Origin of the sequence: Methylocystis borbori, from assembly GCF_036576025.1 — a bacterium.
Classification (GTDB): Bacteria; Pseudomonadota; Alphaproteobacteria; order Rhizobiales; family Beijerinckiaceae; genus Methylocystis; species Methylocystis borbori.
In genome coordinates, this window is the sequence record NZ_JAZHYN010000014.1 from 1 (window position 1) to 54,883 (window position 54,883).

Genomic DNA, 54,883 nt, shown 5'->3' on the forward strand with positions numbered 1-54,883 from the left:
CGGCGCGCCGATCTTCATCGTCCGGACGGGGGCCGTCCCCGCGCCGAGCGCCGCCGCGAGCCGCTGGCTTGTCCGGGCGCTCCCGTCCCGCGCGCTGGCGGCGAATGCGCCGGGGGCGGCGGCTTTTGCGATTTTTCTGCTGCGCCGGCGCGGCGGCGCGGCCGGCTATGCGTGGCGTGTGGAGTGGAGTCGCGACCGTGGCGTCTTCGAGGACAGAACTTTTAGCGCATCGCCGCTATCTGGCGCTGTGGCTTCCTTTCCTCTCGGCGGAGCGCGTCATGAAGGCGCGCGGGAAACAGCCCGGGGCTTTGGATGACGCGCCGCTCGTTCTCGTCAGGAAGGAGCGGAGCGCGCTGCGCATCGACGCGCTCGACAAAAAGGCGCTCGGGCTCGGCCTGAGGCCCGGCATGACGCTCGCCGACGCCAGGGCGCGCGCGCCCACGCTCGCCGTCGAACAGGCCGATCCGGCGGCCGACGAAGCTCTCATGTTCAGGCTCGCCGCTTTTTGCGAGCAATTCACGCCGCTCGTCGCGCTCGATCCGCCTTGCGGCCTCATGCTGGACGTAACCGGCTGCGCGCATCTTTTCGGCGGCGAGGCGCCGATGCGCGCCTGCGTTTTGCAAACCATGACGCGGCTCGCTTTCACGGGCCGCGCCGCCGTGGCCGGAACGCCCGACGCCGCGCGCGCCCTGGCGCGCTTTGGCGAGGCGGCCGTCGTTCCTCCCGGCGCGGACGAGGCTTTCACGCGCCCGCTCTCCGTCATCGCGCTGGAAGCCGAGCGGGAGATAAGCGTGGCGCTCACGCGCGCCGGCCTGACGACATTGGGCGCGCTCGCCGATCGCGCGCCGGCGGCGTTGACGGCGCGTTTCGGCGCCCCGACGATCCGCCGCCTCACGCGCATTCTCGGGCGCGAGGACGCGCGCGTCACGCCCTTGCGGGCCTTGCCCGACTGCATGGTCGAGCGGCGCTTCGCCGAGCCCTTTCTCGATCTCGCCGCGATAGAGGCGGTGCTGCGGCCGCTGATCGGGGAAGCGATGGGCATTCTCGAAAAGCGCGGGCAAGGCGGACGCGCTTTTGAAGCGCGCTTCTTTCGCACGGACGGCGTCGTCCGCGCGCTCCATTTCGAAACCGGCGCGCCCTCGCGCGATGTCGAGGCGCTGTTGCGGCTCTTCCGCCTCAAGGCCGATGCGCTCGCCGATCCGCTCGATCCGGGCTTCGGCTTCGACGTGATCCGCTTTTGCGTCTTGCGCGCTGAAGTCTTGGCGCAAAGCCAGCTCGGCTTCGAGCGGCGGGACGCGCAGGAGAGCGAATTCGCCGATCTCATCGATCGTCTCGCGGCGCGTTTCGGGCGCGAACGCGTGCTGCGCTTCACGGCGCATGACACGCATGATCCCCGTCGCGCGGCCTCTTATATTTCCGCCGCCGCGCCGGCCGCTTCTTCTTCCTGGCCGAAGCCGGAGGAAGGCGAACCGCCCTTGCGGCCGCTGTTCCTGTTCGAACCGCCGCAGCCCATCGAAACTATGGCGCAGACGCCCGACGGGCCGCCGGCCTCTTTCAAATGGCGCCGCGTGCGGCGCATCGTCGCCCGCGCCGAAGGGCCGGAGCGCATCGCGCCGGAATGGTGGCGCGACGCCGCCGGCGCGCAAAGGCCGACGCGCGACTATTACCGCCTCGAGGATCGCGAAGGGCGTCGCTTCTGGGTGTTTCGCGAAGGCCTCTATGAAAGCGAGACCGCGGACCCGCGCTGGTTTCTGCATGGGCTCTTCGCATGAGCGCGCCTTTCGCCGAACTCGTCGCCATGACGAATTTCTCCTTTCTGCGCGGCGCGTCGCATCCAGGAGAGATGGTTCTGACGGCCTTGCTGCTCGGCCAGAACGGAATCGGAATCGCCGACCGCAACAGTGTCGCCGGCGTCGTGCGCGCCTACGCCGCACTGAAGGAGCTGCGCGAAAATCTGCGCGATCCGCCGGCGGACTTTGACGCCGCGCTACGCGCGCAATTCGATATTGCGCGCGTCGACGCTTTCAAGCTCGTCGTCGGCGCGCGTCTCGTCTTCGCGGACGCAATGCCCGACGTCATCGTCCATCCGCAAAATCGAAACGGCTGGGCGCGTCTCACGCGGCTGCTCACGACGGGAAATCTACGCGCCAAAAAGGGCCAATGTCATCTCTACTTCGACGATCTCGCGCAAGCGGCGGGCGATCTTCTGCTGATCGTCATGCCGCCCCGCGAGCTTGCGCTATTACCCTCAATGCTCGCACGTCTGCGCGACATAGCAAAAGGAGACGTCTGGCTTGGCGCCGCCATGCCGCGGCGCGGCGACGACAGGCGGCGTCTCGCGAAACTGAAAGAGATCGCCGCGCGCGCGGGAACGCCGCTCATCGCGACGAATGACGCGCTTTACGCCGATCCGCGCCAGCGCGATCTGCAGGATGTCGTGACCTGCATCCGCGAGGGCGTGACGCTCGCGCGCGCGGGACGCAGATTGGAGGTCAACGCCGAACGGCATTTGAAAGCGCCAGGCGAAATGGCGCGACTCTTTACTGACGCGCCAGAGGCGATCGAGGAGACGCAGAATTTTCTTGCTCGCGTCGATTTCTCGCTCGGTCAATTGCAATATGAATATCCCGACGAACCTATTCCGCCGGGACGCAATGCGCAGGAATGGCTCGATGAATTGACCTGGCGCCACGCCGCGATGCGCTATCCGCAAGGCGTCCCGGAAAAGGTGGATAAGCTTCTGCGCGACGAACTCTCGCTCATCGAGAAACTCGATTACGCGCGCTATTTCCTCACCATTCACGACATCGTGCGCGTCGCGCAGGATAAGGGGATTCTCTGCCAGGGGCGCGGCTCCGCCGCCAATTCCGCCGTCTGCTATGCGCTCGGCGTCACCTGCGTCGATCCGGCCGAGCACGATCTTCTCTTCGCAAGATTCATCTCGCAGGAGCGCAAGGAGCCGCCCGACATAGACGTCGATTTCGAACATGAGCGGCGCGAGGAGATCATCCAGCATATTTACGAAAAATACGGCCGCGCGCGCGCCGGCCTCGTCGCCACCGTCATCAGCTATCGGCCGCGCAGCGCCATTCGCGAAGTCGGCAAGGTCTTCGGCCTCACCGAGGACGTGACCGCCGCGCTCGCCCATACGCAATGGGGCAGCGGCGGCTCGAAGATTCCCGACGCCCATATCCGTCAGGCGGGCCTCGATCCGGAAAACCCCGTCATTCGCCGCGCCATAGATTTCGCAAAGCGGCTGCTCGGCTTTCCGCGCCATCTTTCGCAGCATGTCGGCGGCTTCGTGCTGGCGCGCGGGCGGCTCGACGAGCTGACGCCCATCGCCAACGCCGCCATGCCGGAGCGCACCTTCATCGAATGGGACAAGGACGACATCGACGCGCTCGGCCTCATGAAGGTCGACGTGCTCGCGCTTGGCATGCTCACCTGCATCCGCAAGGCTTTCGACGAGCTGCGCGCGCATGAAGGCGTGGACCTGGGCCTCGCCGACGTGCCGCAGGCGGATGCGCCGACCTATGAGATGCTCTGCAAGGGCGACTCCCTCGGCGTCTTTCAGGTCGAGAGCCGCGCGCAGATGAACATGCTGCCGCGCCTCAAGCCGCGCGCCTTCTACGATCTCGTTATTCAGGTCGCGATCGTGCGGCCCGGCCCGATCCAGGGCGATATGGTGCATCCCTATCTGCGCCGCCGCGCCGGAATCGAGCCGGTGACCTACCCTTCGCCCGCGCCGGAGCACGGGCCGAAGGACGAATTACGCGCGGTGCTCGAAAAGACCATGGGCGTGCCGCTCTTTCAGGAACAGGCGATGAAGCTCGCCATGGTCGCCGCGGAATTCTCCGAGGTCGAAGCCAATCGTCTACGCCGCGCCATGGCGACCTTCCGCAATGTCGGCACGATCCATCTTTTCGAATCGATGATGGTCGAGCGCATGGCGGCGCGCGGCTATGACCGCGCCTTCGCCCAAAGCTGTTTCAACCAGATCAAGGGATTCGGCTCCTACGGCTTTCCCGAAAGCCATGCGGCCTCCTTCGCCAAGCTCGTTTATGTTTCCTCCTGGATCAAACGCCATCATCCGGCGATCTTCACCTGCGCCTTGCTCAATTCGCAGCCCATGGGCTTTTACGCGCCGGCGCAGATCGTGCGCGACGCGCGCGACCATGGCGTCGACGTGCGCGCCGTCGATGTGAATTTCAGCGATTGGGACAATAGGCTGGAGCGCGCCGAAGACGGCGCTCTCGCGTTACGCCTCGGCTTTCGTCAGGCCGACGGCCTGCATGAAGACGCAGGCAGGCGCATCGCCGCGGCGCGCGGCGACGCGCCCTATGAGAGCGTCGAAGAGCTTGCGCGACGCGCGGCGCTCAATACGGCGACCTTGCGCGCGCTCGCCGACTCCGACGCCTTTCGCTCGTTGAAAAGCGACCGCCGCCAGGCCTTATGGGACGTGCGCCGCCTGCCTGACGCCAAGCCTCTGCCGCTCTTCGCCGCCGCCGAGGCGCGCGAACTCGCCGCGGAGCCTGACCCGCTCCTGCCGGCGATGTCGCTTGGCGAACATGTCGCGGCCGACTATCAGACGCTGCGCCTTTCGCTGAAGGCGCATCCGATGGCGGTGCTGCGGCCGATTTTCGCGCGCGAGCGCATCAAGACCTGCGCGGAGACGAACGCGCTCGCCGATGGCGCATGGGCGCGCGCGGCGGGCGTCGTGCTGGTGCGCCAGCGGCCCGGTCAGGGCAACGCCATTTTCGTCACGCTCGAAGACGAAACGGGCGTTCTCAATCTCGTCATCTGGGCGCGCCTCTTCGAGCGCTATCGCCGGGAAACGATGGCGGCGCGGCTGATGCTCGCGGAAGGCCGGGTGCAGAAAAGCCCGGAAAACGTCGTGCATCTCATGGCCTTGCGGATCATCGACCGCAGCGGCGACCTCAACAGCCTGTCGGACGGCCACCGGCCGGACCTCGCCCTGTCGCGCGCGGATGAATTCGCGCATCCGCAATCCGCGCGCGTCCATCCGCGCAATATCCGCGTTCTGCCGAAGTCGCGGGATTTTCATTAAAGCATTTTCAGCCGAAGTGGGCTCCGGTTCGGCGTAGAAAATGCGTCAATTTGAGAAAAGGATGGCGCGCCGCGCGCGCCTATTTCGTCTTGTCGCCGGGCAGGCTCGCGAGCGCCTGCTGGCGCAGCCGCTCGATCTCCACCCTGGTCTTGCGCGCCTCGGCCCGCGCCACTTTCGCGGCGCGCCGCACCGGCAAATGTCCAATCCAGGAAGAAACCCCGCCGGCGAGCACCCCGACCGCGGCCGAAGCGAGCACGACGAGGAAGATCGGCGCATCGAAATGGGGGCCGGAGTCGTCGTTCGGCGCAAAAGGATCGAGCCAGATGCGCACCGATTCGCGATTCGCCATGGCGAAAAACAGAATGACGAGCGCCAGCGGAACGAAGACGATGATGCGCAAAATCGACTTCATGACATCTCCCTCTTGATCGGCGCCGCGCAGCGAGACCCGGCCGCCGTCCGCTGCGGCGGCCTTCCCTTTAGATGAGAGCGAGCCTCCATTCCTGATCGAAGCGCCGCGCGCTTCCGCCAAAAACGATCTCGCTCTAGATCATGCTGCATTTGGACGGAATCGTCCAAAGGCAGATAGCGTCGCATGCCGCGCGCCCCGACCCCAAGGCGCAGCCGTTTTCTTCGCCTCAACCGGGGTAGTTCTCGTTGAGACGCTCGCGCATCTCCTTGCCGGTCTTGAAAAACGGCACGCTCTTTTCTTGCACGGCGACTTGCGCGCCGGTGCGCGGATTGCGGCCCGTGCGGGCGTCGCGCTTCTTGACCGAAAAGGCGCCGAATCCTCGCAGTTCGACGCGATCGCCGCGCGCCAGGGCCGCGGTGATCTCGTCAAGAATCGTGCTGACGATCGTCTCCACGTCGCGCTGGTAGAGGTGGCCGTTACGGCGCGCGATACGTTGAATGAGTTCAGATTTTATCATGAGCCGACCTGAGATGTTGGCGTCGAAGACGCGCCGGCGCAGCCGGCGTCAGTTGGCGGTGGAACCCTGCCAAATCGCCAATAGGCCGTCAAGGCCGCTGCTCCGCTCCAGTCGGACGGATTGCTCCAAAAAGCCCGCGAGCGATTGAAGCCCGACGACGCGCGCGAGACTCGCGGCGCCCTCGACAAGGCCGAGCCGTTCGAGATTGGTTTTCTTCTTCCATTCGCGCACCGGCAGATCCTTGGCGACTCCCTTATTGGCGACGAGCCAGTCAATCGCTTCCCGCCTTCCGCCGATAAGATCGACGAGCTTGAGCGGCTGGCCCTGACGCGCGGTGAAGACGCGGCCGTCCGTCACTTTCGCCAGCTCCTCTTCGTCGAGATTGCGGCGCTCGCGAACGAGATTCTTGAACCAAACGTAGGAATCCGCGACGAGGCTCGCAATCGCCGCGCGCGCCTCGGGGCTCGTCGGCTCAAAGCCGTTGGGCGCGGCTTTGAGCGGCGAGGATTTCACGGTTTCGACCTCGACGCCCCATTTGTCGAGGAGCTTGTACACATTGGGATATTGAAACAGCACGCCGATCGAGCCGACGAGCGAATTGCCGCGCGCGACGATCGTGTCGGCGGCGAGCGCGGCGATATAGGCGCCCGACGCCGCCACCGTGCCAACGACCGCGACCACCGGCTTTTTCTCCGCGACGCGCCGTAGCTCCTCATAGAGCCGCTCGGCCCCCGTGGTGGTGCCGCCGGGGCTCTCGATTTCGAGCAGCAGCGCCTTGGCCTGATTCGAATCGCCGATTTTTTTCACAAGGTCGAGCGTATCGTCGTCGCCGGTGATGAGGCCCTTGAGCTCCAGCCGCGCGACATGCGGCGTCAGCTTGTCGGCCGATTCGGCGCCGCCGAGCCTAACGGCGACGACAAGTCCGGCGACGCCAAAGGCGAGCAGCGCGGCGAGGCGCCACCAGCCGAGCTTGCGGCGGAGCCGACGGCGGTCGATGAGATAATCATTCGGAACTGACATCGGGAGCGTCCATGTTGCGGGCTGTGGGGAAGGTAGTGTCGCGGGCCTACATTTGAAAGGCGATTCATGCGGATTCCCGGCGCGTCGCCGCCAAGGCCCAGGCAAGATAGTCGCTGTCGGCCTCCGCGATGTCGATGCGCAGAATTTCCGGCGTCTCATAGCTGTGGAGGCGTCGCACGAGAGTCGCGAGCGCGCCATAGTCGTCGGCGCGCGCCTTCATCTGCAGCAGGAATTCCGGCTCTTCGCGCAATTCGTCTTTCCAGACATAGAGACTTTGCGCCGCGCTGATCTGAATGCAGGCGGCCAGCTTCGCCGAAAGCGCGGCGCGCGCGAGTTCGCGCGCCTTGTCCTCGCCGTCGATCGTCGTGACGAGAAGGACGAGGCCGCTCATGATCCGCGTCAGCCGCCGATCACGGTGGTGAATACCTGGCCGCCGCGCGACAAGGTGATTTTCCAGTAATAGGCGCGGCCCGCCGTGACTTTTTCGAGCTCCCGCGTCGAATCGACCTTCTGGTCGTTCACCTCGAGCACGACGTCGCCGCGCTGGAGATTGAGCTGCTGCGCATAGGAGCCGTCCTCAATCTCCGCCACGACGACGCCGTTCGTCGCGCCCTGCACCGACATTTCCTCGATCACCGCAGGGGAAATATTGACGACGGTCGCGCCTGTGAAAGGCGAGCGGCCTTTCAGCTTCACCTCATCGCGCGGCGGCGTCTCCGGCGCCGGCGCGAGGCGAATTTGCGCGGCAATCTTCTTGCCGCCGCGCAGAACGCCGAGCGTCGCCTGTCCGCCGAGCGGCTTGGTGCCGAGGCGATAGCCCACGGCTTCGGGATCGTCCGCCGGCTGGCCGTCGACCGAGATAATGACGTCGCCGCGCTTCAGTCCCGCCTCCGCCGTCGGGCCCTTGGGATCCACGTCGGCGAGCAGCGCGCCGGTCGGGCGATCGAGCCCGAGGCCGTCGGCGATTTCCTGAGAGAGACCCTGTAGCGATGCGCCCATCCAGGGACGCTTCACGAGCTTGCCGCCGCCCTTGGCGGCTGCGATCACGCTTTTCACCATATTCACGGGAATCGCGAAGCCGATGCCGACCGATCCGCCGGATTTGGAGAAGATCGCCGAATTGATGCCGACGACGCGGCCGTTCATATCGACGAGCGGCCCGCCGGAATTGCCGGGATTGATCGCGGCGTCGGTCTGGATGAAGAAACCATAGTCGGTGATGCCGACATGGGTGCGCGCCAGCGCCGAGATAATCCCCTGCGTCACCGTCTGGCCGACGCCGAACGGATTGCCGATGGCGAGCGTCAGATCGCCGACTTCGAGCGCGTCGGAATCGCCAAGCTCCATCGTCGGAAAGTTGGAGCCTTCGGTCAGCTTCAATACGGCGAGATCGGTGCGCGGATCGCGCAGCAGAATTTTCGCCGGGATTTCGCGTTTGTCCGCCAGCGCCACTTTCACGTCGGTCATGCCTTCGATGACGTGGTTGTTGGTCACGACAAGCCCGCCTTGATCGACGATCACGCCCGAGCCGAGCGACTGCGCCATATTGCGGCCGGGCATGCCCCCGCCCTCGCCGAAAAAGCGGCGAAAGATCGGATCGTCGAGCAACGGATTGGCCGGCATGCGCTCGACGCGCGAAGCGAAGACATTGACGACCGCCGGCTGCGCCTTCTTGACGATGGGCGCGAAGGAATAGGCGATTTCTGCCCGGCTTGTCGGGACCACGCGCTCCGGCGCCGGCGGCGTGAAGCTCTCGACGCGCCCGGGGGATTTTTCTTGCGGCGCCGGCTGCGCCAGCGCCGGCCCCGGTTCTGCACAACGTCCGATGAGCGTTGCCGTAACGCCGAGCGCCGCCGCAAGCGCGACCAACCGAGAAGCACCAATGAACCATCGCATCGTTCGCTCCGCCAGAGAATCAAAAGAGATATATAAACGCGAAATAGCGGCGCTACGGCGACGAAGAGTTTTCGAGGTCTTCCGACGTTTCCTTGACGCGGGACCAATTCTTGCCGGTTTCAGTCTTGACCTCATACGAACGAACCATAAGATGAAGGTTGTTAGGTGCGGCATTGCTCGAAGGATTTATATTACCAATTAAACATGCCGAAGCGAAAAGTCATTTTTGGGGAGCGTTTACATGGTTGCATCAGATCAAAATTTTATTCCTGGAGCCACGGGAACGAACTCGGCCGAACGTCGCAAGCGCGACCTCGAAGATCAGATCGATATTCTTCGTGAATTGGATGAGCAGCGGCGAAAAAGCGCCGATCTACGAGATTACGGCATAAGGGTGCTTGAATGGCTGTACAACAGGACAGACCGCGAGAAGTTTGAGAAGGTATTATACTATGGACTTATCGATTGTTTTTCTCGGCATAGTGCCGGGAATTATGAAGATTTAAGCAAAAATTGCCGCGACAAGGCCGGCATTTTTTCCGCTCTAAAATTGGAGGAAATCAGCAAGCACGACAGTCCGGTTCTATTTGCAGCATGCGGCTTGCAAGCCTGTGTCGCTACCCCCGGAATGAGCTACTCGAAAGCAGCTTTATTATGTTACTACTATATCGCGCGCGAAATGTATACAGCTGACGCCCCTCGTTGGAGTATTGGCGGGATTCGCGAATCGCCGGAAGATCAACTCGAAGAGTCGCCTCGTATCACCGCACAATGTGTTCGAGCCATTCTCCGTTTTATCGAACATCAAGAAGCGTCAAGACATTATATTGCCTGTCTGCGCGAACGGGATGACCAAATAAGAAGACTAAAAAGTCCGTCACATGAGCATGTGCAAGACTGGACAAAAATTGAGCTTTCCCGCGTTAATGTCGAGTGCTTCATCACGCTAAAGCGATGCGCAAGCAAGTTGGTCTTTCCAGTTCGATCGTTGTCCCCTTCGGACCTCGAAAATGCGGTGCTTACAAAAGAGATAATCCGCGAATTAAAAAGCACAGCCGATACTATCAGCGATAGCTTCAAAGAAGTCATAAATGAAATAACACGGTATTGGCGGAAGGAGAAACGTAATAAACCTATTGATTCACGCACATTATTTGGTCACGAAAGAGCTCTACTAGCTATTTCAAGTGGCTTAGATATTACCAAGACCATCCAATCCTCATTTACTAACACCACCGCAACCGATGACACGGAGGAGAATTTTGCTCATCACCAAAACGTTTTTCAATCAATTGAAGAAGGGCTGGAGAGGGCGGCCAAGAATATGCGCGGCATGCTTCTTCCAGCAGCAAATTATTTGGAAAATGTTTTAGATCACGAACTTGTATCGGCACTGGTTTATGGTCGGGCAAGAGAACCGGCTCGAATCGTGACTAGCGCCTCCGCTTTGCTCAGTTTGGATAAGCGACGCGGGCACGACAAGAAGATAAAGGAAGCTGTGTCTTTCGTTTACAGCAGCGTTTCGGATACAGGAGAGTTTCCAATTCCCCGACCAGAACGCACGCGCCGGGAATCACTGGGCACCCCTTTCCCGATGGAAGCAATTGAGGCGTTTGCTGGACTATTGCGGCTTACGATTGGCATTCCTTCAGACGAAGTCGTAGTTGATCTCACTCGACGAATGCTTAGATTTTTCGAAGACAATCGCGCCCGTGACTTAACCTCAGCTAGAGACGTTAACGATCTACCTGTCGAGATAGATGATCCTATTCACGCGGGCTGGCATCATCCCTTTCACGAAGCAACGCCGCATTTCGACCCGCAAACCACGATTGTCGCGGTAAACGCCCTTGCCGCGATCAACCGAATGTTGGACGAGAAAATAAATGATACGATTCTTAAATTCTTTAGCGTCAAGAAGCCTGGAATAGACTTAGATTCAAGACTAAATCTCAATTCACTATTTTACCCAGACTACGGCCTTGTTTCTGAGAAAAAAAACACAAAACCCATCTCTCCTCCGAAATTTGAAAAACAATGGCCAGATCATTTCGGCCGCGAAGACTCAATTGCGGTAACTCTACAAAAAATGCGAGCGCATATCCAGCGCATATCGTTAGGGCCAGAGGTGGATTTGCCATGCTCCGTCGCGCTGCACGGTCCTCCGGGAACGGGCAAGACTACTCTTGTCGAGGCTTTGGCGCAAACATGCGATGTTCCACTCGTCGAAGTGACTCCAAGCGACATCATCGTCGGCGGCGAGGAGGCCGTTGAACGCCGGGCAAGAGCCGTATTCGAAGCATTGCGGTTCCTTACGCGCGTCGTTATTCTTTTCGACGAATTTGATCCCGTGTTGTGGGATCGCGATCCAGAGTCGAACGAACGCAGCGTATTCACGTTCCTCACGCCGGGAATGCTGCCGAAACTCAAAGACCTGCGCAAATCAGCAAAAAAACGGTCGGTGGCATTTGTCCTTTCGACAAATTTGATTAGTCGATTGGACGACGCCGCGATACGAGAAGGAAGATTCGACGAGAAAATTGGAATTTATCCTCCCGATCCGCTATCCCGTGCCGGTCGGCTGTTAAATCACTGGGATATGTTCTGCGAAGCAGTTCAACACTCGGATTCCGACGACACACGAAAACAGAAATATAAATCTCAAAAAGAAGATTCTGTTGAACCGAGGATTTTGGATATCCTCAAATACACGTCGCATGGCGCGATGGAAAGTTTAGGCAAGCCAGGTTGGTTCAGTATGCCGGACCCTTCCAAAAAACTTAGTAGCGAGACAGGCGGCGAAAAAAAATCAGGAAACCCATTCGATTGTATGTACAATTGCAATTTGAAGTGCGAACAAACCGCACAAGAAGCCTTCTTCGATATAGGCAAAAAGGAAAAACTCAAGAAGAAGATCGCAATTTTAGAATTCGGCCAGTGGTGGTGGCTTCATAAATGGGAAAAAAATATTGAAACGGCTGAAGACCTCAAAACAGCCCTCGAGGCTAGGTCTAGTTTCGACGAATTTGAAAAGCTTATGGAAAATTAAGCGAATTTCATGTGAAGGGCGCCGCTAAGGAGCGCCCTTCACTAAAGAATTCCGGCCAAACCGAATTATCCTCCGCCGCCGTTACGCCACTTCTTCCTCGCCCATGACGGGACCAGAATCCTGGCCCTTGGCGTCGACGTCGCGGTCGACGAATTCGATCACCGCAAGCGGCGCGTTGTCGCCATAGCGGAAACCCGCCTTTAGCACGCGGGTGTAGCCGCCATTGCGCTCCTTATAGCGCGGGCCGAGCACGTCGAAGAGCTTGCCGACGAGCTTCACATCCTTGATCTGCGCGATCGCCTGGCGGCGCGCATGGAGATCGCCGCGCTTGCCGAGCGTCACCAGCTTCTCGATGACGGGGCGAAGATCCTTTGCCTTGGGCAGCGTCGTGACGATCTGCTCATGCTTGATCAGCGCCTGCGCCATATTGGCGAACATCGCCTTGCGATGCTCATGCGTGCGCCCGAAGCGGCGCTTCTTATGACCGTGATACATGCGGCTCTCCGTTGATTATGCGGCCGCCGTGCCAAGGAACGGCCGTCGATTATGCGGCAATAGGCAGTCGGCAGATCGGCAGTCGGAAAACCCACCGCCGACTGCCGACGCCCGACTGCCGTCAATAATGCTCCTCGAACCTCTTTGCGAGGTCGTCGATGTTCTCCGGCGGCCAGCCGGGCACTTCCATGCCGAGGTGCAGGCCCATTTGCGCCAGCACCTCCTTGATCTCGTTCAAGGACTTGCGCCCGAAGTTCGGCGTGCGCAGCATTTCCGCTTCCGACTTCTGGATGAGGTCGCCGATATAGACGATGTTGTCGTTCTTCAGGCAGTTCGCCGAGCGCACGGACAGCTCCAGCTCGTCGACCTTCTTGAGGAGCGCCGGATTGAAGGCGAGCTGCGGGATCGACGGCGCGGCCTCTTCGCGGCGCGGCTCCTCGAAATTCACGAAGACGTTGAGCTGATCCTGGAGGATGCGCGCCGAAAAGGCGAGCGCGTCCTCGGGGGTGATCGCGCCGTTGGTTTCGAGCGTCAGCGTCAGCTTGTCATAGTCGAGGACCTGGCCCTCGCGGGTGTTTTCGACGCGATAGCTGACCTTCTTCACCGGCGAATAGAGACTGTCGATCGGAATGAGGCCGATCGGCGCGTCCTCGGCGCGATTGCGGTCGGCCGGGGCGTAGCCCTTGCCCGTCGAGATGGTGAATTCGATGCGGATTTCGGCGCCCTCGTCGAGGGTGCAGATGACGAGATCGGGGTTCAAGATCTGCACGTCGCCCGTCGCCTGAATGTCGCCCGCCGTGACGACGCCCGGCCCCGTCTTCTTAAGCGTCAGGCGCTTGACGCCCTCGCCCTGATATTTGATGGCGATGTCCTTGATGTTGAGGACGATGTCGGTCACGTCCTCACGCACGCCGGGGATCGACGAGAATTCATGCAGCACGCCGTCGATGTGAATCGAGGTGATCGCGGCGCCCTGCAGCGACGAGAGCAGAACGCGGCGCAGGGCGTTGCCGAGCGTCACGCCGAAGCCGCGTTCGAGCGGCTCGGCCACCGCCGTCGCGATGCGCTTGGGATCGTCTCCGGCGGCGACCTCGAGCTTGTTCGGCTTGATGAGTTCCTGCCAGTTCTTCTGGATGCTCACGTGGAGGCCTTTCCTTGAAGCTCCTGAATGCGGCGCCGGGGCCTTGGCCCCAGGCCGCGCGATATGAAATCGGACAATCTGAAATCCGTAGCCGCGTTCTAGACGCGGCGCCGCTTGCGCGGCCGGCAGCCATTATGCGGAATGGGCGTCACGTCGCGGATCGACGTGACGGTGAAGCCCGCCGCCTGCAAGGCGCGCAGCGCCGATTCGCGGCCCGATCCCGGCCCCGAGACTTCGACTTCGAGCGTGCGCACGCCATGTTCGCCCGCCTTGCGCGCCGCGTCCTCGGCGGCCATTTGCGCGGCGTAGGGCGTCGATTTGCGCGAACCCTTGAAGCCCATCGAGCCCGCGGACGACCAGGAAACGGTGTTGCCCTGCGCGTCGGTGATGGTGATCATGGTGTTGTTGAACGTCGAATTCACATGCGCGACGCCCGAGACGATGTTTTTTCTCTCCCGGCGGCGAATGCGGGTAGTGTCCTTGGCCATAGTTCAGTTTGCCTTTCGATATCGACGCCGCCGTAATTCCAGCGGCTCCACCTGATAGGGCAGTCGGCAGTCGGGCTTCGGCAGTCGGAAAAAACCGAATGTCGACTGCCGACTTACGACTGCCGGAATTACTTCTTCTTGCCGGCGATCGGCTTCGCTTTGCCCTTGCGGGTGCGGGCGTTGGTGTGAGTGCGCTGGCCGCGCACCGGCAATTGCCGGCGATGGCGTAGGCCGCGATAGCAGCCAAGGTCCATCAGGCGCTTGATGTTGATCGCGACCTCGCGGCGCAGATCGCCCTCCACCATATAGTCGCGGTCGATGGTCTCGCGAATTTGCAGCACTTCCGCATCGGTGAGCTGCGACACCCGGCGCTCGGAAGGAATGCTCACCTTCTCGCAAATCTCGGCGGCCTTTTTGGCGCCGATGCCGTGGATGTATTGGAGCGCGATGACGACGCGCTTATTGGTCGGTATATTGACGCCTGCGATACGGGCCACTGTGCCTCTCCATTTGAGGGAGCGAACGCGCTCCTTGCGACATCCGCGTCCGGTGGAGCCCGGCTCATGCGGATGGTTGCTTTCAGACGAAAACAAGCTCCGTCCCCCAAAAGGGAGGCGGAGCCGCCTGTCGACAACGTGAAGACTGCTTAAATAGACGCGAAAGCCCTTGGGGTCAAGCGGCTTTCACGAAAAATAAGCGGCGCGTCGCCCGTCCCGCAAGCGCTCACGCGGCGGTAAGAACAGGCCAATTCAATGGATTGACGCGCGTTCAGGAGCTTGCCCGGATCGCCTGCGGTCCCGCCTCGCTCAAGGCCTGATCGATGGCCGCCGTCACCTCGTCGACCGGCGCCATGCCGTCGATCTTGGTCAGTTCGCCCCGCCCCGCGTAATGCGCCGACACCGGCGCGGTCTGGACGCGATAGGCTTCGAGCCGCGTCTTGAAGCTTTCGGGATTGTCGTCGGCGCGGACCGTCCCGCCGGCGGCGCGGGTCTCGTCGACGCGCTTGCGCATGCGGTTCACGAGCGCGTCTTCGTCAACGATGAGGTCGAGCACGGCGTCGAGCGCGAGGCCCTTGCGCGCGAGCAGCCCCCGCAGCGCCTCGGCCTGGGCGACGGTGCGCGGAAAGCCGTCGAGGATGAAGCCCCTGGCGCAGTCGGGATTTTCGATCCGCTCGCCGATGATGCCGATCACGACGTCGTCGGGCACGAGGGCGCCGGCGTCCATCAGCGCCTTGGCCTTTAGGCCGATCGGCGTCTTCGCCGCCACCGCCGCGCGCAGCATGTCGCCCGTCGAAAGCTGCGGCACCCCGTGCTTAGCGACGAGACGCGCCGCCTGCGTGCCCTTGCCGGCGCCGGGCGGCCCGAGCAGAACGAGCCTCATCGGGCGCGCTTTCCGCCGCGCAGCTTCGCCTTGCGGATCAAGCCCTCATATTGCTGGGCCTGCATATGCCCGTGGATTTGCGCCACCGTGTCCATGGTCACGCTGACGACGATGAGCAGCGAGGTGCCGCCGAAATAGAAGGGCAGATTGGCGTAGGCGATCAGCCCTTCCGGGATGAGGCAGATGATCGCGAGATAGGCGGCGCCGAGCACGGTGACGCGCATCAATACGTCGTCGATGAATTTCGCCGTGCGCTCGCCGGGGCGTATGCCCGGCAGGAAGCCGCCATGTTTTTTCAAATTGTCGGCGGTCTCGACCGGATTGAACACGATCGCCGTATAAAAGAAGGCGAAGAAGACGATGAGCCCGACATAGGCCAGCATGTAGAGCGGGCGGCCATGGCCGAAATAGGCGGAGACCGTCGCGAAAATGCTGTCGCTGCCCGTCGACTGGTAGAAATTCGCGACCGTCGTCGGCAGCAGCAGGAGCGAGGAGGCGAAGATCGGCGGAATGACGCCCGACGTGTTGAGTTTCAGCGGCAGGAAGGAAGTCTGGCCCTCATAGACGCGATTGCCGTGCTGCCGCTTGGGATAGGTAATGAGGAGGCGCCGCTGCGCGCGCTCCATGAAGACGATGAAGGCGACGACCGCCAGCGACATGACGATGACGCCGATGATGAGGCCCGTCGAGATCGCGCCCTGGCGCCCGAGCTCGAGCGTGGAGACGATCGCGGAAGGAAAGGCGGCGACGATGCCCGCGAAGATGATGAGCGAGGAGCCGTTGCCGATGCCGCGCGAGGTGATTTGCTCGCCGAGCCACATCAGGAACATGGTGCCGCCGACCAGCGTCACGACGGTCGTCACGCGGAAGAAGATTCCCGGATCGGTGACGACGCCCTGCTGGCCTTCGAGCCCGATGGCCATGGCGTAGGCCTGGAAGGTCGCAAGCGCCACGGTGAGATAGCGCGTGTATTGGTTCAGGACCTTACGGCCGGATTCGCCTTCTTTCTTCAGCGATTCGAGCGTCGGTATGACCGAGGTCAGAAGCTGGATGATGATCGAGGCCGAAATATACGGCATGATGTTGAGCGCGAAGATCGCGCGGCGCTGCACCGCGCCGCCCGCGAACATGTTGAAGAGCTCCAGCATGCCTTTCGACTGGCCGAAGAAGCTTTTCGCGAACGCTTCGGGGTCGATGCCCGGCAGCGGCACATAGGTGCCGAGGCGATAGACGATCAGCGCGCCCAGCGTGAATAGGATGCGTTTTTTCAGTTCCTCCGACTTGCCGAAGGCGGAGAGATTGACGTTGGCCGCGAGCTGCTCGGCTGCCGATGCCATGAAGGAACTCCTTCGATTGCGCGCCCCATCCCCCCTTTCCAAGGGGGACGCGGCATGTGCGGGGCCGGGTATTTCCCAAAGCGCCCGCTCCTCCCGACGGCCTTCCGCCTGCCGACGTCTTCCCGGGGTTCAACCCCGGGCTTTTTTATTCTGGCCCTCCCCCGCTCGGGGGAAGGGAAATGTCTTAGCGCGCTTTCCGATCGGACGAAATCGTCCGATCGACAAGAAATCGCGCCAAATTTAATAAGCTGGAGCAAGTTCTGATCGAAAAAGTCTGTCAACTTTTTCGGAACTTGCTCTAGCGCCGCGTCAGGCGGAAACCTGCTCTCCAGCGAGCAGCTTGACCGAGCCGCCCGCGCCTTCGATCGCCGCGACCGCGGATTTCGACGCCGCCGCGACCTCGAAGGCGAGCTTCGCCTTCAACTCGCCTTGACCCAGGATTTTCACGCCGTCGCGCGGCTTGGAGAGGACGCCGGCCGCAATCAGCGCGTCTTGCGTCACCGTCGCCGCCGCATCGAGCTTGCCCGCGTCCACCGCCTGCTGAATGCGGCCGAGATTGACCTCATTATAGTCGGTGGAGAAGGGGTTATAAAATCCGCGCTTGGGCAGGCGGCGATGCAACGGCATCTGGCCGCCTTCGAAACCCTTGATCGCGACGCCGGTGCGGGCCTTCTGGCCCTTGACGCCGCGCCCGCCGGTCTTGCCCTTGCCAGAGCCAATGCCGCGGCCGACGCGCATGCGATCCTTGCTCGCGCCCGGATTGTCGGAAAGTTCGTTGAGCTTCACCATGGCCAACCCCTCACTTCTCGCCGACGATTTTGACGAGATGCGCGACCTTGGCGATCATGCCGCGCACGGCTGGCGTGTCCTGAAGCGTGCGGCGACGCCCGATACGGGTGAGGCCCAGGCCAAGAAGCGTCCGCCTCTGGCGCTCGGGCCGGCCGATCGCGCTGCCGGTTTGCTCGACGACGATTTCTTTGCTCTGCGTCATGGCTCGCCCCTTCTTACGCGTCGACGGCGTCGGCGTCGACGCCCTGGCGACGCGCCTGCAGCGTCGAGACTTTAAGCGAGCGGCGCGCCGCGACCGAGCGCGGCGAATCCTCATGGCCGAGCGCGTCGAATGTCGCGCGGATCATATTATAGGGGTTCGAGGACCCCTGGCTCTTCGCCACCACGTCATGCATGCCGAGCGTCTCGAAGACGGCGCGCATCGGACCGCCGGCGATGATGCCGGTGCCGGCCGGCGCCGCCCGCAAAATAACGCGGCCCGCGCCATGGCGCCCGTGAACGTCGTGATGCAGCGTGCGGCCTTCGCGCAGCGGCACGCGGATCAGCGAGCGCTTCGCCGCCTCCGTCGCCTTGCGGATCGCCTCCGGCACTTCGCGCGCCTTGCCATGGCCGTAGCCGACGCGGCCCTTCTGGTCGCCGACGACGACGAGCGCAGCGAAGCCAAAGCGACGGCCGCCCTTCACAACCTTGGCGACGCGATTGATGTGGACCAGGCGATCCACAAATTCGCTGTCTTCCCGATCCCGATCGCGGCCGCGACCGCCTTCACCTTCACGCGCCATTTTCTCTTCCGTCACTTACGCGGCGAAAACCGCCGCTCGCTTCGTTCATTGCCGATCCTTCGGATCGGCGCCCGGCGCATGAGCGCCGACGCGCATTCGCGCTATAGGCGCGCGGGCCGAAGGCCGCGCGCCGCTTGGTTAAAATTCCAGTCCGCCCTCGCGGGCGCCGTCGGCGAGCGCCTTGACGCGCCCGTGATACATATAGGCGCCGCGGTCGAACACCACTTGCTTCACGCCCTTGGCGACGGCGCGCTCAGCGAGCAGCTTGCCGACGACCTTGGCCGCCTCGGTATCGGCGCCCGTCTTCAAGGCCTCGCGATTCGCCTTCTCGAGCGAAGAAGCGGCGACGAGGGTCGCGCCCTTCTCGTCGTCGATGATCTGCGCATAGATCTGCTTCGAGGAGCGAAACACCGACAGGCGCAGCCGTCCATAAGCGCGCTCGCGGATCGCCTTGCGCACGCGCGCTTTGCGACGCTCTTCGATCTTCGTGTCCCTGGCCATAACGGCGATCCTTATCGTTCTTTACTTCTTCTTGCCTTCCTTGCGGAAGATGAACTCATTCGCGTATTTCACGCCCTTGCCCTTATAGGGCTCGGGGCCGCGCAGCGCGCGGATTTCGGCGGCGACCTGGCCGACCTGACGCTTGTCGACGCCGGTGATGGTGATCTCCGTCGGCTTGGGCGTCACGATCGCGATGCCCGCCGGGATCGGATAGTTCACGTCATGCGAATAGCCGAGCGCGAGTTGCAGCGTCTTGCCCTGCACCGCCGCGCGATAGCCGACGCCGGTGATTTCGAGCTTCTTCTCGAAGCCCGTCGAGACGCCGACGACGATATTGTTGATCTGCGCGCGCGCCGTGCCCCAGAGCGCGCGGGCGCGCTTGGTTTCATTGCGCGGATCGATCTTGATCGCATTGTCCTGCTGCGTCACCGAAACGTCGTCCGGGGCGAGGAACTGGAGTTCGCCTTTCGCGCCCTTCACCTGGACGAGCTGGCCGTCCACCTTGGCGGTCACGCCGGCGGGAACGACGACAGGCTTTTTGCCGATACGAGACATTGTTGCAAATCCTGTTTGATCCGCTCGGTCAGAAGACCTTGCAGAGCACCTCGCCGCCGACATTGTTCTCGCGCGCCGCGTGATCGGCCATCACGCCCTTGGGCGTCGACACGATGGTGACGCCGAGGCCGTTGGCCACCCGCGGCACCGCGCCGACCGCCGCATAGACGCGCCGCCCGGGACGCGACACGCGCTCGATCTGCTTGATGACCGGCTCGCCGTCGAAATATTTCAGCTCGATCTCGAATTCGGTGCGGCCATTGCCGAAATCCGTGGACGAATAGCCGCGGATATAGCCTTCTTCCTTCAGCACGTCGAGCACATGAGCGCGCAGCTTCGAGCCCGGCGAAGCCACCTTCTCCTTGCGGCGCATCTGCGCATTGCGGATGCGGGTGAGGAGATCGCCCAATGGATCATTGATCGCCATTTGCCGCTCTCCTTACCAGCTCGACTTCACAAGACCCGGGACGAGCCCGCGCGAACCCAGTTCGCGCAGCGCGATGCGGGACATTTTCAGCTTGCGATAGAAAGCGCGCGGACGGCCGGACACTTCGCAGCGGTTGCGGATGCGCGCCGGCGCGGAGTTGCGCGGCAGCTCCGCGAGCTTGAGGCGCGCCTCGAATTGCTCCTCGGCGCTGAGCGACTTGTCCTTCGCGACGGCCTTGAGCCGGGCGCGGCGGCCGGCATAAGTCTTGACGAGCTTCACCTTCCGCTTGTTGTTTTCGATCGCGCTTTTCTTCGCCATCAGTATTTCGCCTTTCAGTATCCGCGTTTGAGGAGCCGACTGGCCCTCACTGCCGGAACGGGAAATTAAACGCCTTGAGCAGGGCGCGCGCCTCTTCGTCGGTTTTGGCGCTGGTGCAGACGATCACGTCCATGCCGAGAATCGACTCGGCCTTGTCGTAGTCGATCTCCGGGAACACGATGTGCTCCTTGATGCCGAGCGCGTAATTGCCGCGCCCGTCGAACGACTTCGGATTGAGGCCGCGGAAGTCGCGCACGCGCGGCAAAGCGACGGTGATGAGCCGGTCGAGGAACTCGTACATGCGCGTCTTGCGCAGCGTCACTTTCGCGCCGATCGGCATGTTCTCGCGCAGCTTGAAGGTCGAGATCGCCTTGCGGGCGCGCGTCACCACCGGCTTCTGGCCGGCGATGAGGCCGAGATCGCCCGCCGCCGCCGCCGCCTTCTTGCTGTCGTTGACCGATTCGCCGACGCCCATGTTCAGCACGATCTTCTCGATCGTCGGCACTTCGAGCGCGTTCTTATAGCCGAACTCCTTAGTGAGCGCCTCGCGCACCACTTCGTCGTAATGCTTCTTCAAGCGCGGCACATAGGGAACCCCGCCCTCGGACGGGCTCGCGGGCTTCGCCGGCTTTTCCTTGGGGGCGGGCTTCTCGGCGGCCTTCTTGGCCTCCTTCGCCTGCGCGCCGTCAGCGGCCGCCTTTTGAGCCTTCGCGGGCTTTTCGGCCTTCGGCTTCTTTTCCTCAGCCATCGATCAATTCTCCGGAACGCTTGGCGACGCGGACCTTGCGGCCGTCGTCGAGAATCTTGAAGCCGACGCGCGTCGGCCTGCCGTCCTTGGGATCGGCGAGCGCGAGATTCGACAGATCGATGGGCGCGGCCTTGTTGAAGATGCCCGCCTCGCGATCCTTGGTCTGGCGCTGATGGCGCTTGACGATATTGACGCCGTCGACGACCGCGCGGCCTTCCGTCGGAATGACGCGCAGCACCTCGCCCTTCTTGCCTTTATCGCGGCCGGCGAGAACGATGACCTTGTCGCCCTTCTTGATCTTGGCGGCCATCACAGCACCTCCGGCGCGAGCGAGATGATCTTCATGTGGTTCTTGGCGCGCAATTCGCGCGGCACCGGTCCGAAGATGCGCGTGCCGATCGGCTCTTTCTGATTGTTGATCAGCACCGCCGCGTTCGAATCAAAGCGAATCGTCGAGCCGTCGGCGCGCTTGATGTCTTTCGAGGTGCGCACGACGACGGCTTTCAGCACGTCGCCCTTCTTCACGCGGCCGCGCGGAATCGCCTCCTTGATCGACACGACGATGATGTCGCCGACGCCGGCGTATTTGCGCTTGGAGCCGCCGAGCACCTTGATGCACATCACGCGGCGCGCGCCGGAATTATCGGCGACGTCGAGATTTGTCTGCATCTGTATCATGGCCTATCCGCCTTTCCTTCCGGTCTGGTTTCGGTCTTCGCCGACTTCGTCCGGAGAATGAGATCGTTTCTCTTTACGCATGTTCCCAAAAACCGCATGGCGCTTTTGGGGATCATGCGCTCTACTGGCTCGCCGCCGTCTCGACGACGCGCCAGCGTTTCAATTTCGAGATCGGCGCCGTCTCCTCGATCGTCACCGTATCGCCCACCTTGAACGCGCCATTCTCGTCATGGGCGTGGTAGTTCTTGGTGCGGCGCACCGTCTTCTGGAACAGCGGATGGGTGAAACGGCGCTCCACCTTCACCACCACGGTCTTGTTCTGCTTGTCGCTGACGACGACGCCCTGGAGAATTCGCTTCGGCATGGCGGTTTAACCTTGCGTTTCCGCGCGCTTTTGCGCGGCGATGGTTTTTATGCGGGCGATGTCGCGACGCACGACGCGCACGCGGGAGGTATTCTCGAGCTGGCCCGTCGCCCGCTGAAAGCGCAGATTGAACTGCTCCTTCTTGAGCTTCAACGTTTCGTCGTTGAGCTGATCCTCGGTCATCGTCTTGATGTCGGAGAGGCGCTGCTTGGATTTCATGAGACGTCCTCCCTTACTCGGCGATGCGTTCGATGAAGCGGGTCTTGATCGGCAGCTTCGCGGCGGCGAGCGTCAAGGCCTCGCGCGCGAGCGGCGCCGGCACGCCGTCGACCTCGAACATGATGCGGCCCGGCGCGACGCGCACCGCCCAAAATTCCGGCGCGCCCTTGCCCTTGCCCATGCGCACTTCGGTCGGCTTCTTGGAGACCGGCACGTCGGGGAAGACGCGGATCCACACGCGGCCGGCGCGCTTCATATGACGCGTCATGGCGCGGCGCGCCGCCTCGATCTGGCGCGCGGTGATGCGCTCGGGCTCCAGCGCCTTCAAGCCGAACTGACCGAAGCTCAGCGAGAAGCCCGCCTTGGAGGCGCCACGGATGCGGCCCTTGAAAGCCTTGCGGAACTTGGTGCGTTTGGGTTGCAGCATGGGAGTCGCTCTTTAACCTTATCCGTTAGGCCGCGTCGCGCGGTTCGCGCGGTTCGCGCCGCCGACGTTCGCCGCCGCGGTCGCGGTCGCCATGATCGCCGCCGCCCGCGGATTGCTCGGCCGCGCGCTTGTCCTGCGCCATCGGATCGTGTTCGAGGATTTCGCCCTTGAAGATCCAAACCTTGATGCCGCAGGCGCCATAGGCTGTATGCGCCGTGGCGACCCCGTAATCGACGTCGGCGCGCAGCGTATGCAGCGGCACCCGGCCTTCGCGATACCATTCGAGCCGCGCGATCTCGGCGCCGCCGAGACGGCCGGAGCAATTGATGCGGATGCCCTGGGCGCCCAGCCGCATGGCCGACTGCACGGCGCGTTTCATGGCGCGGCGGAAAGCGACGCGGCGTTCGAGCTGCTGCGCGATCGACTCGGCGACGAGCGCCGCCTCGGTCTCGGGCTTGCGCACCTCGACGATATTGATGACGACTTCGCTGCCGGTCAGCTTGCCGACGAGTTTGCGGATTTTATCGATATCCGCGCCCTTCTTGCCGATGACGACGCCGGGGCGCGCCGAATAGATCGTGACGCGGCATTTCTTGTGCGGACGCTCGATGACGATCTTCGACACCGCCGCCTGCTTCAAGGTCTTCGACACCGCCTCGCGGATCGCCATGTCCTCATGCAGCAGCTTGGCGTATTCGCCCTTATTGGCGAACCAGCGCGAATCCCAGGTGCGGTTGACGCCCAGTCGCAGCCCGATCGGATTAACCTTCTGACCCATGGTCTTTATCCTTTAGGCGCTTGCTTGCGCTTCGACTTCGCGCACAATGATCGTCAGATTGGCGAAGGGCTTCTCGACGCGGCTCGCGCGGCCGCGGGCGCGGGCGTGGAACCGCTTCATCACCAGCGCCTTGCCGACATAGGCCTGCGCGACGACGAGATCGTCGACGTCGAGGCCGTGATTGTTCTCGGCGTTGGCGATGGCGCTTTCGAGCGTCTTCTTCACCTCATGCGCGATGCGCTTTCTGGAGAACTCCAGATCGGCGAGCGCGCGATCGACCTTCTTGCCGCGAATGAGCTGGGCGAGCAGATTGAGCTTCTGGGGCGACACGCGCAGCATGCGCGCGACGGCCTTCGCCTCATTCTCCGCGAGCCGGGGCGGATTGGCTTCCTTCGACATCGTTAGCCTCTCTTAGCCTTCTTGTCGGCGGCGTGGCCGTGGAAGGTGCGCGTCGGCGCGAATTCCCCGAATTTGTGCCCGATCATGTCTTCCGACACGGACACCGGAATATGCTTCTGGCCGTTGTGGACGCCGAAGGTCAGTCCGACGAACTGCGGCAGGATGGTGGAGCGGCGGCTCCAGATTTTGATCACTTCGGAGCGGCCGGAAGCGCGCGAGGTCTCCGCTTTCTTCAGCAGATAGCCGTCGACGAACGGGCCTTTCCAGATCGAGCGAGCCATGGATCAGCCCTTCTTCTTGCGCGCGTGCCGCGAGGACACGATGAAACGGTCGGTGGATTTGTTGGTGCGGGTCTTCTTGCCCTTGGTCGGCTTGCCCCAGGGCGTGACCGGATGACGCCCGCCCGAGGTGCGGCCTTCGCCGCCGCCATGCGGATGGTCGATCGGGTTCATGGTGACGCCGCGATTGTGCGGTCGCCGGCCGAGCCAGCGCGAACGGCCGGCCTTGCCGATCGAGGTGTTCATGTGATCGGGGTTCGACACCGCGCCGACCGTCGCGAAGCATTGGCCATGCACAAGACGCTGTTCGCCGGAATTGAGACGCAGGATCACATAGCCCTGGTCGCGGCCGACGATCTGCGCATAGGCGCCGGCCGAACGGGCGATGGAGCCGCCCTTGCCGATCTTCGTCTCAATATTATGGACGATCGTGCCGACGGGAATATTGGCGATCGGCATGGCGTTGCCGGGCTTCACGTCGACCTGATTGCCCGAGATCACTTCGTCGCCGACGCCGAGACGCTGCGGGGCGAGGATATAGGCGAGTTCGTCGTCCGCATAGCGAATGAGCGCGATGAAGGCGGTGCGGTTCGGGTCATATTCGAGCCGCTCGACCTTGGCCGGCACATCGAGCTTGCGCCGCTTGAAGTCGACGAGGCGATAGGCCTGCTTATGGCCGCCGCCGCGAAAGCGCACGGTCACGCGGCCGTAATTATTGCGGCCGCCGTTCGAGGCCTTGCCCTCGGTCAGCGTCTTGACCGGCTTGCCCTTGTAAAGCTCGCGGCGGTCGACGATGACGAGCTGGCGAAGGCTCGGCGTGACCGGCTTGAATGTCTTCAGCGCCATGATTCTATCCTCACGCCTTCCTTAAAGCCCGGTCGTCACGTCGATCTTGTGGCCTTCGGCGAGCGTCACCACCGCCTTCTTCACGTCGCTCTGACGGCCGCGCACGCCGCGGAAGGCCTTGACCTTGCCCTTGCGCAGCAGCGTATTGACCGACTCGACCTTCACGTCGAAAAGGCCCTCGACCGCCGCCTTGATCTGCGGCTTCGTCGCGGTCTTCGCGACGCGGAAGACCACCTTGTTGCTCTCCGACGCGAGCGTCGCCTTCTCGGTGACGATCGGCGAAACGATCACGTCGTAATGGCGCACGTCCTTGCTCATTTCAGGCGCGCCTCCAGCGCGTCCACCGCAGCGCGGGTCAAGACCAGCTTCTCGCGACGGATGATGTCGTAAACATTGACGCCCTCGACCGGCAGCACGTCGATCTGCGGAATGTTGCGCGCGGCGAGCGCGAAATTATTCTGCGGCGCGCCGCCGACGATGATGATCGCGTTCTCGAGCCCGGTCTTGGCGAAGCCCGACGCGAGCAGCTTCGTCTTGGGCTCGGCGATCTCCGCCTCCTCCCAGACGATGATGCCCCCGCCCTTGGCCTTCGCCGACAGCGCATGCTTCAGCGCGAGCTGACGCACCTTCTTTGGCAGATCATGCGCATGGCTGCGCACGACCGGGCCGAAGGCGCGTCCGCCGCCGCGAAACTGCGGCGCGCGCGCCGAGCCGTGGCGGGCGCCGCCCGTGCCCTTCTGCTTGTGCAGCTTCTTGCCGCTGCGCGCGATGTCGGCGCGGTTCTTGACCGCATGAGTGCCGGCGCGCCGCTTGGCGAGCTGCCAGCGGATCATGCGGAAGATGAGGTCCTTGCGCGGCTCGAGGCCGAACACCTCATCGGAGAGTTCGATCGAACCGGCCGCCTGACCGTCGAACGACGTGACGTCGATCTTCACGGCTCAGTCCTCCTTCTTTTCTTCTTGCGGGGCGCCGGCTTCGGCCTCCCCATCGCCGTTCAGCCGGAACTTGCCCGGCTGCGGCGCATCCTTGGGCAGCGCGCGCTTCACCGCGTCGCGCACGAAAATCCAGCCGCCCGCCGTGCCCGGCACCGCGCCCTCGACCAGCAGGAGCCCGCGCTCGGGATCGGTCTGGACGACGCGCAAATTCTGCGTCGTGACGCGCTCGACGCCCATATGGCCGGCCATTTTCTTGTTCTTGAAGGTCTTGCCAGGATCCTGACGGCCGCCGGTCGAACCATGCGAGCGATGCGAGATCGACACGCCGTGCGTGGCGCGCAGACCGCCGAAGCCCCAGCGCTTCATCGGGCCGGCGAAGCCCTTGCCGGTCGAGGTTCCCGTCACGTCGACGAACTGGCCGACGACGAAATGATCCGCCGTGATCTCGGCGCCGACCGGCAGCAGCGCTTCCTCATTGACGCGGAATTCGGCGAGCTTCAGTTTCGGCTCGACGGAAGCCGCGGCGAAACGCGTGCGCTCGGCCTTGGAGACATTCTTCACCTTGGCGCGGCCGATGCCGAGCTGAACGGCGGTGTAGCCGTTCTTCTCCTTGGTCCGCTGCGCGACGACCTGGCAGCCGTCGAGTTTCAAGACCGTGACCGGCACATGCTCGCCCGCCTCCGTGAAGACGCGGGTCATTCCGACCTTTTGCGCGATGACGCCCGACCGCATGATCCAATCCTTCGCAAAGCGCGCTCGCATCTTAAGGAGCGCCGCTTGAATTCCCTTAGAGCTTGATCTCGACGTCGACGCCGGCGGCGAGATCGAGCTTCATCAGCGCGTCCACCGTTTGCGGGGTGGGATCGACGATGTCGAGAACGCGCTTATGCGTCCTGATCTCGAATTGCTCGCGCGACTTTTTGTCGATATGCGGCGAACGGTTCACCGTGAATTTCTCGATGCGCGTCGGCAGCGGAATCGGACCGCGGACCTGAGCGCCCGTGCGCTTGGCCGTCGAGACGATTTCCTTCGTCGACGTGTCGAGAATCCGGTGATCGAACGCCTTGAGGCGAATCCGGATGTTTTGACCGTTCATTGTCTCTTCCTTTAGGACCGCAATCTCTCGGATCGCTTCCGAACCGCCCGCCTCGCGGCGCGCGGCTCCTTTATGTCAAGCGAGCCGCAGGGCTCGCGGTCCGGATTCGCTTTACTCTATGATGCTGGCGACGACGCCGGCGCCGACGGTCCTGCCGCCTTCGCGGATGGCGAAGCGCAGCTTCTCCTCCATGGCGATCGGCACGATCAGCGCGACTTCCATCGTCACATTGTCGCCCGGCATCACCATCTCGACGCCGTCGGGAAGCGTGACGATCCCGGTCACATCCGTCGTGCGGAAATAAAACTGCGGGCGATAATTGGTGAAGAACGGCGTATGGCGGCCGCCCTCCTCTTTCGTCAGGATATACGCCTCGGCCTTGAACTTCGTATGCGGCTTCACCGAGCCCGGCTTGCACAGAACCTGGCCGCGCTCGACGTCCTCGCGCTTCGTGCCGCGCAGCAGACAGCCGACATTGTCGCCCGCCTCGCCCTGATCGAGCAGCTTGCGGAACATTTCGACGCCCGTCACCGTCGACTTCGTCGTCGGACGAATGCCGACGATCTCGACTTCCTCGCCCACCTTGATCACGCCGCGCTCAATGCGCCCCGTCACCACCGTGCCGCGGCCCGAAATCGAGAACACGTCCTCGACCGGCATCAGGAACGGCTGATCCTTCGGGCGCTCCGGCTGCGGGATGTAGGCGTCGACCGTCTCCATCAGCTTCAGGATCGCGTCATGGCCGATCTCCGGGTTCTTGCCCTCGAGCGCGCACAGCGCCGAACCCTTGGTGATCGGAATGTCGTCGCCGGGGAATTCATACTTGCTGAGCAGTTCGCGCACTTCGAGCTCGACAAGCTCCAAAAGCTCCGGATCGTCGACCATGTCGACCTTGTTCAAAAACACCACCAGCGCCGGCACGCCGACCTGGCGGGCGAGCAGAATATGCTCGCGCGTCTGCGGCATCGGGCCGTCGGCGGCGGAAACGACGAGGATCGCGCCGTCCATCTGCGCCGCGCCGGTGATCATGTTCTTCACATAATCGGCGTGGCCGGGGCAGTCGACATGGGCGTAATGGCGGTTCTTCGTCTCATATTCGACATGCGCCGTCGAAATGGTGATGCCGCGCGCCTTCTCCTCCGGCGCCTTGTCGATCTGGTCATAGGCCGTAAAAGTCGCCCCGCCCGTCTCCGCCAGCACTTTCGTGATCGCCGCCGTCAAAGACGTCTTGCCATGGTCGACGTGTCCAATCGTCCCAATGTTGCAGTGCGGCTTCGTGCGTGAAAACTTTTCCTTGGCCATGGCCGTGCTCCTTTAAAGAGTCCTTTGTCCGATGCGTTCGAGATCAGGCGTATTTCGCCTGAACCTTCTTCGATTCCGCTTCGGGCACTTGTTCGTAGTGATCGAATTGCATCGTGTAGCTGGCGCGTCCCTGCGTGAACGAGCGCAGCTGATTGACGTAGCCGAACATATTGGCGAGCGGCACCATGGCGTTGATGACCACGGCGTTGGCGCGCATGTCCTGGCCCTGAATCTGGCCGCGGCGCGAATTCAGATCGCCGATGACCGAGCCGGTATATTCCTCCGGCGTCACCACCTCGACCTTCATGATCGGCTCGAGCAGCACCGAGCCGCCCTTCTGCAAGGCTTCGCGCGTCGCCGCCCGCGAGGCGATCTCGAAGGCGAGCACCGAGGAGTCGACGTCGTGGAAGGCGCCGTCGATCAGCGTCGCCTTGAGATCGACGACCGGGAAGCCGGCGAGAATGCCCGACGTCGTCACCGACGCAATGCCCTTGTCGACGCCGGGGATATATTCCTTCGGCACGGCGCCGCCGACGATCTTGCTTTCGAACTCATTGCCCTTGCCGGCTTCGTTGGGTTCGAAAATAATCTTGACGCGCGCAAACTGGCCGGTGCCGCCCGTCTGCTTCTTATGCGTATAGTCGATTTCCACCTGGCGTCCGAGACGCTCGCGATAAGCGACCTGCGGCGCGCCGATATTAGCGTCGACCTTATAGGTGCGCTTCAGAATATCGACCTTGATGTCGAGATGCAGTTCGCCCATGCCCTTGAGAATGGTCTGGCCGCTCTCCTGATCGGTCGAGACGCGGAAGGACGGATCCTCGGCCGCGAGCTTTTGCAGCGCGACGCCGAGCTTCTCCTGATCGGCCTTCGACTTCGGCTCGATGGCGATCTCGATGACGGGATCGGGAAACTCCATGCGCTCCAGAATCACCGGCTTCTGCACGTCGCAAAGCGTGTCGCCGGTGCGCGTGTCCTTGAGGCCGGCGAGCGCGACGATGTCGCCCGCAAAGGCTTCCTTGATGTCCTCGCGATTATTGGCGTGCATCAGCAGCATGCGGCCGATGCGCTCTTTCTTGTCCTTCGTCGAATTGAGCACGGTCGTGCCGGAATCGATCTTGCCGGAATAGACGCGGGCGAAGGTGATCGTGCCGACAAAGGGGTCGTCCATGATCTTGAAGGCGAGCATGGAGAAAGGCTCGGCGTCGGAGGGCTTGCGGACCATCTCCTCGCCCGTGTCGACGTCGACGCCCTTGATCGCCTCGCGATCGACGGGCGACGGCAGATAATGCACGACGGCGTCGAGCAGCGGCTGCACGCCCTTGTTCTTGAACGCCGAGCCGCAGAAAATCGGGATGAAGGCGATCTTGCGCACGGCGAGGCGGATGAGCCTGTGCAGCGTCTCTTCGTCCGGCTCATTGCCGTCGAGATAGGCCGCCATGGCGTCGTCGTCCAATTCGACGGCCGCCTCGATGAGCGCCGTGCGATATTCCTTCGCCTTGTCGAGAAGATCGGCGGGGATCTCCTCGTCGTGATATTTCGCGCCGAGCCCCTCGTCCTCCCAGACGACCGCCTTCATGCGCACGAGATCGATGACGCCCTTGAAGTTCGACTCGGAGCCGATCGGCAATTGCGCGCAAATCGGACGGCCGCCGACGCGGGTCTTGATCTCCTCGACGCAGCGATCGAAGTCGGCGCCGATCTTATCCATCTTGTTGACGAAGACGATGCGCGGAACATTATATTTGTCGGCTTGGCGCCAGACGGTCTCCGTCTGCGGCTCGACGCCCTGATTGCCGTCGAGCACGCAAACCGCGCCGTCGAGCACGCGCAGGCTGCGCTCGACCTCGATGGTGAAGTCGACGTGGCCGGGCGTGTCGATGATGTTGAGGCGCTTGCCGTTCCAGAAGGTCGTCGTCGCGGCCGACGTGATGGTGATGCCGCGCTCCTGCTCCTGCTCCATCCAGTCCATCGTCGCGGCGCCTTCATGCACCTCGCCGATTTTGTGGCTCTTGCCGGAGTAATAGAGGATGCGCTCCGTCGTCGTCGTCTTGCCGGCGTCGATGTGGGCCATGATGCCGAAGTTACGGTAGTCCTCGATCGGATGAGAGCGGGCCATAAGCTTGTCCTCGTGAGCGCGCGCTTTACCAGCGGTAATGCGAGAAGGCGCGGTTCGCCTCAGCCATGCGATGGGTGTCTTCGCGTTTCTTCACCGCGGCGCCGCGGTTGTTGGACGCGTCGAGCAATTCGGCCGACAGCCTGTCGACCATGGTCTTGTCGTTGCGGCCGCGCGCCGCCGTGATGATCCAGCGAATGGCGAGCGCCTGACGGCGCTCGTTGCGCACCTCGACCGGCACCTGATAGGTGGCGCCGCCGACGCGGCGCGAGCGCACTTCGATCGCCGGCGCGACATTGTCGAGCGCCTGCTTGAACACGGCCAGCGGATCGCTCTTCGCCTTCGCCTCGACCTGGTCGAGCGCGCCATAGACGATCTGCTCGGCGACCGACTTCTTGCCGTCGTACATGATCGAGTTCATGAATTTCGCGAGAACGATGTCGCCATATTTGGCGTCCTCGATCACTTCGCGCTTTTCCGCCCGGTGGCGTCTCGACATCGCCGTGTCTCCTTACTTGGGCCGCTTGGCGCCGTATTTCGAACGGCGCTGCTTGCGGTCCTTGACGCCCTGCGTGTCGAGCACGCCGCGCAGAATGTGATAGCGAACGCCGGGAAGGTCCTTCACGCGGCCGCCGCGGATCATCACGACCGAGTGCTCCTGAAGATTGTGGCCCTCGCCCGGGATGTAGCCGATGACCTCGAAACCATTGGTGAGCCGCACCTTGGCGACCTTGCGCAGCGCCGAATTCGGCTTCTTCGGGGTCGTCGTATAGACGCGCGTGCAGACGCCGCGCTTCTGCGGGCAGGACTGCAGATGGCGGGCCTTTTCGCGATAGGTCGGCGCTTGTCGCGGCTTGCGGATCAACTGGCTGATCGTCGGCATTCAAAAAAGTCCTTCGCGTCTTGCGAATGGCGGAATTCAGGGGTCGAACCCGTCGGCGCGTTCATAGGGACGCGCAAACGAGCGAAGCGCCGATGGCTTTAGGGCCAAGGCGCTTCCAACGCAGAGGATCCCGGAGAACCGGGATCGTGCCTTCCTGTCCGTCGCTCTCGCGACGGTATGATTACCAATTACGCTTGGCGGTCACAGGCAAGGCGACAGCGTTTAAGTTCGAAGGATCGAGAGCGAGGCGCTCGCCGACGGCGTGAACTTACGGCCTGTCGAAAGTGGGCGGAACCTAATCGCGGGTCCGCCGCGCGTCAAGCGAAGATTGGGACCTCACGCAAGAATTTCGTTCAAGAATTTCGCGCGCGGATTTCGCGCTCGCGCGACGCATAGCCGCATGACGATCTGCGCAGGCGGCTTTCGCCCGTCTGCAAGCGCCGTTAACATGCTTGAACGCGGCCGCGCAGCGGCAATGCGAGAAGCATTAGGAAGATCTGGAGACGAAACGCAATGAGCCATGTCGCCCATGAGCTGCATGAAGAATTCCCCGAAAAGGCCGAGGCGATCCATACCCTCAAGACCGCCAACGCCCATTTCGCCCGCATCGCCGAGGAATATCACGAACTCAACCGCGCCATTCACCGCATCGAAACGGACGTCGAGCCCGCCGACGACGCGACGCTCGAAGATTTGAAGAAGAAGCGCCTGTCGCTCAAGGATGAGATCGCGCAGTTTCTGGCGGCGGCGTAATCGCCCGCTCCCCGGCCCTCCCCCGCTACGCAAACCGGGTGTTCCCGGTTTGCGCATCGACCCCGAAGTCGGCAACAGCCGACTTCAGACGGGAGAGGGAAGAGAGCCCCCCTTTCAGCGATATTGCGCCGGCGGCTGGGGATTATTGGCGGGATTGCTGTCGTGCTTCGAAAGGCGCGCGACGAGCGCCCCGCCGACCAGCGGCTGCAAATCCGCTTCCAGCGCGTCGGCGACCGCCTTCCCATAGACTTCCTCGCCGTCGACATGGAGGGAGAAGGCCTTGCCGTGCTTCTCGGCTTTCGCGGGGTCCTCGATCACCGCCTTGGTCCATTTATAGAGCGGATAATTTTCAAGACCGTGCTTCTCGGCCGCGGCGACATAGTCGGCGAAGGCGTCGAACTGGTTCTTGAGCGTCGCCCGGTGCCTGGCGAGAATGTCGGTTAAAGGCTTGAGCGCCGGATTGCCCGGATCCTTGCGCGCCAGTCGCGAAGCGTCGTCATTCAGATTGACCCGCACCTGATATTCCCATTGCTCGCTCATCGATCGACTCCCTGAAAGCATTTTCCGCCGAAGCGGAGGCCGGTTCGGCGTAGAAAATGCGTCAATTCAAGAAACTGGAGCATGTTCGGGAATCATCGATTCACGAACATGCTCCGGACGCTGCGCGACTTCTCCCGCCGCTTCGGAAAGCGCCTCGCGCTGACGCGGGCGGCCTCAACCCCCTCCGCGCCGGGACCAATTTTATCCGCATTTTCCTACCCGCGAGCAAGAATTCTGGGACGCCCGAGGCGCCGGCGGATCTTTGGCCGCCGCGCCGCGCCCCGACAAATCAACAAACTGTTTTTATTTTAATTTCTCCCGATCACAGACAAAAGGTGCTTTGCCGCGCGATTTTGTGTATAAGACGGATCGCGTTGCTGGCGCGACATTTGCGTTGGCCATGCCGCCAAAATTGGGCGCCGGCCACATTTCAGCCGTCTTAGCCCCTGATTTTGTAGGCGTCGACGGGTGCGTCCGACGTAAGCCCCGCCGCCGTGTCGAATAGAGTCGACTGTTGAGCGTCGACGTCGCGCCCCAACGAGCGGGTCGCCCCTTCAAGCGCGAAAGAAACTCGCGCCGACCATGACATCAGGTTCACGGCCGCAAACAGCATAGGTTGACAATGCCGACCATCGCTCTCGTCGACGACGATCGCAACATTCTCACCTCGGTCTCCATCGCCCTCGAGGGCGAAGGCTATCGGGTGCAGACCTATACGGACGGCGCCCAGGCCTTGGACGGGCTGCGCGCCAATCCGCCCGACCTCGCCATTTTCGACATTAAGATGCCGCGCATGGACGGGATGGAGCTTCTGCGGCGACTGCGGCAGAAGTCGGACCTCCCCGTGATCTTTCTGACTTCCAAGGACGAGGAGATCGACGAACTCTTCGGCCTCAAGATGGGCGCCGACGATTTCATTCATAAGCCCTTCTCGCAACGCCTCCTCGTCGAGCGCGTGAAAGCGATCCTGCGCCGCTCCAATCCGAAGGAGGCGGCGGCGCAAAAGGAATCGGAAGCGAAAGTCCTGGAGCGCGGCCAGCTCGTCATGGACCCGGAGCGCCATACCTGCACCTGGCGCGGCGATCCTGTCGTGCTGACGGTGACGGAATTCCTCATCCTGCAGTCGCTGGCGCAGCGCCCGGGCGTCGTAAAGAGCCGCAATGCGCTGATGGACGCCGCCTATGACGATCAGGTCTATGTCGACGACCGCACCATCGACAGCCATATCAAACGGTTGCGCAAGAAATTCAAACTCGTCGACACCGATTTCGAAATGATCGAAACCCTTTACGGCGTCGGCTATCGTTTCAAGGAAGCGTGAGTTCTCGCGGGGGGTGACGCGAGATGGATGCAAGCGTCGACAGGGGCGGAGACACGCGCGCCGCGGAGACGGCGATTGAGCCGGCGGCCCGCGCCTCGACGGGCGCGAGGGCCGCGCGGAGCCGCCTGCCGCGCACGCTCTCCCGGCGCTTCGCCCGCCTGCTCCGCGCGGTCCAGTCGCATCTTTCCTCCTCGCTCACCCGCCGCATCGTCGTTCTCAATCTCGGCGGGCTGGTCGCGCTGCTCGCGGGCTTCCTCTATCTCAATCAGTTCCGCGAAGGCCTGATCGACGCCCGCGTCCAGAGCCTGCAGACGCAGGGCGAGATCATCGCGGCGGCGGTCGCCGCCTCGGCGACGGTCGACACCGACTCGATCACTATCGATCCCGAAAAGCTGCTCAAACTCGCGCCGGGCGAAAGCGCGAGCGGCGCGGAGGGCGGCTCGCCGCTTGAATTCTCGCTCAATCCCGAGCGGGTCGGCCCGCTTCTGCGCCGGCTCGTTTCGCCCACGCGGCTGCGCGCCCGCATCTATGACCGCGACGGCTTCCTCCTGCTCGACTCGCGCTCGGTTTCGGGACGCTCCAACATTCTCCGTTTCGACCTGCGGCCGACGAGCGCCGCGCCGACCAACGCCTCCTCGCTTTTCGAAAAGACGCTCGACTTCCTGCGCCGCCTGACGCGCCGGCCGGAACTACCGCTTTATGAAGACATCGGCATGGGCAACGGCAAGGCCTATCCCGAAGTGGGCAGCGCGCTCGACGGCCGCATCCAGTCGGTCGTGCGCGCCAATGACAAGGGCGAAACCATCATTTCCGTCGCCGTCCCGGTGCAGCGGTTCCGCTCGGTGCGCGGCGCGCTGCTGCTCTCGACCATGGGCGGCGACATTGACGCGATCATCGCCACCGAGCGCTGGGGCATCATCCGCATCTTCCTCGTCTCGGCGGGCGTGATGCTGCTCATCTCGCTCTTCTTCACCAATACCATCACCGAGCCCATGCGCCGCCTCGCCGAGGCCGCCGAGCGCGTCCGGCGCGGCGCGAAATCGCGCCAGGAAATCCCCGATTTCTCGGACCGACCCGACGAGATCGGGCATCTTTCCGGCGCGCTGCGCGACATGACCAAGGCGCTCTATAACCGGATCGAGGCGATCGAACATTTCGCCGCCGACGTGGCGCATGAGCTCAAAAACCCGCTGACCTCGCTGCGCAGCGCCGTCGAGACGCTGCCGATCGCCAAGACCGACGCGGCGCGCGACCGCCTGCTCGCCATCATCAAACATGACGTCGGCCGGCTCGACCGCCTCATCAGCGACATTTCCGACGCCTCGCGCCTCGACGCCGAACTCGCCCGCGCCGATATGAACGCGGTCGATCTCGCCGCGGCGCTGTCGACCGTGGTCGACATGGCGCGCGCCGTCGATCGCGGCGACGGCGTGACGATCGACTTGACGATGCGGCCGAATCTCAACGAGCCGCCGCGAAAGCGCTGGCGCGTGCAGGGGCACGACTCGCGGCTTGGGCAGGTCTTCAACAATCTCATCGACAACGCCCGCTCCTTCTCCAAGCCCGGCGGCGGCGTGCGCGTGCTGCTCTGGCCGGAGCGCGCCAACGGGCCGGGCGGCCAGCAGCTCGAAGGCTATGAGATCATCGTCGACGACGACGGGCCGGGCATTCCCGAAGGCGCTTTCGAGCGCGTCTTCGAGCGCTTCTACACCGACCGGCCGGAGCAGGGCTTCGGCCAGAATTCTGGCCTCGGGCTCTCCATCTCGCGCCAGATCATCGAGGCGCATGGCGGCCGCATCCGGGCGCTCAACCGCACCAGCGCCCATCCTCAGGGAACGGACGATCCGGGCCCCGGCGACATCGTGCTCGGCGCGCGCTTCGTCGTCTGGCTGCCCGCGGCGCGATGACGCCGCCGGGCGCGCCCGTCTATGTCCACGCCAATGCGCTGGTCCTTGGCGAATGCGGCCTGCTGCTGCGCGGCGCCTCCGGCGCGGGCAAGAGCGCGCTGACGCTTCAGCTTATCGCCGACTGGCGCGCGCGCGGCGATTTCGCCAGCCTCGTTGGCGACGACCGCATCGCCCTCGAAGCGCGCGGCGGCAGGCTGATCGCGCGGCCGCATCCCGCCATTCGCGGACTGATCGAAGCGCGCGGACTTGGCCTCTTACGCCTTCCCTACGAGCCCGCCTGCGTGATCGGCGCCGTCGTCGATCTTGGCGCCGGCAAAGGGGAGACTCGCCGCCTTCCGGACGCGGCCGAGAGGACGACGGATTTATGCGGGGTGAAGCTCCCTCGCCTGTTCGAGCATGGCGCGAACGCCGGCGCTGCGGCGAGGATCGCGGCTTTTATTCATGAAGTTGCGATAAATTGACCACATATCGCTCTTTTCGCTTGCCAATTTCGCCGCGTTGCACAAAATGACGCCCCTGTCGAGCCAGGCGATGCGGTCGGGCGCTACGGCTCCTAAAGGGACGACAAATCGGCGCCGCTAGTCGGTCTAGCGGCGGCTATCGCGTTTTTCGGTCACTGACATCGGCGCGCGAGACGTCTTCATGAGTGGTAGGGTCGAATGATCGGAATGGTCTTGGTGACCCATGGCCACCTTGCCACGGAGTTTCGCGCCGCGCTTGAACATGTCGTCGGCCCACAAAAGCAGATCGAAGCGATTTCGATCGGCCCCGAGGACGACATGGAGCGTCGCCGCGCCGAAATCATCGAGGCGATCCGTCACGCCGATACTGGCGACGGCGTCGTTCTGCTTACCGATATGTTTGGCGGCACACCCTCCAATCTGGCGATATCGGTTATGAACGGCGGCAAGGTGGAAGTGCTCGCCGGCGTCAACCTGCCGATGCTCATCAAGCTCGCCTCCGTGCGCGACACCCAGCCACTGGAGCAAGCCGTTCTGCAGGCGCAGGACGCCGGCCGCAAATATGTTTACATCGCCAGCAAAGTGCTCAACGCAAAATGAACGAACTCATCACCAATGCGCCGGATCAGGCCGCCCACGGCTGCGCGTCGCGCGAATTCGCCATCGTCAACAGGAAGGGGCTGCATGCGCGCGCCACCGCCAAATTCGTTCAGTGCTGCGAAAAATATGATGCGCTGATTACCGTGACCAAGGGCGGCGAGACGGTCGGCGGCAGCTCCATCATGGCGATTCTGACGCTCGGCGCCGGACAAGGCTCGACGATCGTCGTGACGGCCGAGGGGCCGCAGGCCAACGAGGCGCTGGACGCGCTCGAAGCTCTGATCGCCGACCGTTTCGGCGAGGACGAATAAGCCGCGACGTTTTTTCAGCAGGCGTCTCCCATGTCGGTTCTTTCCGTCTATGCGCGCGTCTTGGGGCTGCTCGCGCCCCAGGCTCGGCTCGTGGCGATTCTCGTCGCCGCCAATCTCGCGCTCGCGACGACCGCCTTCGCGGAGCCCTTGCTTTTCGGCCATATCATCGACCGATTGACCCGCGCGCTCGGGCCGGGCGAAACACTGAGCTGGGACGATCTGCTGCCGCTCGTTTCCGCCTGGGCGGGCGCCGGCCTCTTCTCGATCGGCGGCGCGATTCTCGTCGGGCTCAACGCCGACCGCCTGGCGCATCGCCGGCGGCTCGCGGTCATGTCGGATTATTTCGACCATGTGCTGAGCCTGCCGATGAGCTATCACGCCAGCGTCCATTCGGGACGGCTGCTCAAGACCATGCTCGACGGCGCCAACGCCATGTTCGGGCTGTGGCTCTCCTTCTTTCGCGAGAATTGCGCCTCCTTCGTCGCGCTCTTCGCGCTGCTGCCGATGACCCTCTTTATCAATTGGCGGCTTGGCGGGCTCCTTGTCGCCCTCGTCGCGGTCTTTTATTTCGCGACGAGCTTCGTGCTTCGCCGCACCGTGGATTTGCAGGACGAGGTCGAACGCTACAATTCGACGCTCGCCGAACACGCCTCCGACGCGCTCGGCAATGTGCCGGTCGTGCAGAGCTTCACCCGAATCGAAAGCGAATCGCACGCCTTGAACCGCATCATCGACGACGTGCTTGCGGCGCAATGGCCGGTGCTCTCCTGGTGGGCGGTCGTCGTCGTCGCAAGCCGGGCTTCGGCGACGCTGACAATTCTCGCGATCTTTTTGCTCGGCGTCTTCCTGCATCTGCGGGGTCTCGCCAGCATCGGCGAAATCGTGATGTTCATGAGCTTCGCGACCATGCTCATCGGCAGGCTCGAACAGGTCGTCGGCTTCATCAATGTGCTCTTCCAGCAATCGGCGAAGCTGAAGGAATTCTTCAACGTGCTCGACACGCAGCCGAGCGTCGCGGACCGCCCCGGCGCGCGCGACGCGGGGCGGCTTTCCGGCGCCGTCGAATTCAACCACGTCACCTTTTCCTATGACGGGCGCCGGACGGCGGTGCGCGACGTGAGCTTTTCGGCGAAGCCCGGCGAGACCATTGCGCTCGTCGGCGCGACGGGCTCGGGCAAATCCACGACGCTCGGGCTTCTGCACCGCGTCTTCGACCCCGACAGTGGAAGCGTGAAGATCGACGGCGTCGACATCCGCGAATTCACGCTGCTCTCGCTTCGGCGCAACATCGGCGTCGTATTTCAGGAGCCGATGCTCTTCGCCCGCTCGATCGAAGAGAACCTGCGCATGGGCAATCCCGACGCGACGGACGAAGACATCGCCCAGGCGCTCGAACTTGCGCAGGCGACGGAATTCGTCTCGCGCCAGAGCGACGGGCGCGAGACGCGCGTCGGCGAGCGCGGCCGTTCGCTTTCGGGCGGCGAGCGCCAGCGGCTCTCCATCGCCCGCGCGCTGCTCAAGAATCCGCCGATCATGGTTTTCGACGAAGCGACCTCGGCGCTCGACGCGACGACGGAGCGGCTCATCCAAAAGGCGCTCGAAGCGGCGACCAAAGGCCGCACGACTTTCGTCATCGCGCATCGGCTCGCGACGGTGCGAGGCGCCGACCGCATTCTCGTCTTCGATCAGGGCGAGATCGTCGAAAGCGGCTCTTTCGACGAATTGGTGGAGAGGGGCGGGCGCTTCGCCATGCTGGCGGCGGCGCAATTCATGACCGAGCCCGCGGTTTCGCCGACGCCGCTCGACGGCCTTTACGAAGCCACCGCCCCGCAGACGCGGGCGGGTTGAAAAAGGCCGCGCTCGGAAAGCGCGGCCTTTGAAGCGATGACTTATTTTGTCATTCCCGACAGGCTGCAGGCATCAGGCGCTTGGCGCGCGTCGGGAATGAAAAGCTTATCGAATGACGTACGGCAGCAGGCCCAGGAAGCGCGCGCGCTTGATCGCCTGCGCCAGTTCGCGCTGTTTCTTCGCCGAGACGGCGGTGATGCGCGAGGGCACGATCTTGCCGCGCTCGCTGATGTAGCGCGAGAGCAGGCGCGTGTCCTTATAGTCGATCTTCGGCGCGCTGGGGCCGGAGAAAGGGCAGGACTTGCGGCGGCGGAAGAAGGGACGACGGGGCGCTGTGGTCATTCTTCTTCCCCTTCAACCCTGCTTTCCTCGCGGCGCGGGCGACGCTCGCCTCGATCACGATCGCCGCGGTCGCCTCTATCGCCCCTGTCGCCGCGCGGGCCGCGACGCTCGCCGCGGTCGTCGTCGTCGCGCTTTCTCAACTGCGCCGACGGGCCTTCCTCCAGCTCCTCGACGCGCAGCGTCAAGATGCGGAGAATGTCCTCGTTGATGCTCTGCTGGCGCTCGAGTTCGGCGATCGCCGCCGGCGGCGCGTCGATATTGAGCAGGGTGAAATGCGCCTTGCGGTTCTTCTTGATCCGATAGGCGAGCGATTTGACGCCCCAATATTCGGTCTTGCCGACCGTGCCGCCAAGCGACGCAATGACATTCTTGAACTGCCCGGTCAGCGCCTCCACCTGCTGGGGAGAAATATCCTGACGGGCGAGATAGACATGCTCGTAAAGAGGCATGGATTTTCGCCTTTCCTTTGCCGCGAGCCGCTCCGGCGCCAAGCCCTTCGAGCCGTTTGGAAAGGCTCGAACAGGATCAAGTTCGAAGGCGGAGACACGGGAAGACGGGAAACCCACGCCCCTTTGAGCGCCTATTCTTGTCCGAAAACCGCTTTGCGCTTTTCGGGAATATGCGCTTGGGCGCTTCCGTTTAGCCCCCGGCCGGGAACGTCGCGATGGCGGGCTTTATAACTGGCTTTCGGCGAGATGCAAGCCTGTCAGGCCTCGCAAGGGCCTGTTCGCGACTTATAGAAGATGCTCTCGTTCTTTGAATTGACGCATTTTTCTAAGCAACCGAAGAACGCTCTAGCCAGGCCGCCGGATTTTCGCCGCCGAAGTCGCCAAACTAGCCGAAAACGCAGGAAACAAGCGGGTGAGACGCATGCGGCGTTCCGCCCGCCGCAAGCGCCTTCCGCCCGCTTGACTCCCCTTGCTACGTCGACGACCATCCCAAAATTCGCTTTCCTCCTTTGAGAGCTTTCAACATGCAATCATCGACGTTCCAATTCGCCTTTGCGCTCGTTCGGCGCGCCGCTTTTGCAATCCTGGCGCTGGTCTGCAGCCATGAAATGGCGCTCGCGCAGGGTCTAAACACGCCAGGCGGCGGACTGGTGACGGTCAGCGTCTCGAACAAAGGCGCCGCTACGCTTTATGTCGCCTTTACGGTCCAGTCGGGGGCTCCGGGCCCGATCACCTGGTCGGGCTGCACGGTCACAAATAATCAGGCGATTCTGACCCCCGGCCCCACCTGCACGGCGACGGTTCCCAACACGGCGGGGCCGTCGCGATTTTGCGCCTCCACCCAGCCCTGGCCTCTCGGGCAAACGCCAAACTGCTGGAACGCCCAGCGCAACAACCAGACCTTGATCGAAACCAATTTCACATCGGGAACAGGGTGTTACCCGACCAATCAGGCAAGCTGCGTCTGGTACGACATCAGCGTCATCCCGGAGAACTGCACCAATTGCGACTGGCAGACGAACAATTGCAACAACGCCGGCGGCGTCTCCTATAATGTTCCCGTCCAATTGGCCTGTTCCGCGGCTCCCACCTTCACCTGCCAGGGGCCGGTGGGGCCGATCGGCTTATACAATGCGAAATATCCGACGAAATGCGGAACCGTCCTCACCCAGCCGAACTGCGTGGGCGGGCCCCAAAGTTGTCTTCAGGCCTATTTCTTCCCAATGTTTACGTCCGGGAGCTGCCCCTACCCTTCGAACAAGCCCCAGCCGAATGCGGAATGCCTTCAGGGCAACACATTGGTCATTAACTTCTTGAGCGGACCGTAAGCGCGCGTTCTCGTCCTCGGCGCAGGGCTTGCCCGGCGTTCTTGCCGGCGTCGGCGGAGGGAACTATGGTCCCGCCGCCGATGGTCCGAGAGGAAATGGCATGAAACGCAGATTCACAACGGTCTTGGCGCTCGTCTGCCTCTCATTGGCGCTGACCGCCTGCGACAAATGCGGCGGCTTCCAGGAGATTCGCGTGCCCGGCCAGCCGCAGGCCTGCAAGGACGGCGCGCCGCGCTAAATTCAGTAAGCGCTGGGCCGGAGCCTCGTTTGTCCAAAGCCGATGCTTTTTTCAAGATGAAGCGGCGCGGCGAGAAAATCGTCGTCGTCACCGCCTATGACGCCCCCACGGCGCGTCTCGAGATCGAGGCGGGCGTCGACATCATCCTCGTCGGCGACAGCGTCGGCGTGAATATTCTCGGCTACGCCCATGAGCGCGAGGTGACGCTCTCCGACATGGCGCATCATATCCGCGCCGTGCGGCGCGGCGCGCCCCAAGTCTACATCATCGGCGATCTGCCTTACGCGACATACGATACGGTGGAACAGGCGATCGAAAGCTCGCGCATCCTTGCCGACGCCGGCGCCGATTGCGTGAAATTCGAAGGCGCGCAGCCGGAGCTCGTACGCGCCCTGACGCGCGCGGGCTTCGACGTGTGCGGCCATCTCGGACTCGAATCGCAGCATCAGGAGGTGAAGCGGCGCCAGGGAAAGACGGCGGAAGCCGCCGCGAAGCTCTATGACGACGCGCTGGCGCTTGACGCGGCGGGACAGAAATTCCTCGTGCTGGAGCTCGTGCCCCACGAACTCGCCGCGCGCGTCACGCGCGCGATCGCGGCGCCGACGATTGGCATCGGCGCCGGCGCTTCGACCGACGGCCAGGTGCTCGTCGTCAATGATCTCGCCGGAATCACCACGCGGGAGTTCAAGCACAATCGTCGCTACGGCGCGATCGGAACGGCGCTGCGCGACGCGCTCGCGGCCTATGCGCGCGACGTGCGCGCCGGCGCCTTTCCCGCCGAGGAGCACGGCTTCCGCATGGCCGAGGATGAAGGCGCGGCCTTCGAAAAGATGCGGCCATGAGTTCGCGCGACACGCCCGTCGGCCTGCTCGTCGTCAATCTCGGCACGCCGGATGCGCCGGATGTCGCGTCGGTGCGACGCTATCTCGCGCAATTTCTATCCGACCGCAGAGTCGTGGATCTGCCGCGCGCCTTATGGCTTCCCATTCTTTACGGCGTCATTCTCAACACGCGGCCGGCGCGTTCCGCGAAGCTTTACGAATCGATCTGGAACCGGGAGACGAACGAAGGGCCGCTCAAGACGATCACGCGCCTGCAGGCCGAAAAGCTTGGCGCAAGGATCGGCTCGCCGCGCCTCATCGTCGATTATGCGTTGCGCTATGGTTCGCCCTCGATCGAAGACCGGATCGAAACGCTGATGAAGCGGGGCTGCGAACGCATCGCGCTGCTGCCCCTCTATCCGCAATATGCCGCTTCGACCACCGCTTCCGCCGCCGACGCCGCATTCGCGGCGCTGCGCAAGATGCGCAAACAGCCGGCGCTGCGCATCGGCGCGTCCTATTACGACGATCCCGCCTATATTGACGCGCTTGCCGCGAGCCTGCGGCGCCAGATGGCGGCGCTCGATTTCGCGCCGGAGGTCATCGTCGCGTCTTTCCATGGCCTGCCGCAGGCGCAAGTGGATCGCGGCGATCCCTACCGCGATCATTGCGAAGCGAGCTGGCGGCTGTTGGGCGACGCGCTCGGGATGGGTCCAGAGAAGCTGCGTCTCGCCTTTCAGTCGCGCTTTGGCCGCGCGCAATGGCTCAAGCCCTATACGGCGGATATGGTTGCTGAGCTGGCGCAGGCGGGCGTCAAGCGGCTCGCCATCGTCGCGCCGGGATTTTCCGCCGATTGCCTCGAGACGATCGAGGAGCTCGGCGTCGAAATCCGCGATCTCTTTTTAGCAAAAGGCGGCGAGAAATTCGCGCGTCTCGCCTGCCTCAACGACAGCGAGGAAGGCGTGGCGCTGATCGAGGCGCTGGCGAAGCGCGAAGTCGCCGGGTGGATGTGACGCGCGCCTGTCATGGCCCGGCTTGACCCGGCCATCCACGTCATAACGCGCTACGACAATTCGGCGAGCAGCCCGCGGAAAGGCTCGAAGGTGAAACGCGCCTCATGGCGCCCTTCGGGAATGGCGACGGCGCGAAAAATCACATTGGCGCGCAGGACCGGCGTTTGCGCGCCGTCGACGCGCGCGAACCACCAGGGATGCCAGACGTCGTTCAAGACGAGCCAGCCGCCGCCCGGCGGCGCGTCGACCTCGACGACGACCTCCGTATTCGCATAGGACAAGATCCGCGGCTGCGTCGGCGGCGCGCCATTATGCGTATGGCAAAGCGGCGGCCCCTCAAGCAGGACGGTCTCGCGGTAATCGACGTCCGGCCACGCGCCGGTCTTGATCATATCCTCGAAGTCGACGCGCAGGGCGCAGGTCGCGAACAGCGCGCGCGGCAGGGCGCGCGGATTTTCATAGATGCGGACCTTGCCGATCCGCGTCAGCTCGTTGAAGTCGCCAGGCTTGTAGTTTTCGTCGATCTCTTCGATCGGAACGCCCGTCGCGACGAACCGCAACCCGAGCAAATCCGACATGTTCGACCGATAGGACGGATAGAGCGGCGAAAATTCGCGCTGCTCGGGCAAAGCGAGATGGTCGCCCGCTTCCGTCGCATTCTCGAAAAGCCGCAACCGGATCGGATTATAGCCGAGATCGTGATCGAAGCCGTGAACGAGCGTGGCGTTCGGCCAGTGAAAGTCGATCGCGGCAAGCTCCACGCGATCGCGCCGGTCGGGCGCCGCCGTCTCCTTCAGCTTCTGGCGCAGATAGGCGATCACCGCATCCTTCCCGTCCGGCCGCAGCGCCTCGAACTGCTCGGGGGCGAGAGCGGTCGATTCATTCGGCCCGTCGCTTGTCGCGAGATCGACCGTCGTCAGCGCGGCGACGGCGCCCAGCAACACGAGCCCGCGCATCATCCCTTCGCGCGCGGCGAGAATGAAAGCGATGGCGAGCGCGGCGAACAGCGCGCTTGTCGCGAGCGGACGCGTCGCCTGCGTGAGATGGCCTTTCGACGCCGCGACGAAGATCGCCACCGCAAAAAGCGCCGCGACCGCGCCGATGAGCGGCGCCGCGCCGGGCTTTACCGCGCCGCGCTCGACGAGGCTGAAGCCATAGCCCGCGAGAATCGCGAGCGTCGCCCCGAAGAGGAAGGTCGCGTCGGCCGGACGGCGCCAGAGATCGACGCCGGGCAGTTCATAGAAAAAGCTGAAGGCCGGCGTATAGCGGCCAAGCGCGTAAAGCGCGAAGAACAGCGCCGCGGCGGCGAAGAAGCGAATCTCCTTGTCGGCGAAGAAGCGCCCGCCCATCGCCGCCACGAGCGCGACGAGCGTCAACGCGCCCGCGTAAACATCGGTCATATTGCGGGCGAGGAAAAGATCGCGCTCGCCATATGCTTGAGACGACGGCCCCCAAAAATCCTTAAGCGGCCCGTCCACGCCGAAAAGATTGGCGGAAAGCAGCGTGAGGAAAGTTCCCGGCGGGAGCGATCCCTTAAAGGCGTCGTCTAGGCCGATCTCCGGCCGATTGGAATTGGCGGCAAGCTCCAAAGTGAAGGCGAGCGGCACGGCGATGATCGCCGAGCCCACGAGCGCGCCGGCCGCGAGCGGCGCGAGCGCGGAGAGTTTCGGCGCATCGTCGGTCGCGACGCGATAAAGCGCATAGCCGGCGAGCATGAGGACGCTGAGGAAAGCGACCTGATCGCGGCCTAGCACCAGAAAGGCCGCGACCGCCCCCGCCGCCGCGCCACAAAAAATCGAGCGCCGGTCGAGCGCGCGCGCCAAGAGCCACAGCGTGACGGGCAGCCAGGCGAGGCTCATAATTTGGCCTGTATGCTGGATGCGCCAGGCCGCCGAGCCGCCGAAGGCGAAAGCGAGCGCGGCGAGCAGCCCGCCAGCCGCGCTCCAGCCGCGATCGCGAAAATAGCAAATGAGCGCGAGACCGCCCATCGCCAGCATGGCGAAGACGATCGTATCCTCCAACCTGAAGGAGGGCTCGGGAACGAGCGCGGCGGCGAGGAGAAAGAAGGGCGAGAAGATCAGCGATTGCGGATCGGCGATCTGCGGCATGCCGGCAAAGACATTGGGCGTCCAGAAGGGCGACTGCCCGCTGTGCAGCGCATGGGCGAGAAAGGCGAATTGCGGAAAGAAATGCGCCTTGGCGTCCCAGGGAATGGTGACCCGGCCCGAAAGCCATGGAAAAGCGAGCGCAAAGGCGCAGAGGAGGAATAAGGCCGCCGCGACGGCGTAAGGCCGTCCCCGGTCCTGAACCGTATCTGTTGAGATTTGTTGCATCGTATCATTCTAGCGGTTTCGCCTCGCCTCTCAAAGTCGCGCCTGCGGCGCGCGCAAGGCCAAAGCGACGCGCGAGCGCCTCAACGTCGACGGGCGGCCGACGCTTGTTGTCCGCTTCGAGCAGCATGCGAAGCCCCATGCCACGCAACATGTCGACGAAAGCGACAATGTCGGGATCGTCGGCCGGGCGGCCGAAGATCGGCGCCAGCTGCTCGGCCACGCCGCGCGCATGGGCGGCAAGCGTCGCGCGACTCTCGGCTTTATCGCTTGCCTGCGCGATAACGCTCAAGAAGAACCGCATCTTGTTTTTGTCGAACATCAGCGATCGAACGGCCTCGATCGGATCGGCCTCGGCGCGCGAAGCGACGCGACGCGGCTTCGCCGCCTGCGCATGCGAGGCCTCCAGCGTCGCGGCGAGCAGGTCCGTCTTGCGCGGGAAATAATATGTCAGATGCGATTGCCGGAGCCCCGCCGCCGCAGCCACACGGGTTTGAGTCAGCGCCGAAACGCCTTCCGATTTTAGAACTTTGAGCGCCGCGTCCAGAATGCGCTGGCGCGCGCCTTTTTCCGCCGTCGACATATCCGCTCATTTTCATTTGCGCCGCCCGTGGGTGGTAGCAAAAAATCGCGGACGCGAAAACGCCATTAAGAAAGAAGGCCGGCTTGCGGTCGGCGTATTGGTATTATACCAATATCGCGGCGGGGCGGCGCGGCGTCATTGCAGGAGCGGTCACATGAGAAGCCCTATTTTACGCATTTTACTCATCGCTGTTGGCGCCGCCTGCGTCGGCGCGCGCGCGGACGACGGCGCCGAGGCGGCGCGGCGGCTGCTGTTTCAAACTTTCGACAAGCCGGAGGCCCCGCTCTTCGTCGACGCCATCGTCGTTGAAGGAGACGCCGCGGTCGCCGACTGGCGCCAGGGCGAACTCGGCGGACGCGCTTTTCTCAGGCGCAAGGATCAAGCCTGGACAATCGCGCTCTGCGCCGGGGACGCATTAAAGGACAGCGCGACGCTCGAGAAGCTCGGCGTGTCGAATTCGAGCGCGCAGGCGCTTTCGACGCGCCTCGCGGCGGAAGAAAAGCGGTTGACGCCGGATGTTTTGGAGCGACTTTCGCGGTTCGACGGCATGGCCGCCGTCGAGGCGGACGGGAGCCATTCGCCGCTCGACCCGCATCACAAGCCCCTTCCCTAGGCCTTTCGATTCGGCGCGATTTCTTACCGATCGGACGATTCCGTCCGATCGAAAGCGCGCCGAGATCGGCGCACTGTTGCGCATGGGCAACAGCCGGAGGAAATACAGCACCCGAAGGCTCATTTAAGAGTCCGCGCCCGTTGCCCGACCATGTTTGGTATATTACCAATTACAGGGTTCGGCGGCTTCGCCGATCGTCGCCTAACGCCCGCTGCGGGCGCGGCGCATCGTCGGGGACTCTTGAGAAGATGGCGGCCTTCGCGAAAATGCGGCGTTTTGGATCGCACTGGCGACCCTGGGCGCTCTGCGTCGCGGTTCTTTTCGCCCTCGCGACGATTTCGTTCAGCGTCGCATCGCTTGCCACGGCTCCTTCGCCGGACGCGGCGGGCCTCCATTGTCCGACTTCCTCCGATAGCGCGCCGCAAAAACATCCCTGCGCGGGCGCGCAATGTTGTCCGCTCTGCGGCCACAGCGAAGAAGAAACGCTCGCGCCCTGTCTGGCGTCGGCGCCGGGGAGCGCCGCCTATGCCCCACCGCGACGCGCCTCAAGCCGCGCGGCCATCGCCTCGCCGGCGCCGGCCAGCCAATATACGCGCCTTCGCTCGATCGCAATTCCCCGCGCGCCGCCCTCTTTCTCCTGACCTCGTAAGTTTCGCTTCACGATCGCGCGGCCCACGCGTCGCGCCAGGAGAATCCCTATGTTCCGCATCGTCTTGCTGCGCGGCTCGTCCGCCGTCGCCCTTGCTTTAACGCTCGCCACGTCTTCCGCGCTTGCGCAACAAAATCTACCGCCCATCGACATCGGCGCCGCCAAGCCGCGCGCCACAGGGCGCGACGCGGGGCGCGGCGCCGGAGGCGCCCTTGCTCCAGCGCCTGCGCCAGCGCCCGCTTCGACGCAGACGGGCGGCGGCGGCGGATCGCTGACCGTGCCTTCGGTCGCCGAGCAGCGCCGCGAACTCAATCGCACGGTCGGCTCCGTCGCTTTCGTCGACGCCAACACCCCCGAAATTCAGACGCGCTACGTCCATGACCTGCGCGACGCGCTCAAGGACGTTCCCGGCGTCTATGTGGAAAGCCGCTATGGCCAGGAATTGCGTCTCTCCATCCGCGGCTCGAATCTGACGCGCGATTTCCATCTGCGCGGATTGGAGCTGCTACAGGACGGCATTCCGATGAACTATGCCGACGGCGGCGGCGACATGTATCAGATCGACCCCAAATATTTTCGGGCGATCGAAGTCATGAAGGGCGGCAATGCGCTCGCTTATGGCGCATCGACGCTCGGCGGCGCGATCAATTTCATCTCGCCGACCGCCTATACCGCGCTCGCGCCCAATATGCTGTCCATCGAAGGCGGCAGCTACGGGACAGTGCGCGGTCAGGCGCAGATGTCGCGCGTCATCGGCGATTTCGATTTTCTCATCAACGGAACCTTCACCCACGCCGACAACTACAGAAAGCACTCGACCACGGATTATACGCAACTCAACGGCAATCTCGGCTATCGCTTTTCAAACGACATCGAAACGCGCTTTTACTTCGGCGTCTATGACACATGGCAATTGCTGCCCGGACAATTGACGCTTTTCGACGCGCAAACCGACCCGCGTCAATCGCTGCCGCCTTACCCCGCGGGCTTCGGCTCCGAGGGCTTTGGCGCCAATCAGGCGCGCAACGTCAAGAATTGGCGCATCTCGAACAAGACGACGATCTTGAGCGAGATCGGCCGCCTCGACGTCAACAGCTGGTATATGCACAATTATCTTTACCATCCGATTTTCGTCGTCATCGAGCAGGAAGGCGGCACTTGGGGCTTCACCCCGCGCCTGACGTCGAATTTCGCCGTCGCCGGCCACGCCAATGAACTCATCCTTGGCGGCCGCGTCTGGGGTGGATCGTCGAGCGACAATTGGTTCGACAATTATAACGGGATGCGGCTCAATCCCTATGGTGGGATCCCCGCGAATTTCGGCACTGCGCCATTCTCCTTTCCGCCGTTTTCGTTCAATGGCCTCGCGCAATTCGGCGCCGCGAGTTCATGTTTCGGCTTTTGCGGCCTGTTCATCAATCCGGGATTGGACCCGCGCATCCGCAATAACCGGATGACCGCGCTCAATCTCGAAGCCTATTTCGAAAATCGCTTCCAGATCGTCCCGCAGCTCACTTTGATGTTCGGCGCCAAAATCTTCGCCGACACGCGGCGCTATTCGGTGCTGGGCGGCATTCCCTTCGAGCCGATCCCTGGCGTTTCCGAGAAAATCTATCGCGGCATTGTCCCGAAGGTCGGCCTCATGTTCGAGCCCGCGCCCAATATGCAGTTCTTCGCCGACATGACCGGCAGCCGCGACGTGCCGGACTTTATCGACCTCACTCAGGGCGTCTTTCCGCCGCCGAACAACGGCCTGACCTTCACGCCGCTCGCGGCGCAAAAGGCCTGGACCGGCGAACTTGGCGCGCGCGGCCGCTGGGATCGCTATACGTGGGACGTGACTTTCTATCACTCGGAATTGCAGGACGAACTGCTGAAGTTCAACACCAATCCGGGCGCCGGCGTGCCGGCGACGACCTTCAACGCCAAGCGCACCATGCATCAGGGCGTCGAATTCGCCGCGAGCGCCGAACTCTTGCGCGACATTATCGCCCCCGACGCCGGCGACGCGGTGAAGCTCTCGCAAGTTTGGACCTGGAACGACTTCCGTTTTGTCGGCGATCGCGACTTTGGCGACAATCCCTTGGCCGGCATTCCGCGCCATGTGTTGCGCACGACGCTTTCCTATTGGCGGCCCGACGGACTCTATTTCGCGCCGCAAATCGACTGGGTTCCGCAAGGCGCCTATGTCGACTATGCGCATACGCTTGAGGCGCCGGGCTATCTGCTCTTTGGGGCGCAGGCGGGAATGACGCTGCCTTACGGCGTCTCGGTCTTCGTCGAGGCGCGCAACCTGAGCAACCGGCATTTCATCAGCGACGTCTCGACGATCATCGACGCGCGCGGCCTCGATCCGCGGGTCTTCTATCCCGGCGCGGGCCGAACCATTTACGGAGGCTTGCGCGTCGCATTCTGATTTCCCCGAAGTGGAAGGCGCGGCCTCTTTGCGCCTTCCAGCGCTCCAAACCTATATGTGCCGCCTATATGTGCTAGCGTGTCGGCTCTCTCCCGACTCCTGACCCAAGGCGCGCGTTTCTTGTCTGCTTTCGCCAATGCGGAAAATCTTGCCTTCGCGCAAGCGCGCGCGCCGCTGCTATGCGTCGAGGGGCTGAAAAAATCCTACGCCACGCCGCAGGGACGGCTTCCGGTGCTGCGCGGCGTCGATCTGACGCTCGAAGCCGGAACGAGCCTCGCTCTGATGGGGGAGTCCGGCAGCGGCAAGAGCACGCTGCTGCATCTCGTCGGCGCGCTCGACGACGCGGATTCTGGGGACATCTCGCTTGACGGCGTCGCGCTCGCGCGCCTGACGGAAAGCGGGCGCGCGCGGCTCCGCCGCGAGAAGATCGGCGTCGTCTTTCAACAGTTCAACCTCATCGCGAGCCTCACCGTCGCCGAAAACTTAAGTTTCCAGGCGCGGCTCGCGGGGCGGCGCGACGCCCTCTGGGAGGCGGAGCTCGCCCGGCGCCTCGGCCTTTCGGCGCTACTTGCGCGCTATCCCGAAGAGCTGTCCGGCGGGCAGCAGCAGCGCGTCGCGGTCGGCCGCGCCTTCGCCGTCCGGCCGCGGCTGCTTATCGCCGACGAGCCTACCGGCAATCTCGACGAGGCGGCCGGCGACGCGGTCCTTGCGCTCGCGCTCGATCTCGTCGCCGCGACGGGCTGCGCCTTTTTGATGGCGACGCATAGCGAGCGGCTCGCGGCGCGTCTGCAAAGGCGCGTGCGGCTCGAAGCCGGATTGCTGGCGCCATGAATGCGCGGCTCGTCGCATGACGCGGCAGACGCTTCTATGGACGCTGCTGGCGCTGCTCAGCCATTGGCGCCGCCACAAGGCCAATCTCGCGACGGTCATTCTCGGCCTTGGGATCGCCACGGCGCTTTGGAGCGGCGTGCAGGCGTTAAACGCGCAGGCGCGCAGAAGCTATGACGACGCGGCGGCGATATTCTCCGGCGAAAACGCGAGCATGCTCGTCGCCTCTCGCGGCGGCCTCTTCCCGCAGGAGCTGTTCGTGAAACTGCGCCGCGCCGGCGCGAATGTCTCGCCGGCGCTGGAAGGCTCGATCCGCATCGACGATCATCAACTGCGCCTCGTCGGGGTCGAGCCGCTCACCTTGCCGCGCAGCGCGCCCATGGCGCATATGCGTGAGCGGGAGAATATCGCGGATTTCTTCTCCGGGCCCGGCCGCGCCTTCGTCGCGCCGGAGACATTGCGCCGCCTCGGCCTCGCGCCAGGCGCAAGGCCTCTGACCGAGCGCGGCCGTCAACTGCCGCCGCTCGCGGCGCTCGAGGAGGCGCCGCCGGGCGCGATCGTCGTCGACATTGGCGTCGCGCAACGCCTGCTGGGCCGCGAGGGAAAACTTTCGCGCCTTGTCGTCGCCGATGACGCGCCGATCGACCCCGCGCGACTCGCGCAAATAACGGGCGACGCGCTGCGCCTCGTCGGGCCGCAGGAAGATAACGAGCTTGCGCGCCTCACGGGCAGCTTTCATCTCAATCTCACCGCCTTCGGCTTCCTCGCCTTTCTCGTCGGCTTCTTCATCGTCCACGCCGCCTTCGGCCTCGCCTTCGAGCAGCGGCTGCCGCTCCTGCGCACGCTGCGCGCGCTCGGCGTCTCGGCGCGCGCCCTGATCGTCGCGATGCTCATCGAACTCGTCTTCTTCACGCTGATCGCCGGCGGCGCGGGGGTCTTCGGCGGCTATCTCATGGCGCGGGCGCTTTTGCCCAATATGGCCGCGAGCCTCGAAGGCCTCTATGGCGCGCATATTCCGGAAAGCCTCGCGCTCGACGCCTCCTGGCTCCTCTCAGGCCTCGTGATGGCGAGCGCGGGCGCCTTGCTTGCAGCCGGAAGCGGCCTGTCGAAGACGCTGCGCCTGCCGGTCCTCTCCGTCGCGCGGCCCATCGCCTGGCGCGAGGCCCATCATCGCTATTTGCGCCGGCAGGGAATCTTCGCGTCGCTCGCGCTGCTTGGCGCCGGCGCCGCTTTCTTTCTTGGCGAGAGTCTCGCGGCAAGCTTCGCCGTCATCGCCGGCGCGCTCATCGGCGCGGCGCTTTTACTGCCGCTTGCTCTCGCCGGCGCGCTGACGCTCGGCGAGCGCCTCTCGCGGCGCCCGCTGGCGCGCTGGTTCTTCGCCGACGGCAGGCAGGAGCTTCCCGGCCTTTCGCTGGCGTTGATGGCGCTTCTCATGGCGCTTGCGGCCAATATCGGGGTCGGCGGCATGGTGGAGGGATTTCGCCTTACCTTTACCGGCTGGCTCGACGAACGGCTCGCCGCCGAAATCTATTACGAAGCGACGAGCCCGGCCGACGCGCGCGAGATCGAAGACTGGGCGCGCGCGCAAACAGACATCGCCGCGGTCCTTCCCGTCTGGCGCGCGCGGACGCGCCTCGACGGATGGCCCGTCGAGGTCATCGGCATGACGCCGCATGAAACCTATACGGCGCATTTTCCGCTCATCGAGGCGACGCCCGACGTCTGGCGCGCGCTTTTTGAAGAAGACGCGGTTCTTATCAGCGAACAACTGGCGCGCCGTCTCGGCCTTGCGCTGGGGGCGGCGCTCGACATTCCGACATCGGGGGAAAACTTTCGCGCGCATATCGTCGGAATCTTTCCCGACTACGGCAATCCGAGGGGACAATTGCGCATCGCCCATCAAAGGCTCGCGGCGAAATTCGCCGACGCCTCCGGCGTGCATTACAGCCTGCGCGTCGCGCCCGAGGCCACGGCGCGCGTGATGGAGGAGATGCAACGCCGCTTTGGGGCCAAAATCGCGCGCATCCTCGATCAGGCGGAGATCAAGAAACTCTCGACCGATATTTTCGAGCGCACCTTCGCCGTCACGGCGGCGCTCAACACGCTGACGCTGATCGTTTCGGGAATCGCGCTTTTCGCAAGCCTGCTCACGCTCGCCGACATGCGGCGGGCGCGCGTCGCGCCGGTCTGGGCGCTCGGCGCGACGCGAAGCCGGCTCGCGACTCTGGAGCTGGCGCGCGTCATGATGTTCGCCGCCGGCGCCGCCTTGCTGGCTTTGCCGCTCGGCCTCTTCATGAGCTGGCGCCTCGTCGCGGGCGTCAATGTCGCGGCCTTCGGCTGGCGCTTGCCTTTCCATATGTTTCCCGCGCAATGGGGCGAGGTTTTCATCATCGCGCTTGGCGCGGCGTTTCTCGCCGCGCTCCTTCCCACGGCGCGTCTCGCGCGCGCGGCGCCGAGCGAATTGCTGAAGGTCTTCTCCAATGAACGCTAGAGCGGCTCTCGCGCTTCTCGCGCTCCTCTGCGGCGGGACGCTCGCGCAAAGCGCGAGCGAACCGGGTTTCGGCGGACTTGTCGGCGCCGAAGCGCCCGGCTTTGCGCTTCCAAAGCCCGGAACGCCGCTCGTCTTTCCGAAGGACCACGGCGCGCATCCGGATTTTCGCATCGAGTGGTGGTATCTCACCGCCAATCTCAAGGGCGCCGACGGCGAAGAATACGGCGTGCAATGGACGCTGTTTCGCTATGCGCTCGAGCCCAACGCCGCGCGCATAGGCTGGGACGACCGCAACATCTGGATGGGCCATGCCGCGGCGACGAGCATGGCGTCGCATCGTTTCGCGCAGAAAATCGCGCGCGGCGGCGTCGGACAGGCGGGCGTCGAAGCGGCGCCGTTTCGCGCCTTCATCGACGACTGGGCCTTCGAGACGCGCGACGAGGCGCCGGGCGCCGGCCTCAAGCGCCTGCATATACGGGCGCGCGGCGCGAATTTCTCCTACGCGCTCGACCTTGACGCCGACGGGCCGCTCGCATTGCAGGGCGAAAACGGCTTCAGCCGCAAATCGGACGAGGGGCAGGCGTCCTATTACTACAGCCAGCCCTTCTTTCGGGTCGAAGGCGCGCTGTCGCTCGACGGGCGCGAGACGAAAGTCTCCGGTCGGGCCTGGATGGACCGCGAATGGTCGAGCCAACCGCTGGGCCCCGATCAGAAGGGATGGGACTGGTTCTCGCTGCATCTTGCGAGCGGCGAGAAGCTGATGCTCTATCGCATGCGCGCCGCCAAGGGGCCGCTTTTCCTTTTCGGCAATTGGATCGCGCCGGACGGCAGCTCCGCGCCGCTCGGGCGCAACGATATTTCGATCGAGCCTTTGGAGACGACGCCGGCCGCCGCCGGCCGCGAGCCGCCGACGCGCTGGCGGCTCAAGGTCGAGAGCCGCGGGTTTGACGTCAAGACGCGGCCGCTCAATCCGCGAAGCTGGATGGGAACCGACACGCCTTATTGGGAAGGGCCGATCCGCATCGACGGCTCGCATGAAGGCGAAGGCTATCTCGAAATGACCGGCTATTGATTTTCGTTCGTCTCAATACTCGGGAGCGCGAAACAGCGTGAGGAAGCCGCTCTTGGTCTCGCGCATTTGCTTCAGATGCGCGGCGGCGAGCTCGGAGAGACGGCGATTTCCAGCTGCGGTGATGATGACGAGCGAACGGCGGCGATCCGTCGGATCGGTCTTGCGGCGCACGAGCTTCGCCTGCACGAGCCGCGAGACGAGCTCCGCCGCGCTGTGATCGCGAATCATCAATTGCTCGGCGAGTTCGCCGACGCTGATATGGGCGCCCTTGCGAAAGGTGCGCACGACGAGCAGCGCCTGATACCATTGCATGGTGACGCCGTGCTCGGCGGCGGCCTGTTCGCTGAAGGCGAGAAATTTGCGCAAGGCGGAACGGAAATGCGCGAGGGCCGCGAGCTCCTCGTCGCTCGGCGCCTTGCGCGAAGCTCCTTGCGGATGTTCGCAGAGATTCACGCAAAACCCCTTCTCTCGCCGCGCGCGATTCGACGCCGCGGGCGCGGGATAATGCGCGCCGCGCGCAAGCGGGTCAATTCGTCGTCTTTTCGTCGCGACGCCTAGAGCGCGCTGCGAAAAAGTGGGAACCGGTTTTTCGCGTAAAGCGCGCTCTAAGCTTTTTGAAGCGATCACGTCATCTGCGTTTAGGCGATTCCGCCTAAACGCAGCGTGATCTGGAGCAGGATCGTTTGAGACGGAATCGCATTGCGACTCCGCCTCAAACGTGAATC

At 63.5% G+C, this 54,883-nt stretch carries 61 protein-coding genes; 19 read left to right on the top strand and 42 right to left on the bottom strand.

The genetic code is table 11. The features are described from left to right. The first annotated feature begins 278 nt into the window (after window positions 1–278). Together V3H18_RS06480 and V3H18_RS06485 are read left to right on the top strand one after the other, a co-directional pair. Entirely contained in the window at window positions 279–1,772 is a 1,494-nt protein-coding gene (locus tag V3H18_RS06480; protein ID WP_332081165.1) for a Y-family DNA polymerase, read from the top strand. Further along, window positions 1,769–5,068 (top strand): error-prone DNA polymerase, encoded by a 3,300-nt coding sequence (locus V3H18_RS06485; protein WP_332081166.1) that lies wholly within the window; start codon window positions 1,769–1,771, stop codon window positions 5,066–5,068. Before V3H18_RS06480 ends, V3H18_RS06485 begins: the two co-directional genes overlap by 4 nt. 79 nt (window positions 5,069–5,147) lie before the next feature. On the opposite strand, the gene V3H18_RS06490 is transcribed toward V3H18_RS06485, so the two are convergent. The 5 genes from V3H18_RS06490 to V3H18_RS06510 all read right to left on the bottom strand — a co-directional run bounded on the left by V3H18_RS06490 (window position 5,148) and on the right by V3H18_RS06510 (window position 8,913). After that, complete coding sequence (locus V3H18_RS06490; protein WP_332081167.1) at window positions 5,148–5,480, bottom strand: DUF1049 domain-containing protein; 333 nt, start codon at window positions 5,478–5,480, stop codon at window positions 5,148–5,150. A gap of 226 nt (window positions 5,481–5,706) precedes the next feature. Further along, window positions 5,707–5,997 carry an integration host factor subunit beta gene (ihfB, locus tag V3H18_RS06495; protein ID WP_332081168.1) on the bottom strand — a complete coding sequence of 97 codons (291 nt, stop codon included), beginning with the start codon at window positions 5,995–5,997 and terminating at the stop codon, window positions 5,707–5,709. 48 nt (window positions 5,998–6,045) lie between these two features. Then, the gene (gene sppA, locus V3H18_RS06500; RefSeq protein WP_332081169.1) at window positions 6,046–7,017 is read right to left on the bottom strand and encodes a signal peptide peptidase SppA; all 972 of its coding nucleotides are present in this window, start codon (window positions 7,015–7,017) and stop codon (window positions 6,046–6,048) included. A 64-nt stretch (window positions 7,018–7,081) separates the two neighbouring features. Then, window positions 7,082–7,408, bottom strand: a complete 327-nt coding sequence (gene cutA / locus V3H18_RS06505) for a divalent-cation tolerance protein CutA (protein ID WP_332081170.1) — start codon at window positions 7,406–7,408, stop codon at window positions 7,082–7,084. An 8-nt stretch (window positions 7,409–7,416) separates the two neighbouring features. Further along, entirely contained in the window at window positions 7,417–8,913 is a 1,497-nt protein-coding gene (locus tag V3H18_RS06510) for a DegQ family serine endoprotease (protein WP_332081171.1), read from the bottom strand. Between the two features lie 241 nt (window positions 8,914–9,154). On the opposite strand from V3H18_RS06510, the gene V3H18_RS06515 reads away from it, so the two are divergent. After that, window positions 9,155–11,962: an AAA family ATPase gene (locus tag V3H18_RS06515; protein ID WP_332081172.1), complete on the top strand. Its 2,808-nt coding sequence runs from the start codon at window positions 9,155–9,157 to the stop codon at window positions 11,960–11,962. 81 nt (window positions 11,963–12,043) lie between these two features. On the opposite strand, the gene rplQ is transcribed toward V3H18_RS06515, so the two are convergent. The 31 genes from rplQ to rpsL all read right to left on the bottom strand — a co-directional run bounded on the left by rplQ (window position 12,044) and on the right by rpsL (window position 31,244). Then, a complete protein-coding gene (gene rplQ / locus V3H18_RS06520; protein ID WP_332081173.1) occupies window positions 12,044–12,457 on the bottom strand; it encodes a 50S ribosomal protein L17 in 414 nt (137 codons plus the stop codon). A gap of 121 nt (window positions 12,458–12,578) precedes the next feature. Further along, a complete protein-coding gene (locus V3H18_RS06525; RefSeq protein ID WP_332081174.1) occupies window positions 12,579–13,598 on the bottom strand; it encodes a DNA-directed RNA polymerase subunit alpha in 1,020 nt (339 codons plus the stop codon). A 98-nt stretch (window positions 13,599–13,696) separates the two neighbouring features. After that, window positions 13,697–14,086: a 30S ribosomal protein S11 gene (gene rpsK, locus V3H18_RS06530; protein ID WP_332081176.1), complete on the bottom strand. Its 390-nt coding sequence runs from the start codon at window positions 14,084–14,086 to the stop codon at window positions 13,697–13,699. 128 nt (window positions 14,087–14,214) lie between these two features. Continuing rightward, window positions 14,215–14,583, bottom strand: coding sequence for a 30S ribosomal protein S13 (rpsM, locus tag V3H18_RS06535; RefSeq protein WP_138166894.1), 369 nt, complete (start codon window positions 14,581–14,583; stop codon window positions 14,215–14,217). 271 nt (window positions 14,584–14,854) lie between these two features. After that, window positions 14,855–15,466, bottom strand: a complete 612-nt coding sequence (locus V3H18_RS06540) for an adenylate kinase (protein ID WP_332081177.1) — start codon at window positions 15,464–15,466, stop codon at window positions 14,855–14,857. Further along, window positions 15,463–16,803, bottom strand: coding sequence for a preprotein translocase subunit SecY (secY, locus tag V3H18_RS06545; protein ID WP_332081178.1), 1,341 nt, complete (start codon window positions 16,801–16,803; stop codon window positions 15,463–15,465). The genes V3H18_RS06540 and secY overlap by 4 nt, the downstream gene beginning before the upstream one ends. Window positions 16,804–17,112: 309 nt before the next feature. Continuing rightward, complete coding sequence (gene rplO, locus V3H18_RS06550; protein ID WP_332081234.1) at window positions 17,113–17,589, bottom strand: 50S ribosomal protein L15; 477 nt, start codon at window positions 17,587–17,589, stop codon at window positions 17,113–17,115. A gap of 13 nt (window positions 17,590–17,602) precedes the next feature. Beyond that, window positions 17,603–17,794: a 50S ribosomal protein L30 gene (gene rpmD / locus V3H18_RS06555; protein WP_332081179.1), complete on the bottom strand. Its 192-nt coding sequence runs from the start codon at window positions 17,792–17,794 to the stop codon at window positions 17,603–17,605. Between the two features lie 13 nt (window positions 17,795–17,807). Next, window positions 17,808–18,374, bottom strand: a complete 567-nt coding sequence (gene rpsE, locus V3H18_RS06560; protein ID WP_332081180.1) for a 30S ribosomal protein S5 — start codon at window positions 18,372–18,374, stop codon at window positions 17,808–17,810. A 138-nt stretch (window positions 18,375–18,512) separates the two neighbouring features. Further along, window positions 18,513–18,875 carry a 50S ribosomal protein L18 gene (rplR, locus tag V3H18_RS06565; RefSeq protein WP_332081181.1) on the bottom strand — a complete coding sequence of 121 codons (363 nt, stop codon included), beginning with the start codon at window positions 18,873–18,875 and terminating at the stop codon, window positions 18,513–18,515. Between the two features lie 21 nt (window positions 18,876–18,896). Next, window positions 18,897–19,430 (bottom strand): 50S ribosomal protein L6, encoded by a 534-nt coding sequence (gene rplF / locus V3H18_RS06570; RefSeq protein WP_332081182.1) that lies wholly within the window; start codon window positions 19,428–19,430, stop codon window positions 18,897–18,899. 28 nt (window positions 19,431–19,458) lie between these two features. Further along, the gene (gene rpsH, locus V3H18_RS06575) at window positions 19,459–19,857 is read right to left on the bottom strand and encodes a 30S ribosomal protein S8 (protein WP_332081183.1); all 399 of its coding nucleotides are present in this window, start codon (window positions 19,855–19,857) and stop codon (window positions 19,459–19,461) included. A 12-nt stretch (window positions 19,858–19,869) separates the two neighbouring features. Beyond that, the gene (gene rpsN / locus V3H18_RS06580) at window positions 19,870–20,175 is read right to left on the bottom strand and encodes a 30S ribosomal protein S14 (RefSeq protein WP_332081184.1); all 306 of its coding nucleotides are present in this window, start codon (window positions 20,173–20,175) and stop codon (window positions 19,870–19,872) included. Window positions 20,176–20,221: 46 nt separating this feature from the next. Beyond that, window positions 20,222–20,923: a 50S ribosomal protein L5 gene (gene rplE, locus V3H18_RS06585; protein ID WP_332081185.1), complete on the bottom strand. Its 702-nt coding sequence runs from the start codon at window positions 20,921–20,923 to the stop codon at window positions 20,222–20,224. Next, window positions 20,916–21,233 carry a 50S ribosomal protein L24 gene (rplX, locus tag V3H18_RS06590; RefSeq protein WP_332081186.1) on the bottom strand — a complete coding sequence of 106 codons (318 nt, stop codon included), beginning with the start codon at window positions 21,231–21,233 and terminating at the stop codon, window positions 20,916–20,918. The genes rplE and rplX overlap by 8 nt, the downstream gene beginning before the upstream one ends. Further along, the gene (gene rplN / locus V3H18_RS06595) at window positions 21,233–21,601 is read right to left on the bottom strand and encodes a 50S ribosomal protein L14 (RefSeq protein WP_332081187.1); all 369 of its coding nucleotides are present in this window, start codon (window positions 21,599–21,601) and stop codon (window positions 21,233–21,235) included. The genes rplX and rplN overlap by 1 nt, the downstream gene beginning before the upstream one ends. Before the next feature lie 121 nt (window positions 21,602–21,722). Further along, window positions 21,723–21,965: a 30S ribosomal protein S17 gene (gene rpsQ / locus V3H18_RS06600; RefSeq protein ID WP_332081188.1), complete on the bottom strand. Its 243-nt coding sequence runs from the start codon at window positions 21,963–21,965 to the stop codon at window positions 21,723–21,725. Between the two features lie 6 nt (window positions 21,966–21,971). Further along, the gene (gene rpmC, locus V3H18_RS06605; protein WP_332081189.1) at window positions 21,972–22,184 is read right to left on the bottom strand and encodes a 50S ribosomal protein L29; all 213 of its coding nucleotides are present in this window, start codon (window positions 22,182–22,184) and stop codon (window positions 21,972–21,974) included. A gap of 13 nt (window positions 22,185–22,197) precedes the next feature. Then, complete coding sequence (gene rplP / locus V3H18_RS06610; protein WP_332081190.1) at window positions 22,198–22,611, bottom strand: 50S ribosomal protein L16; 414 nt, start codon at window positions 22,609–22,611, stop codon at window positions 22,198–22,200. Between the two features lie 25 nt (window positions 22,612–22,636). Next, window positions 22,637–23,389 (bottom strand): 30S ribosomal protein S3, encoded by a 753-nt coding sequence (gene rpsC / locus V3H18_RS06615; RefSeq protein ID WP_332081191.1) that lies wholly within the window; start codon window positions 23,387–23,389, stop codon window positions 22,637–22,639. A 12-nt stretch (window positions 23,390–23,401) separates the two neighbouring features. Continuing rightward, the gene (rplV, locus tag V3H18_RS06620) at window positions 23,402–23,788 is read right to left on the bottom strand and encodes a 50S ribosomal protein L22 (protein ID WP_332081192.1); all 387 of its coding nucleotides are present in this window, start codon (window positions 23,786–23,788) and stop codon (window positions 23,402–23,404) included. Between the two features lie 2 nt (window positions 23,789–23,790). Continuing rightward, on the bottom strand, window positions 23,791–24,069 hold the full coding sequence (gene rpsS, locus V3H18_RS06625; RefSeq protein ID WP_332081193.1) for a 30S ribosomal protein S19: 279 nt from the start codon (window positions 24,067–24,069) through the stop codon (window positions 23,791–23,793). Window positions 24,070–24,072: 3 nt separating this feature from the next. Further along, window positions 24,073–24,912 (bottom strand): 50S ribosomal protein L2, encoded by an 840-nt coding sequence (rplB, locus tag V3H18_RS06630; RefSeq protein WP_332081194.1) that lies wholly within the window; start codon window positions 24,910–24,912, stop codon window positions 24,073–24,075. Between the two features lie 21 nt (window positions 24,913–24,933). Further along, window positions 24,934–25,230, bottom strand: a complete 297-nt coding sequence (locus tag V3H18_RS06635; protein WP_332081195.1) for a 50S ribosomal protein L23 — start codon at window positions 25,228–25,230, stop codon at window positions 24,934–24,936. Continuing rightward, a complete protein-coding gene (gene rplD, locus V3H18_RS06640; RefSeq protein ID WP_332081196.1) occupies window positions 25,227–25,847 on the bottom strand; it encodes a 50S ribosomal protein L4 in 621 nt (206 codons plus the stop codon). The genes V3H18_RS06635 and rplD overlap by 4 nt, the downstream gene beginning before the upstream one ends. Window positions 25,848–25,850: 3 nt before the next feature. After that, complete coding sequence (rplC, locus tag V3H18_RS06645; protein ID WP_332081197.1) at window positions 25,851–26,579, bottom strand: 50S ribosomal protein L3; 729 nt, start codon at window positions 26,577–26,579, stop codon at window positions 25,851–25,853. A gap of 55 nt (window positions 26,580–26,634) precedes the next feature. After that, a complete protein-coding gene (rpsJ, locus tag V3H18_RS06650; protein WP_014890764.1) occupies window positions 26,635–26,943 on the bottom strand; it encodes a 30S ribosomal protein S10 in 309 nt (102 codons plus the stop codon). Between the two features lie 111 nt (window positions 26,944–27,054). Continuing rightward, window positions 27,055–28,245: an elongation factor Tu gene (gene tuf / locus V3H18_RS06655; RefSeq protein ID WP_123176164.1), complete on the bottom strand. Its 1,191-nt coding sequence runs from the start codon at window positions 28,243–28,245 to the stop codon at window positions 27,055–27,057. Between the two features lie 43 nt (window positions 28,246–28,288). Next, a complete protein-coding gene (gene fusA / locus V3H18_RS06660) occupies window positions 28,289–30,364 on the bottom strand; it encodes an elongation factor G (RefSeq protein ID WP_332081201.1) in 2,076 nt (691 codons plus the stop codon). A gap of 25 nt (window positions 30,365–30,389) precedes the next feature. Beyond that, window positions 30,390–30,860, bottom strand: coding sequence for a 30S ribosomal protein S7 (gene rpsG, locus V3H18_RS06665; protein WP_332081202.1), 471 nt, complete (start codon window positions 30,858–30,860; stop codon window positions 30,390–30,392). A 12-nt stretch (window positions 30,861–30,872) separates the two neighbouring features. Further along, window positions 30,873–31,244 carry a 30S ribosomal protein S12 gene (gene rpsL / locus V3H18_RS06670; protein WP_014890767.1) on the bottom strand — a complete coding sequence of 124 codons (372 nt, stop codon included), beginning with the start codon at window positions 31,242–31,244 and terminating at the stop codon, window positions 30,873–30,875. Window positions 31,245–31,757: 513 nt separating this feature from the next. Between rpsL and V3H18_RS06675 the strand changes: the two genes are divergently transcribed. Beyond that, window positions 31,758–31,997: a YdcH family protein gene (locus tag V3H18_RS06675; RefSeq protein WP_332081203.1), complete on the top strand. Its 240-nt coding sequence runs from the start codon at window positions 31,758–31,760 to the stop codon at window positions 31,995–31,997. A 114-nt stretch (window positions 31,998–32,111) separates the two neighbouring features. Here the strand turns inward: V3H18_RS06675 and V3H18_RS06680 are convergent, their stop codons facing one another. After that, complete coding sequence (locus tag V3H18_RS06680) at window positions 32,112–32,537, bottom strand: hypothetical protein (protein WP_332081204.1); 426 nt, start codon at window positions 32,535–32,537, stop codon at window positions 32,112–32,114. A gap of 622 nt (window positions 32,538–33,159) precedes the next feature. On the opposite strand from V3H18_RS06680, the gene V3H18_RS06685 reads away from it, so the two are divergent. The 6 genes from V3H18_RS06685 to V3H18_RS06710 all read left to right on the top strand — a co-directional run bounded on the left by V3H18_RS06685 (window position 33,160) and on the right by V3H18_RS06710 (window position 38,985). After that, window positions 33,160–33,858: a response regulator transcription factor gene (locus V3H18_RS06685; RefSeq protein ID WP_332081205.1), complete on the top strand. Its 699-nt coding sequence runs from the start codon at window positions 33,160–33,162 to the stop codon at window positions 33,856–33,858. A 23-nt stretch (window positions 33,859–33,881) separates the two neighbouring features. Continuing rightward, entirely contained in the window at window positions 33,882–35,765 is a 1,884-nt protein-coding gene (locus V3H18_RS06690) for a sensor histidine kinase (RefSeq protein WP_332081206.1), read from the top strand. Further along, window positions 35,762–36,226: an HPr kinase/phosphorylase gene (locus V3H18_RS06695; protein ID WP_332081207.1), complete on the top strand. Its 465-nt coding sequence runs from the start codon at window positions 35,762–35,764 to the stop codon at window positions 36,224–36,226. The genes V3H18_RS06690 and V3H18_RS06695 overlap by 4 nt, the downstream gene beginning before the upstream one ends. Window positions 36,227–36,424: 198 nt before the next feature. Continuing rightward, a complete protein-coding gene (locus V3H18_RS06700) occupies window positions 36,425–36,826 on the top strand; it encodes a PTS sugar transporter subunit IIA (RefSeq protein ID WP_332081209.1) in 402 nt (133 codons plus the stop codon). After that, window positions 36,823–37,137: an HPr family phosphocarrier protein gene (locus V3H18_RS06705; protein WP_332081210.1), complete on the top strand. Its 315-nt coding sequence runs from the start codon at window positions 36,823–36,825 to the stop codon at window positions 37,135–37,137. The genes V3H18_RS06700 and V3H18_RS06705 overlap by 4 nt, the downstream gene beginning before the upstream one ends. 30 nt (window positions 37,138–37,167) lie before the next feature. Then, complete coding sequence (locus V3H18_RS06710) at window positions 37,168–38,985, top strand: glucan ABC transporter ATP-binding protein/ permease (protein WP_332081211.1); 1,818 nt, start codon at window positions 37,168–37,170, stop codon at window positions 38,983–38,985. Between the two features lie 105 nt (window positions 38,986–39,090). Here V3H18_RS06710 and rpsR read toward each other — a convergent pair whose 3' ends face one another. Next, window positions 39,091–39,327 (bottom strand): 30S ribosomal protein S18, encoded by a 237-nt coding sequence (gene rpsR / locus V3H18_RS06715; protein WP_332081212.1) that lies wholly within the window; start codon window positions 39,325–39,327, stop codon window positions 39,091–39,093. Beyond that, window positions 39,324–39,776 (bottom strand): 30S ribosomal protein S6, encoded by a 453-nt coding sequence (gene rpsF / locus V3H18_RS06720; protein WP_332081213.1) that lies wholly within the window; start codon window positions 39,774–39,776, stop codon window positions 39,324–39,326. Before rpsF ends, rpsR begins: the two co-directional genes overlap by 4 nt. Before the next feature lie 524 nt (window positions 39,777–40,300). On the opposite strand from rpsF, the gene V3H18_RS06725 reads away from it, so the two are divergent. The 4 genes from V3H18_RS06725 to hemH all read left to right on the top strand — a co-directional run bounded on the left by V3H18_RS06725 (window position 40,301) and on the right by hemH (window position 43,176). Further along, window positions 40,301–41,104 (top strand): hypothetical protein, encoded by an 804-nt coding sequence (locus V3H18_RS06725; protein ID WP_332081214.1) that lies wholly within the window; start codon window positions 40,301–40,303, stop codon window positions 41,102–41,104. A gap of 100 nt (window positions 41,105–41,204) precedes the next feature. Then, window positions 41,205–41,342 (top strand): hypothetical protein, encoded by a 138-nt coding sequence (locus V3H18_RS06730; protein WP_332081215.1) that lies wholly within the window; start codon window positions 41,205–41,207, stop codon window positions 41,340–41,342. A gap of 29 nt (window positions 41,343–41,371) precedes the next feature. After that, window positions 41,372–42,184, top strand: coding sequence for a 3-methyl-2-oxobutanoate hydroxymethyltransferase (gene panB, locus V3H18_RS06735; protein WP_332081216.1), 813 nt, complete (start codon window positions 41,372–41,374; stop codon window positions 42,182–42,184). Then, window positions 42,181–43,176, top strand: coding sequence for a ferrochelatase (hemH, locus tag V3H18_RS06740; protein ID WP_332081217.1), 996 nt, complete (start codon window positions 42,181–42,183; stop codon window positions 43,174–43,176). The genes panB and hemH overlap by 4 nt, the downstream gene beginning before the upstream one ends. Window positions 43,177–43,226: 50 nt before the next feature. Here the strand turns inward: hemH and V3H18_RS06745 are convergent, their stop codons facing one another. Both V3H18_RS06745 and V3H18_RS06750 read right to left on the bottom strand, forming a co-directional pair. Then, the gene (locus V3H18_RS06745) at window positions 43,227–45,509 is read right to left on the bottom strand and encodes a hypothetical protein (protein WP_332081218.1); all 2,283 of its coding nucleotides are present in this window, start codon (window positions 45,507–45,509) and stop codon (window positions 43,227–43,229) included. A gap of 4 nt (window positions 45,510–45,513) precedes the next feature. Beyond that, window positions 45,514–46,089, bottom strand: coding sequence for a TetR/AcrR family transcriptional regulator (locus V3H18_RS06750; RefSeq protein ID WP_332081219.1), 576 nt, complete (start codon window positions 46,087–46,089; stop codon window positions 45,514–45,516). A gap of 154 nt (window positions 46,090–46,243) precedes the next feature. On the opposite strand from V3H18_RS06750, the gene V3H18_RS06755 reads away from it, so the two are divergent. From V3H18_RS06755 to V3H18_RS06775, 5 genes are all read left to right on the top strand, one after another. Further along, window positions 46,244–46,702: a copper uptake system-associated protein gene (locus tag V3H18_RS06755; protein WP_332081220.1), complete on the top strand. Its 459-nt coding sequence runs from the start codon at window positions 46,244–46,246 to the stop codon at window positions 46,700–46,702. A 698-nt stretch (window positions 46,703–47,400) separates the two neighbouring features. Then, on the top strand, window positions 47,401–49,767 hold the full coding sequence (locus tag V3H18_RS06760) for a TonB-dependent receptor family protein (protein WP_332081221.1): 2,367 nt from the start codon (window positions 47,401–47,403) through the stop codon (window positions 49,765–49,767). A 120-nt stretch (window positions 49,768–49,887) separates the two neighbouring features. Continuing rightward, window positions 49,888–50,598 carry an ABC transporter ATP-binding protein gene (locus tag V3H18_RS06765; protein WP_332081222.1) on the top strand — a complete coding sequence of 237 codons (711 nt, stop codon included), beginning with the start codon at window positions 49,888–49,890 and terminating at the stop codon, window positions 50,596–50,598. Window positions 50,599–50,614: 16 nt separating this feature from the next. After that, on the top strand, window positions 50,615–53,086 hold the full coding sequence (locus V3H18_RS06770; protein WP_332081223.1) for an ABC transporter permease: 2,472 nt from the start codon (window positions 50,615–50,617) through the stop codon (window positions 53,084–53,086). After that, on the top strand, window positions 53,076–54,158 hold the full coding sequence (locus V3H18_RS06775; protein ID WP_332081224.1) for a lipocalin-like domain-containing protein: 1,083 nt from the start codon (window positions 53,076–53,078) through the stop codon (window positions 54,156–54,158). Before V3H18_RS06770 ends, V3H18_RS06775 begins: the two co-directional genes overlap by 11 nt. A 12-nt stretch (window positions 54,159–54,170) precedes the next feature. Here V3H18_RS06775 and V3H18_RS06780 read toward each other — a convergent pair whose 3' ends face one another. After that, complete coding sequence (locus V3H18_RS06780) at window positions 54,171–54,611, bottom strand: MarR family winged helix-turn-helix transcriptional regulator (protein ID WP_332081225.1); 441 nt, start codon at window positions 54,609–54,611, stop codon at window positions 54,171–54,173. Between the last annotated feature and the right edge of the window lie 272 nt (window positions 54,612–54,883).

Bases quoted from the DNA above. Each gene is read 5' to 3' on its own strand.
- V3H18_RS06480 (WP_332081165.1), top strand. From the start codon at position 279: ATGAAGGCGCGCGGGAAACAGCCCGGGGCTTTGGATGACGCGCCGCTC.
- V3H18_RS06485 (WP_332081166.1), top strand. From the start codon at position 1,769: ATGAGCGCGCCTTTCGCCGAACTCGTCGCCATGACGAATTTCTCCTTT.
- V3H18_RS06490 (WP_332081167.1), bottom strand. From the start codon at position 5,480: ATGAAGTCGATTTTGCGCATCATCGTCTTCGTTCCGCTGGCGCTCGTC.
- ihfB (WP_332081168.1), bottom strand. From the start codon at position 5,997: ATGATAAAATCTGAACTCATTCAACGTATCGCGCGCCGTAACGGCCAC.
- sppA (WP_332081169.1), bottom strand. From the start codon at position 7,017: ATGTCAGTTCCGAATGATTATCTCATCGACCGCCGTCGGCTCCGCCGC.
- cutA (WP_332081170.1), bottom strand. From the start codon at position 7,408: ATGAGCGGCCTCGTCCTTCTCGTCACGACGATCGACGGCGAGGACAAG.
- V3H18_RS06510 (WP_332081171.1), bottom strand. From the start codon at position 8,913: ATGCGATGGTTCATTGGTGCTTCTCGGTTGGTCGCGCTTGCGGCGGCG.
- V3H18_RS06515 (WP_332081172.1), top strand. From the start codon at position 9,155: ATGGTTGCATCAGATCAAAATTTTATTCCTGGAGCCACGGGAACGAAC.
- rplQ (WP_332081173.1), bottom strand. From the start codon at position 12,457: ATGTATCACGGTCATAAGAAGCGCCGCTTCGGGCGCACGCATGAGCAT.
- rpsK (WP_332081176.1), bottom strand. From the start codon at position 14,086: ATGGCCAAGGACACTACCCGCATTCGCCGCCGGGAGAGAAAAAACATC.
- V3H18_RS06540 (WP_332081177.1), bottom strand. From the start codon at position 15,466: ATGAGGCTCGTTCTGCTCGGGCCGCCCGGCGCCGGCAAGGGCACGCAG.
- secY (WP_332081178.1), bottom strand. From the start codon at position 16,803: ATGGCATCGGCAGCCGAGCAGCTCGCGGCCAACGTCAATCTCTCCGCC.
- rpmD (WP_332081179.1), bottom strand. From the start codon at position 17,794: ATGACGCAGAGCAAAGAAATCGTCGTCGAGCAAACCGGCAGCGCGATC.
- rpsE (WP_332081180.1), bottom strand. From the start codon at position 18,374: ATGGCGCGTGAAGGTGAAGGCGGTCGCGGCCGCGATCGGGATCGGGAA.
- rplR (WP_332081181.1), bottom strand. From the start codon at position 18,875: ATGGCCAGGGACACGAAGATCGAAGAGCGTCGCAAAGCGCGCGTGCGC.
- rplF (WP_332081182.1), bottom strand. From the start codon at position 19,430: ATGTCTCGTATCGGCAAAAAGCCTGTCGTCGTTCCCGCCGGCGTGACC.
- rpsH (WP_332081183.1), bottom strand. From the start codon at position 19,857: ATGGCGATCAATGATCCATTGGGCGATCTCCTCACCCGCATCCGCAAT.
- rpsN (WP_332081184.1), bottom strand. From the start codon at position 20,175: ATGGCGAAGAAAAGCGCGATCGAAAACAACAAGCGGAAGGTGAAGCTC.
- rplE (WP_332081185.1), bottom strand. From the start codon at position 20,923: ATGGCTGAGGAAAAGAAGCCGAAGGCCGAAAAGCCCGCGAAGGCTCAA.
- rplX (WP_332081186.1), bottom strand. From the start codon at position 21,233: ATGGCCGCCAAGATCAAGAAGGGCGACAAGGTCATCGTTCTCGCCGGC.
- rplN (WP_332081187.1), bottom strand. From the start codon at position 21,601: ATGATACAGATGCAGACAAATCTCGACGTCGCCGATAATTCCGGCGCG.
- rpsQ (WP_332081188.1), bottom strand. From the start codon at position 21,965: ATGCCGAAGCGAATTCTCCAGGGCGTCGTCGTCAGCGACAAGCAGAAC.
- rpmC (WP_332081189.1), bottom strand. From the start codon at position 22,184: ATGAAATCCAAGCAGCGCCTCTCCGACATCAAGACGATGACCGAGGAT.
- rplP (WP_332081190.1), bottom strand. From the start codon at position 22,611: ATGCTGCAACCCAAACGCACCAAGTTCCGCAAGGCTTTCAAGGGCCGC.
- rpsC (WP_332081191.1), bottom strand. From the start codon at position 23,389: ATGGGTCAGAAGGTTAATCCGATCGGGCTGCGACTGGGCGTCAACCGC.
- rplV (WP_332081192.1), bottom strand. From the start codon at position 23,788: ATGTCGAAGGAAGCCAATCCGCCCCGGCTCGCGGAGAATGAGGCGAAG.
- rpsS (WP_332081193.1), bottom strand. From the start codon at position 24,069: ATGGCTCGCTCGATCTGGAAAGGCCCGTTCGTCGACGGCTATCTGCTG.
- rplB (WP_332081194.1), bottom strand. From the start codon at position 24,912: ATGGCGCTGAAGACATTCAAGCCGGTCACGCCGAGCCTTCGCCAGCTC.
- V3H18_RS06635 (WP_332081195.1), bottom strand. From the start codon at position 25,230: ATGAGCAAGGACGTGCGCCATTACGACGTGATCGTTTCGCCGATCGTC.
- rplC (WP_332081197.1), bottom strand. From the start codon at position 26,579: ATGCGGTCGGGCGTCATCGCGCAAAAGGTCGGAATGACCCGCGTCTTC.
- rpsJ (WP_014890764.1), bottom strand. From the start codon at position 26,943: ATGAACGGTCAAAACATCCGGATTCGCCTCAAGGCGTTCGATCACCGG.
- tuf (WP_123176164.1), bottom strand. From the start codon at position 28,245: ATGGCCAAGGAAAAGTTTTCACGCACGAAGCCGCACTGCAACATTGGG.
- fusA (WP_332081201.1), bottom strand. From the start codon at position 30,364: ATGGCCCGCTCTCATCCGATCGAGGACTACCGTAACTTCGGCATCATG.
- rpsG (WP_332081202.1), bottom strand. From the start codon at position 30,860: ATGTCGAGACGCCACCGGGCGGAAAAGCGCGAAGTGATCGAGGACGCC.
- rpsL (WP_014890767.1), bottom strand. From the start codon at position 31,244: ATGCCGACGATCAGCCAGTTGATCCGCAAGCCGCGACAAGCGCCGACC.
- V3H18_RS06675 (WP_332081203.1), top strand. From the start codon at position 31,758: ATGAGCCATGTCGCCCATGAGCTGCATGAAGAATTCCCCGAAAAGGCC.
- V3H18_RS06680 (WP_332081204.1), bottom strand. From the start codon at position 32,537: ATGAGCGAGCAATGGGAATATCAGGTGCGGGTCAATCTGAATGACGAC.
- V3H18_RS06685 (WP_332081205.1), top strand. From the start codon at position 33,160: ATGCCGACCATCGCTCTCGTCGACGACGATCGCAACATTCTCACCTCG.
- V3H18_RS06690 (WP_332081206.1), top strand. From the start codon at position 33,882: ATGGATGCAAGCGTCGACAGGGGCGGAGACACGCGCGCCGCGGAGACG.
- V3H18_RS06695 (WP_332081207.1), top strand. From the start codon at position 35,762: ATGACGCCGCCGGGCGCGCCCGTCTATGTCCACGCCAATGCGCTGGTC.
- V3H18_RS06700 (WP_332081209.1), top strand. From the start codon at position 36,425: ATGATCGGAATGGTCTTGGTGACCCATGGCCACCTTGCCACGGAGTTT.
- V3H18_RS06705 (WP_332081210.1), top strand. From the start codon at position 36,823: ATGAACGAACTCATCACCAATGCGCCGGATCAGGCCGCCCACGGCTGC.
- V3H18_RS06710 (WP_332081211.1), top strand. From the start codon at position 37,168: ATGTCGGTTCTTTCCGTCTATGCGCGCGTCTTGGGGCTGCTCGCGCCC.
- rpsR (WP_332081212.1), bottom strand. From the start codon at position 39,327: ATGACCACAGCGCCCCGTCGTCCCTTCTTCCGCCGCCGCAAGTCCTGC.
- rpsF (WP_332081213.1), bottom strand. From the start codon at position 39,776: ATGCCTCTTTACGAGCATGTCTATCTCGCCCGTCAGGATATTTCTCCC.
- V3H18_RS06725 (WP_332081214.1), top strand. From the start codon at position 40,301: ATGCAATCATCGACGTTCCAATTCGCCTTTGCGCTCGTTCGGCGCGCC.
- V3H18_RS06730 (WP_332081215.1), top strand. From the start codon at position 41,205: ATGAAACGCAGATTCACAACGGTCTTGGCGCTCGTCTGCCTCTCATTG.
- hemH (WP_332081217.1), top strand. From the start codon at position 42,181: ATGAGTTCGCGCGACACGCCCGTCGGCCTGCTCGTCGTCAATCTCGGC.
- V3H18_RS06745 (WP_332081218.1), bottom strand. From the start codon at position 45,509: ATGCAACAAATCTCAACAGATACGGTTCAGGACCGGGGACGGCCTTAC.
- V3H18_RS06750 (WP_332081219.1), bottom strand. From the start codon at position 46,089: ATGTCGACGGCGGAAAAAGGCGCGCGCCAGCGCATTCTGGACGCGGCG.
- V3H18_RS06755 (WP_332081220.1), top strand. From the start codon at position 46,244: ATGAGAAGCCCTATTTTACGCATTTTACTCATCGCTGTTGGCGCCGCC.
- V3H18_RS06760 (WP_332081221.1), top strand. From the start codon at position 47,401: ATGTTCCGCATCGTCTTGCTGCGCGGCTCGTCCGCCGTCGCCCTTGCT.
- V3H18_RS06770 (WP_332081223.1), top strand. From the start codon at position 50,615: ATGACGCGGCAGACGCTTCTATGGACGCTGCTGGCGCTGCTCAGCCAT.
- V3H18_RS06775 (WP_332081224.1), top strand. From the start codon at position 53,076: ATGAACGCTAGAGCGGCTCTCGCGCTTCTCGCGCTCCTCTGCGGCGGG.